Annotated in this window: 35 protein-coding genes (1 of these 35 only partly in view); 24 read left to right on the top strand and 11 right to left on the bottom strand. The window is 44.7% G+C overall.

The genetic code is table 11. The features are described from left to right. The first annotated feature begins 186 nt into the window (after positions 1–186). A complete protein-coding gene (locus tag CLV42_RS04595; protein WP_146154307.1) occupies positions 187–483 on the top strand; it encodes a DUF6934 family protein in 297 nt (98 codons plus the stop codon). Positions 484–744: 261 nt separating this feature from the next. Here CLV42_RS04595 and CLV42_RS04590 read toward each other — a convergent pair whose 3' ends face one another. From CLV42_RS04590 to CLV42_RS04575, 4 genes are all read right to left on the bottom strand, one after another. Further along, positions 745–1164: a nuclear transport factor 2 family protein gene (locus tag CLV42_RS04590; protein WP_106600682.1), complete on the bottom strand. Its 420-nt coding sequence runs from the start codon at positions 1162–1164 to the stop codon at positions 745–747. Between the two features lie 78 nt (positions 1165–1242). Continuing rightward, positions 1243–2100, bottom strand: a complete 858-nt coding sequence (locus CLV42_RS04585; protein WP_106600681.1) for an SDR family oxidoreductase — start codon at positions 2098–2100, stop codon at positions 1243–1245. Between the two features lie 186 nt (positions 2101–2286). Continuing rightward, positions 2287–2865 (bottom strand): Crp/Fnr family transcriptional regulator, encoded by a 579-nt coding sequence (locus tag CLV42_RS04580; RefSeq protein WP_106600680.1) that lies wholly within the window; start codon positions 2863–2865, stop codon positions 2287–2289. Positions 2866–3004: 139 nt separating this feature from the next. Continuing rightward, the gene (locus CLV42_RS04575; protein ID WP_106600679.1) at positions 3005–3766 is read right to left on the bottom strand and encodes a porin family protein; all 762 of its coding nucleotides are present in this window, start codon (positions 3764–3766) and stop codon (positions 3005–3007) included. Positions 3767–4058: 292 nt separating this feature from the next. Here CLV42_RS04575 and CLV42_RS04570 point away from each other — a divergent pair, with 292 nt between their 5' ends. Beyond that, positions 4059–4604, top strand: a complete 546-nt coding sequence (locus CLV42_RS04570; protein ID WP_106600678.1) for a hypothetical protein — start codon at positions 4059–4061, stop codon at positions 4602–4604. A gap of 33 nt (positions 4605–4637) precedes the next feature. Here CLV42_RS04570 and CLV42_RS04565 read toward each other — a convergent pair whose 3' ends face one another. Next, on the bottom strand, positions 4638–5228 hold the full coding sequence (locus CLV42_RS04565; RefSeq protein WP_245901469.1) for a Crp/Fnr family transcriptional regulator: 591 nt from the start codon (positions 5226–5228) through the stop codon (positions 4638–4640). Positions 5229–5418: 190 nt separating this feature from the next. On the opposite strand from CLV42_RS04565, the gene CLV42_RS04560 reads away from it, so the two are divergent. The 11 genes from CLV42_RS04560 (at position 5419) to CLV42_RS04510 (ending at position 19802) form a co-directional block, all read left to right on the top strand. After that, on the top strand, positions 5419–7311 hold the full coding sequence (locus CLV42_RS04560) for a chloride channel protein (RefSeq protein ID WP_106600676.1): 1893 nt from the start codon (positions 5419–5421) through the stop codon (positions 7309–7311). A 201-nt stretch (positions 7312–7512) separates the two neighbouring features. Beyond that, positions 7513–9183 carry a thiamine pyrophosphate-binding protein gene (locus CLV42_RS04555; RefSeq protein WP_106600675.1) on the top strand — a complete coding sequence of 557 codons (1671 nt, stop codon included), beginning with the start codon at positions 7513–7515 and terminating at the stop codon, positions 9181–9183. Beyond that, a complete protein-coding gene (locus CLV42_RS04550) occupies positions 9176–10681 on the top strand; it encodes an AMP-binding protein (protein WP_106600674.1) in 1506 nt (501 codons plus the stop codon). Before CLV42_RS04555 ends, CLV42_RS04550 begins: the two co-directional genes overlap by 8 nt. Then, positions 10671–11870, top strand: a complete 1200-nt coding sequence (locus CLV42_RS04545) for a citrate/2-methylcitrate synthase (protein ID WP_106600673.1) — start codon at positions 10671–10673, stop codon at positions 11868–11870. The genes CLV42_RS04550 and CLV42_RS04545 overlap by 11 nt, the downstream gene beginning before the upstream one ends. Before the next feature lies 1 nt (position 11871). Then, positions 11872–13260 carry a Gfo/Idh/MocA family oxidoreductase gene (locus CLV42_RS04540; protein ID WP_170117388.1) on the top strand — a complete coding sequence of 463 codons (1389 nt, stop codon included), beginning with the start codon at positions 11872–11874 and terminating at the stop codon, positions 13258–13260. Next, complete coding sequence (locus CLV42_RS04535) at positions 13253–14392, top strand: MalY/PatB family protein (RefSeq protein ID WP_170117387.1); 1140 nt, start codon at positions 13253–13255, stop codon at positions 14390–14392. Before CLV42_RS04540 ends, CLV42_RS04535 begins: the two co-directional genes overlap by 8 nt. After that, complete coding sequence (locus tag CLV42_RS04530) at positions 14389–14943, top strand: P-loop NTPase family protein (protein WP_106600670.1); 555 nt, start codon at positions 14389–14391, stop codon at positions 14941–14943. Before CLV42_RS04535 ends, CLV42_RS04530 begins: the two co-directional genes overlap by 4 nt. Continuing rightward, positions 14940–16154 carry an MFS transporter gene (locus CLV42_RS04525; RefSeq protein WP_106600669.1) on the top strand — a complete coding sequence of 405 codons (1215 nt, stop codon included), beginning with the start codon at positions 14940–14942 and terminating at the stop codon, positions 16152–16154. The genes CLV42_RS04530 and CLV42_RS04525 overlap by 4 nt, the downstream gene beginning before the upstream one ends. A gap of 4 nt (positions 16155–16158) precedes the next feature. Then, a complete protein-coding gene (locus tag CLV42_RS04520; protein ID WP_106600668.1) occupies positions 16159–17412 on the top strand; it encodes a hypothetical protein in 1254 nt (417 codons plus the stop codon). A gap of 4 nt (positions 17413–17416) precedes the next feature. After that, entirely contained in the window at positions 17417–18925 is a 1509-nt protein-coding gene (locus CLV42_RS04515; protein ID WP_106600667.1) for a hypothetical protein, read from the top strand. Positions 18926–19139: 214 nt separating this feature from the next. After that, positions 19140–19802: a response regulator transcription factor gene (locus CLV42_RS04510; RefSeq protein ID WP_106600666.1), complete on the top strand. Its 663-nt coding sequence runs from the start codon at positions 19140–19142 to the stop codon at positions 19800–19802. A 2-nt stretch (positions 19803–19804) separates the two neighbouring features. On the opposite strand, the gene CLV42_RS04505 is transcribed toward CLV42_RS04510, so the two are convergent. Further along, a complete protein-coding gene (locus tag CLV42_RS04505; protein ID WP_106600665.1) occupies positions 19805–20575 on the bottom strand; it encodes a CHAD domain-containing protein in 771 nt (256 codons plus the stop codon). A 205-nt stretch (positions 20576–20780) separates the two neighbouring features. Here CLV42_RS04505 and CLV42_RS04500 point away from each other — a divergent pair, with 205 nt between their 5' ends. The 4 genes from CLV42_RS04500 to CLV42_RS04485 all read left to right on the top strand — a co-directional run bounded on the left by CLV42_RS04500 (position 20781) and on the right by CLV42_RS04485 (position 25059). After that, complete coding sequence (locus CLV42_RS04500) at positions 20781–22118, top strand: Gfo/Idh/MocA family protein (RefSeq protein WP_106600664.1); 1338 nt, start codon at positions 20781–20783, stop codon at positions 22116–22118. Between the two features lie 105 nt (positions 22119–22223). After that, complete coding sequence (locus CLV42_RS04495) at positions 22224–22778, top strand: RNA polymerase sigma-70 factor (RefSeq protein ID WP_170117386.1); 555 nt, start codon at positions 22224–22226, stop codon at positions 22776–22778. Positions 22779–22805: 27 nt separating this feature from the next. Beyond that, positions 22806–23810: a FecR family protein gene (locus CLV42_RS04490; protein WP_106600662.1), complete on the top strand. Its 1005-nt coding sequence runs from the start codon at positions 22806–22808 to the stop codon at positions 23808–23810. A 22-nt stretch (positions 23811–23832) separates the two neighbouring features. Continuing rightward, positions 23833–25059, top strand: coding sequence for a porin family protein (locus tag CLV42_RS04485; protein ID WP_146154306.1), 1227 nt, complete (start codon positions 23833–23835; stop codon positions 25057–25059). Here the strand turns inward: CLV42_RS04485 and CLV42_RS04480 are convergent. Continuing rightward, on the bottom strand, positions 25056–26093 hold the full coding sequence (locus CLV42_RS04480) for a Gfo/Idh/MocA family protein (protein WP_106600660.1): 1038 nt from the start codon (positions 26091–26093) through the stop codon (positions 25056–25058). The genes CLV42_RS04485 and CLV42_RS04480 overlap by 4 nt on opposite strands. Positions 26094–26096: 3 nt before the next feature. Beyond that, positions 26097–27173: a radical SAM protein gene (locus CLV42_RS04475; RefSeq protein ID WP_245901467.1), complete on the bottom strand. Its 1077-nt coding sequence runs from the start codon at positions 27171–27173 to the stop codon at positions 26097–26099. 469 nt (positions 27174–27642) lie between these two features. Between CLV42_RS04475 and CLV42_RS04470 the strand changes: the two genes are divergently transcribed. The 4 genes from CLV42_RS04470 (at position 27643) to CLV42_RS04455 (ending at position 34240) form a co-directional block, all read left to right on the top strand. Further along, complete coding sequence (locus CLV42_RS04470) at positions 27643–28644, top strand: alpha/beta hydrolase (protein WP_106600658.1); 1002 nt, start codon at positions 27643–27645, stop codon at positions 28642–28644. 281 nt (positions 28645–28925) lie between these two features. Next, positions 28926–30335: an ATP-binding protein gene (locus tag CLV42_RS04465; protein WP_106600657.1), complete on the top strand. Its 1410-nt coding sequence runs from the start codon at positions 28926–28928 to the stop codon at positions 30333–30335. Positions 30336–30389: 54 nt separating this feature from the next. Beyond that, entirely contained in the window at positions 30390–32060 is a 1671-nt protein-coding gene (locus tag CLV42_RS34505) for an FAD-dependent oxidoreductase (protein WP_106600656.1), read from the top strand. A 44-nt stretch (positions 32061–32104) separates the two neighbouring features. Beyond that, positions 32105–34240 (top strand): DNA topoisomerase 3, encoded by a 2136-nt coding sequence (locus tag CLV42_RS04455; protein WP_106600655.1) that lies wholly within the window; start codon positions 32105–32107, stop codon positions 34238–34240. A gap of 4 nt (positions 34241–34244) precedes the next feature. On the opposite strand, the gene CLV42_RS04450 is transcribed toward CLV42_RS04455, so the two are convergent. Then, positions 34245–35525 (bottom strand): acetyl-CoA C-acetyltransferase, encoded by a 1281-nt coding sequence (locus tag CLV42_RS04450; RefSeq protein ID WP_106600654.1) that lies wholly within the window; start codon positions 35523–35525, stop codon positions 34245–34247. Between the two features lie 64 nt (positions 35526–35589). On the opposite strand from CLV42_RS04450, the gene CLV42_RS04445 reads away from it, so the two are divergent. Continuing rightward, positions 35590–36480, top strand: coding sequence for a DUF4349 domain-containing protein (locus tag CLV42_RS04445; RefSeq protein WP_211303382.1), 891 nt, complete (start codon positions 35590–35592; stop codon positions 36478–36480). A gap of 120 nt (positions 36481–36600) precedes the next feature. Further along, the gene (locus CLV42_RS04440; protein ID WP_106600653.1) at positions 36601–37026 is read left to right on the top strand and encodes a SufE family protein; all 426 of its coding nucleotides are present in this window, start codon (positions 36601–36603) and stop codon (positions 37024–37026) included. Positions 37027–37079: 53 nt separating this feature from the next. Here CLV42_RS04440 and CLV42_RS04435 read toward each other — a convergent pair whose 3' ends face one another. Together CLV42_RS04435 and CLV42_RS04430 are read right to left on the bottom strand one after the other, a co-directional pair. Beyond that, positions 37080–37796: a 3-ketoacyl-ACP reductase gene (locus CLV42_RS04435; RefSeq protein WP_106600652.1), complete on the bottom strand. Its 717-nt coding sequence runs from the start codon at positions 37794–37796 to the stop codon at positions 37080–37082. 41 nt (positions 37797–37837) lie between these two features. Then, positions 37838–40369 (bottom strand): phosphocholine-specific phospholipase C, encoded by a 2532-nt coding sequence (locus tag CLV42_RS04430; RefSeq protein WP_106600730.1) that lies wholly within the window; start codon positions 40367–40369, stop codon positions 37838–37840. A 132-nt stretch (positions 40370–40501) separates the two neighbouring features. Here CLV42_RS04430 and CLV42_RS04425 point away from each other — a divergent pair, with 132 nt between their 5' ends. Next, positions 40502–41323, top strand: partial view of a cation:proton antiporter gene (locus tag CLV42_RS04425; RefSeq protein ID WP_106600651.1) — the 5' portion only. Its footprint extends 615 nt past the window's final position; 822 of the gene's 1437 nt are visible here — the first part of the coding sequence; the start codon lies at positions 40502–40504; the stop codon falls past the right edge of the window.

The raw sequence follows: 41323 nt of genomic DNA, 5'->3' as shown, positions 1-41323 counted from the left end.
CTAATGAATATGAATATTACTAAAAATATATAGCCCACCGTGGCGAGCTATATATTTTTAATTTTTGTTGAAATCTGACCTTTTTAGTCAGCCCCTTTTAAGATACATGTGAATATGCTTTTCAGGATGATTACATCCTCCCATTGTTGATATTAGTTTGTTCTTATCAGTCCCAAAACAATCAATTTGAATACGAATCCATACAAAGTGAATTCCATAACTGCTATGCAGTATGAATTCGAGAGTGTTGGCAGCAAAGGAACTATCAAAAAAGGAGTTGAAATAAGCCCACTTGAAATACCTGGCTACTACAATTTCGGGTTTGGTGATGTGAACAAAGATAGCTCCATGGATGATGAAGCCGAAACAAATAATGGCGATCTCTTAAATTCTACAAAGAAGAAAGACCCATCACCTTTAAAAAGGCGAAGGTTAAAAGTTCCTCTTTCAAGAAAAAAATTGATAGCGCAAATAACCTATTAAGTGAGACCGTGTTTATTAAGCCGCATGTTATTAACTCCATAATTCGGCTTCTATTTAGTTCACTTCTTTGAAGAATCATCGCTATTTCTAATTAACGTTTTGTCATATTCCTGGATTCCAGTTCATTTATGCGATTAACAAAAAAAGAATATCGCAGGTTACTACAACTTAATTCGATCTCCCGAAATAAATAAGAAAATCCCAGGCTGAAAAGTCTGGGATCTTTGTTTTTGGGAGGGAATAATATTTTTTCACAGATATCTATTTTTTCGACAGGTCGGCAACGCCATTGGGAAATGAGCTTTTAGCAACCTGCGCCAAGTCGAGCGCTTCCCGAAGCAATACTATTTTCCCATCCTTCGCTACAAGTCTTCCCATGTAATGCTGGTGATAAGGTCTGCCGGTAGAAGCAACGGTACATTCCACTTCGTATTCGCCAAATGCCTGCTCCGGTGTGTCAATATGTATCTGGATATTTTGAAACTGAAATCCAGGGAATGTCTTCGGAAGGTTTTGCAGAAACTTGTACAGCGTTTCCTTTCCGCTCCACCGCCAGGGCAAACCCAGGCTGTTGAGGTAAGGCAGTTCTATAGCGGCATCGTCTGCAAACAGGGCTATTGCTTTATCGGCGTTATTGATGTTTTGGAGGTAGGCCATCAATAGTTCTTTTGCGGTTGTCATTGTATTATTTTTTAAGTGCTTTTTCACGGGCACAGTGTGAAAGATGTATATAAGTCGAAAATGTTAACACCGGTCTGCTTAGCCATTGTATGCAGCCAGCCATTTTGACTTAATATCAGCACGGGCTTTTATAAATTCTTTGTCAGTTCCCTGTGCGATGGCATCCAGCGGGAAACGCAACGGGCGGCTGCCTTTCTTCATGTTTACCAGTTCCAGGATACCGTCTGCAATGGTTTGCGGATTCATATTGAACTGCGCCATTTTGCCAAATAATGCAGTTCCCAGGGCATTGAATTTTTGCGTAGCCGCATCGCCATATTCAGCGGTGATACTTTCTTTGTCTGCGTTCAGTCCGGCCTTGGAGCCATTGGTCATTTCTGTTGGGTAGACTCCTGGCTGGATACTAACGTTTTCGATACCGTAATCAGCCAGTTCATCCTGCATGCCTTCGGTAATACTTTCCACTACAAATTTGGAAGCCATGTAAGGAATCATAAAAGGCAAGGTGTGACCACTGGCGCCGGTAGTGATGTTAATGATCAAGCCATTTTTAGCAGCTCGCATTGAAGGCAGTACGGCGTTATAAGTACGCAATACACCATAAAAATTCACTTCAAACATTTTTCGGATCTGTTCCAGTGTATACCCTTCCAGCAAACCAAAGCCGGAAACAGCGGCGTTGTTGATAAGTACATCGATGCTGCCATATTTCGCCAGCACTTTATCGAACGCAGTCTTTACGGATTCATCGCTGGTTACGTCTATTTCCACCACTTCTACATTGGGCAAAGCTGATAGTTCCTGCGCAGCGGCGGCATTCTTTCCATCTACATTACGCATTCCAGCAATTACGGTATGACCGGCATTTGCTAATGTAATGGTAGTAAGCTTTCCAAAACCGGTACTGGTGCCTGTGATAAAAATTGTCTTTGACATGATTGTAATTTTTTGTTGTTGTTGATAACACAAAGTTGCTACAACCATAAAGCCTGGTAAATGAGGCAAGACAAGAAATAAATTGATCTACATCAAGTGGAAAAACACAGAATAAACATACATATCCAGCAAAAAGGAGTTCTTGCAGCGCTTCAGTAAAGACAATCAATGATGAACAGGAAATAATTATTTTTTGGCTATGCCATTTCTGATGCGGCTAAGTGTTTCAGGCTTAATGCCCAGGTAAGATGCAATCATAGCCTGCGGAATACGCATAGCAAAGTCAGCATATTTCTGGATGAAGTCTAAGTATTTTTCTTCAGCGGATTTGCTGATGCTGGCTAAAATACGGGTTTGGTTAACATTGAAACTCTTCGAAATAATCGCCTGGATCATATCCCTGAAATCCGGAATTTTAGCGCAAAGCATATCAAAGTTTGGGGCGGTAAATAATACCACTTCCACGTCTTCTATTGCATCTATATTCAACCGCGACGGCGTCTGGTTTAGCAGGCTTTCCCGGTCACCGATCCACCAGTTTTCTACGCCGAAATATATAATATGTTCGATGCCTTTATCATCTACCGCGTACGTGCGCATGCAACCTTTGGTGATGAAGGCGTGATATTTCCACACATCGCCCTCTTGCAGTAAGTATTGCTTTTTCCTTAATTTCTTCAGAATCGAAACGGAGCGTATCAATTCCTTTTCATCACTGGTCAATGTGATTTTACTATCGAGGTATTGCTGGAAAGTATCGTACACGTTTTTGTTATAAAAGTAAGCAAAGATTATAGAACCATGTATGAGGTAGCAATTATTAATGGATGGCTATATCGGTACACTTTTCTGTCAGGTAGATAAGACCCAGCCAATTGGCCTAATTAGGAATTTATAAGTCTGACTAGAGCCTAAAGGCATATCCCACAACGACTACAGCCGCCCCTGTTTTATTTGCCCCGTTCACATTATCCTTCTGGATGTTTACAAAACCGTAGTTCCCGCCTCCCTCAATAAAGACACTTCCCTTACCTACGATATAGGCCAATCCTACATGGCCGCTGATACCTGCATTAAACCGGTGCAAATCATCCTTTATATTCTCTGTTTTATCAAAAGATTGTGCTCCTGTAGGCAATGCCTGCTGATGGCCACTATCGAGATAAATTTCACTTGTGCCACTGGTTTCATTCTTTGCGGACAATACCATGCTAACAAATGGTCCTGCTGCAATATAAAAGCCCCATTGCGGACCGAGATGAATACGATACTTGGCAAGTACCGGCAGCATCAGATAATTGATCTTGGCTTCACTTTTATAGTTGGCATACAAATACTGAGGCACCTGGCCCGGAGGGAACAATGGCTGCATCTCCGGAGGGACAGTAAACGCCTGGTTCCCGTTCTTTTTGCCTCCCTGGGAAGAATACTCAAGTTGCGGCTGAACAGAGAAATGGTCTGAAAGATGAAATTCAACATGTACGGCAGCATCTGGCCCTAAACGGGAACCATACCCATTGTTGATCGGATTCTGGCCGTCACCGGAAGTTAAATTGGGGATACTAAGTCCGGCCTTGATACCAATGTCAATCCGTGTCTGTGCAAAAGAATGCTGCATAAAGGGAAATGTGATGATGCACACAAACCAGTAGATTGTCTTTTTCATCCTTTAAGTTTTTAGCGTTAATAGTAAACCTTGTGTAGAAAAGAACATGTTGGGGGACATGTTGGGGTCGATTATGGTTATCCGAAGATAAGTAAAAGCCAGACAACTATACTATATTCTTTGTATAAGATAGCCGGTCCGGCCAAATACCAGCCCCTTGCCCACCTATGGCATGTTCAGAAACCTTATCTCCAGGTACTATATTTAGTAAAAGTTTAGTTGATTGTCTTACTAATTTCTTAATTTAGAAATTGTCAACCTCAATGTTATTTTATTGTCCAAACCCTAATATATGTCTGATCAGCAAATGTTTGATAATTACCTCAACATTTTATGGAAAGTTGCAAAATGGTTATTTAAAGCATTGGTCTATTTTCCTCTTATCATCACATCATTTATCATTGTATCATCGATTATGAATAAAGAATCAAGCAGCTTGTTAGGTTTAGCTGTGACTATTCTTATGACCTTTATTCTTTACTTAGCTGTCTATTTTGTGAAAGGAATACTTATCTGTTTAAAAAGCAACAGAAAACTGTTATGGATCTTACCATTTATCATTTGTGTAGCATTTACCTGCATTCTACCTGTATATCTGGTGCTTGATCCGATTGGATATCTGGTACAACACTCAAGCCATTCAAATACACCCAACAACATATTTAAATGGCTGTTTTCGCTCGCATTTGGAGTCTATGTATATTATAGATATGATTTTCTCAAGAATATAGCTCCTCCTATTGCCTTTCCCGCATACCAAGCGGGTATTGATATTACAATGTTGATTATAAACAGGTCTTATCGTGTTAAAGGCGAACAATCTGATGAAACAATCTAACATCATCAACTTTGAACCCAGACATTAAGCTTCCTACCCCTGCTTTATTATTGAGGCCAGCCTCTCTCTATCCTTAATAATGATCGTCTTCCCCGACAGCTCAATAATACGATCCCCTGTAAACTCATTCATTACCTTAAAGATAGTTTCATACGTTGTGCCGGCATAAGAAGCAAGATCCTGCCTGGTTAACGTGCCTTTAATAGTTCCATCTTCATCACAACCAAATACGTCTGCGATTTTAAGTATGGTATCCGCAATACGGCTTTTTACATCCATATGCACCATATTCCGCATACCTTTCTCCGCCTCCTGCAAATCATGGGCGTAATAAAGCATTAACTGATAAGTCAGTTCCGGATTTATTCTAAGTGTAGTTTTCAGAAATTCTGTGGAAATAAAACAAACGGACGCATCTTCTATGACAGTAGCAGAGACAGGATAATGCTGATCTGCACCGATCCCCCTATGCCCCAGCACATCGCCTTCTTTTGCCAATTTGATAATAAGCTCCTTATCCGCTCCCCACTTTTTATGTATTTTAACCTTCCCCTCATGCAGAAAATAAAATCCTATCACAGGATCATCTTCCCGGAATATTGCCTGCCCTTTCTTGAAATTCAAGCACTTCGAATTATTGTCTATCGCCGCTTCCCATTCAGGTAAGGAATATTTTTTGAGAAAACAATTAGTATGATGAGTCATATGCAAAGGTACAAAACATTGCCTAAACAATATTTATTAATTATTTTATGATAAATAAATTTACAAAAATGTTGTTTATACAATATTTTTGCAGAGAAAATTACAATTTATGCACGACAAAGATACTGACGAGTCTATTTCAATAGCACCGTCCCTCGACCTTACTATTGATAAGGAACAGGAAGAGTACCGGCCCCTGGTGTCAAAAAGGGTGTTATACCTGAGCGTACAAGTAATATTCAATGCCATTATTATAGGTTTCATTGCCAAGGCGTTGGTTGCATTGATCAGCCTCATCACTAATCTTTCATTTTACGGTAAATTTTCAATTGAAGAAAGCAGTCCAGCGCACAATCAGCTCGGCTGGCTGGTAATCATCATACCGGTAATAGGCGGCCTGGTCGTGGGTATTATGGCACGTATCGGGTCTTCCGCTATACGAGGGCATGGTATACCGGAAGCGATGGAACAGGTGCTTACAAATAAAAGCCGTATAAAGCCCATCATCACCTTATTAAAGCCGCTCTCTGCCGCTATTTCGATCGGTACGGGTGGTCCCTTTGGTGCTGAAGGTCCTATCATTTCTACCGGCGGCGCATTTGGGTCCCTGACCGGACAGATCATGCATATCTCTCCCAATGAGCGGAAAATTATGCTGACTGCAGGTGCTACGGCTGGTATGGCTGCCATTTTCGGCACTCCGGTAGCAGCAGTATTGCTTGCCATCGAATTGCTGCTGTTTGAATTTTCTCCCCGTTCTATTATACCTGTAGCATTAGGTTGTGCAACAGGCGCTGCCATGCACTATGCGCTTTTCAGTGATGCTCCGGTATTTGCAATGCCTGCTATTCCTCCCGCAGGGGCAGAGGAGATGATCTGTTATGTGGCCATGGGTGCGGTTGTAGGTGTGATTGCCGCTTTTGTAACCAAAAGCATCTATTATATTGAAGATCTTTTTGAAAAGCTTCCTATACACTGGATGTGGTGGCCGGCAATAGGCTCTCTCGCCGTAGGTATAACAGGTTATTTCGCCCCTTATACCATGGGTGTTGGTTATAGCAATATTTCGCAATTGCTGAGTGGCAACATCAGCGTTCAGCTTATACTGGGCTTATGCTTCCTTAAATTCATTTCCTGGTCGATTTCCCTGGGAAGTGGTACTTCAGGCGGAACACTTGCACCGCTGTTAACTATCGGTGGTGCTACCGGTCTGGGACTTGGCATGATCGTAACATCGCTGTTCCCACAGATTAATATCAGTCTGCCCACCTGCGCACTTATAGGTATGGCAGCTATGTTCGCAGGATCAGCAAGGGCGCTGCTCACCTCCATAGTCTTTGCCTTTGAAACCACCTTACAGCCGCATGGCTTATTGCCGTTACTGGGAGCATGCACCGCTTCTTACTTTGTTTCCTTCTTTATGATGAAAAGCTCCATCATGACAGAAAAAATTAATCGTCGCGGTGTGCCAACACCTGATGCATATGAGCCGGATATTTTACGGGAACTGAATGTGGAAGAGGTGATGGATAAAAACGTTCCGACAACCAGGGAGGATGAAAGCATCAGCACAATATTGGAAGCATCAGCAGAAAAAACACAAAATGAATACGGTGCGATTGTGCTTGATAAAGACAATAAGGTACGCGGAGCGATCAATTTAAAAGACCTGTATCAGGGGGTATTAAAGGGATATACCACAATGTCCGAGTTGAAATACGCAGACGTCTTTGTTTTTCCTAACAGCACTTTACTTGCTGCCATTATATTAATGGAAGAGCGTGAACTGGAACTACTACCTGTAGTTTCCAGACAAAACAAGGAAAAAGTACTGGGCGTTATTACAAAGGGCCTGATACTTTCCACTTATCGCAGAAGACGCGAAGATAGTGATGAACATCAAAGAGAAATCTCCATAAAACGAAGCGGCTACAGATTCCTGGCTAGAACGAAAAGGTTAAGGCAGGAACAGTCCAAAAGATTTTTCAGAGGAACGAAGTAAACCTACCCTACCGAAGAGTGACGGCAGCAATACAAGTGTATTGTTGCCGTTTTTCTTTTTAGCGATCTTACATATACCCCATTGCGTATTTCCGCAAAATAATTTGGTACCTGCCGCAGCATAATTTGCTGTTCTTGCTAATTACCGGCCGGGGCTTTCCTTATACATTTACGGCACATTGATCCACCAAACATTCAAAAGATGAAAGCCTCAAAGTTATTCTTAAAATCAGTTGCCAAATTAGGAATCAGGAAAGTATTCGGTATAGTAGGCGGAGAAGCCCAGGCCATGCAGTTCGACGAAGAACCATCACTGGACTTTTACCTGACCCGCCACGAATTTGCTGCTGGCATTATGGCCGATGTATTTGGCCGCATGACAGGAGAGCCACAGATGTGTTATTCCACCTTTGGTCCGGGACTCTCCAATCTCTCTACTGGTATCGTTTCTGCTATTCTTGACAGATCTCCCATGCTGGCCGTGTCAGCACAGATCCCAAGGGCGGAAATACAGTTCAACCAGACCCACCAATGCATAGACAACGTAGCGCTGATGCGTCCTATTACCAAATTTGCTGCGCAGATTGAAAACGTCCTCGAAATACCAGCACTGCTTAAAACAGCCCTCGAAATAGCAGTGAACGACATTCCCGGTCCGGTATACCTGAGCTTCCCTACTGATGTAATGGAACAGGAAATACCTGATGCCGAAGCAGAAGCCCTGCTGCAAACCCTTTCCCCGATAAAAAGGAATCCTGCTCCCCTCCCCGACTTCCGTCAGCTAGATGTAGTGCTCAGCAAAATAAAAGCAGCTGAAAAACCGCTGGTTATTGTAGGCAATCAGCTGATCAGAGACAATTGTTGTGAAGAACTGGTGGAATTCATCAACGCGCATAACATACCTGTTATCTCCACCCTGGCATCAAAAGGTATTATTCCTGAAGATCATCCGTTGTTCATTACCACCTGTAATAAATACGTGGACAAGATATACCACGACGATCTTGTGTCCCAGATCTTTGATAACAGCGATCTGTTGCTGCTAATCGGTTATGACTTCGGAGAAGATCTCAAGTCAAGCCTGTGGAAAAATAAAAAGGAGACCATCGTTATCAACACCCATTATAATGATATGGGCACCGTATTTCAGCCGGATACCCTCTTTACCGGCGATCTGAAACAGGTACTCCCCTATATCATGCAACAGGGAATCGCTCCTAAAGAAGACAATGAAGCACTGCTGGAATTAAAACAGCTGTTCGATAAAAGAGCGCCTTTCGTCAGCGAAGAGTTTTCAAATATTCCGCTGATCATTCAGTCTGTCAGGAATGCATTAGGTGAATCCGGAGTGCTGTGCAGCGATATCGGCTTACACAAACAATATGCGGGATTGCTGAGCAAAACCTATAAGCCAGACACCTTTATGTGTTCCAATGTATGTGGTACGTTCGGCTTCGGTCTGCCTGCAGGTCTGGGCGCTAAACTGGCAAGGCCTGCCGAAAGAGTAGCCGTTATCTGTGGTGATGGAGGTTTCCACTCTACCAGCCAGGATCTTGAAACTGCTGTGCGTTACAATATTCCGGTTGTGATCGTTGTGCTGAAAGACAATGCCTTTGGCCTGATCAAATACTACCAGTTCCTGGAAAGAGAAGAGATCTTTAAGCGTAGTGTTGAATTTGGCAACGTTGACTTTGTAAAACTGGCAGAGGCCAATGGTATGAAAAGCATACAGCTGGAAGCTCCGGAGCAGCTGGAAGCACTGATGGAACTGGCATTTTCCACCAACAAACCTATGCTGATAGAGATTCCTATCGTGTACGATTACAGATTCAGAGAAGTTGCAGTACCTGAAGAAATGGAAATCAATGACTAAGTATATTGCCAATCATACCCCTCTTACTCCTTTATTGTTCCTGGAAAGAGCCGCTGCTTTTTATAAAGATAAAACAGCCATCGTACAGGACAATATCAGAAAAACATATGGCGCATTGTACAGTGATTGTACCCTGACTGCCATGCGTTTCAGGGAACTGGGGGTACAACCCGGGGACCGCATAGCCTACATCAGCAGGAATAACTACCAGCTGCTGGAAGCGCACTATGCGGTTCCCATGTGCGGGGCCATTCTTGTTCCTATTAACTACAGGCTCAATGAAAAAGAGGTCGGCTATATTCTGAAACATGCAGCCGTAAAGATCCTCGTTACAGAAGAACAATACTACCGCGCATCTTACAGTGATATCGTTGACGTACATCTGGTCCTCAACAGTGACGATCTTTATAAAAAAGAGCCGCTCTATAAATACAAAGCCCCGCGGATCAACGAAGACGATACCATCTCCCTGAATTATACCAGCGGTACAACCGGGCATCCCAAAGGAGTGATGTACTCTCACCGCAGTACCTATTTGAACACACTCGGAGAATGTATCACCGCTTCGCTGACGGTCAACTGTAATTACCTGTGGATACTTCCCATGTTCCATTGCAACGGCTGGTGTTATACCTGGGCAGTAACGGCTATAGGCGGAACACATTTCTTTATAGACAGTTTTGACCCGGAATATGTTGTTGCCTATATCACCACTCAAAAGATCACTCATCTCTGTGCTGCACCTACCGTGCTTATACAGCTGCAACAGGCCATTAACTTTTCTTTGCTTGGAAGCTATGGTAAACTGACTATCATCACGGCAGGTTCTGCACCAGCACCCGATACCATCAGGAGATTTGAGGAAAATGAGGTAAAGGTCATTCATGTATATGGACTGACGGAAACACATGGTCCTCATTCCGTATGCGAAACCAGCGACAGATCAAGACAGGGCATTGCCAGTGTACATGCCGTGTTTATGAACGTGGTGGATGATCAGCTGAACCCTGTGGCATGGGATGGTAAAACGATCGGAGAAGTGGTGGTACGCGGTAACAATATCATGCAAGGATATTACAAGGATGTAAAATTAACCCGTCAGGCATTCAAAGGTGGCTGGTTCCATACTGGTGATCTTGCGGTGATCCACCAGGACGGACATGCTGAAATAGTGGATAGAAAAAAAGATCTTATCATCAGCGGTGGAGAAAACATCTCATCCATAGAAGTGGAAAATGTATTGTATCAACACCCTGATATTCTGCTGGCGGCAGTCATTCCAGTATATGATCATAAGTGGGGAGAGATACCCAAAGCTGTCATTGAGCTGAAACATGGCAAGAGCGTTTCAGATAAAGAGATCATTGACTTCTGCAGGGATAAACTGGCTCACTATAAATGCCCCAAAGCAATCATCTTCGATACAATCCCCAAGACCAATACAGGTAAAGTGCAGAAAAATAAGTTAAAAGAAAAATACTACTACCATGGAAAATAATACCCTGGAAACACAACTTACGGATATCTTTAACATCACTGCCAACGGTACCCACCAGGTACTGGAATTTAAAAAAGGCATCAACAACGTTATTGTATTTGACCCCGGCGCAAACCACAGCAGCTTTTGTAAAAGCAGTATCAGCCGCATTGATGGTAAAACAGGTCAGCTGTTTTATGGCAATACGCCTATTGAAGAAAAGATCACTGAAACCAATTTTGAAGCGCTCGCCTTTCAGTTGATCACACAAAGTGATAACAATCCCTCCGGAGAACTACAGTTCGCCCAGGGCATGCACCGTTACTTTGTATTAGATGCAGAGATACAGGCTGTGCTGCAACGTCTGCCTGCCTCCATTCACCCCATGGATTTCCTGCTGATCGGTGTAACCGCCCTTTCAGGCATTGAAGAAAAATACCTTCCTGGCAATGAAGATCCGCTGGTACAGGCACAGTTCATCATCTCCCAGTTGTTTGTGATTGCTGCATATTATTATCAGCTGCAAAACAATATGGCCTGGAACAGCAACACATCAGATCAACCTGTTTATCACCGCTTTTTACAACAGGTAGCTCCTGAAAAAGCTGATCTGCATGCACCGTTCCTGAACATCGTTCTTATGTTACATGCAGAACATGGACAAAACTGCTCTACTGCAACCGTTCGTAATATCGCCAGTGCAGGAGGAGATATCTATACAGCGATCGCCAGTGGTATTGCCGCATTTAAAGGAAGATTACATGGGGGCGCCAGTCAGTATGTATCACAGATGTATAATGAGATTATACAAAGAGGTATCAGTGCCAGCGATTTTATTGTTGAGAAAATGAGCCGCAGGGAAGTGATCTATGGCTTTGGACACCGCATTTATAAGAACTGGGACCCAAGGGCCAGGATCATGTATAACATGTTGAAGTCGGATGATCCTGTGTACGCGCCTGTAGATATATTGAGAAAACTTGCTTTTGAGTTAACGGACCATGTAAGTAATGACACTTATTTCAGCAGCCGGTTCATCTTCCCTAATCCGGACCTGTTCAATAATGTATTCTATACATTGTTCGGCATGCCTTCTTCTATGAACACCGTGATGTTATCACTCTGCAGAGTAGCCGGCTGGATCGCTCATTATTATGAGAATCTCTCCGACCGTCTCCCTATTATCAGACCACAGGAATTATACAAATAACGTGAGCAGAAAAATACAGCATATTATAGTAGTCGGATGCGGTCTGCATTTCAGAGAGCGATACTATTCTGTACTGCAGCAGCAAGCGGATATGAGGATCAGTATGGTGATAGATCTGGAAGCAGAAGAAGAGCGTATCCGACATTTCTTTTCAGACAAATCACTGACTCCTGAACAGTATCTTTTTCTTCCTGATCAATATCGTAATGACCTTACTCCTGAAGAACTGGATAAACTGTTATGCGGCAGGATATATAAAAAAGCGATAGATGCGGTGATCATCTGTACAGAACCGAAGGCCCACAAAGCGTATGCTATATGGGCTGTCAGGAATAACCTACATGTGTTCACAGACAAACCACTGACGGCCTTTTCATCAAGACAATCGTCGGAGTCACTGTTGCAGGACTTCTATGACATCAGCGGCGAAATTCGGAATGAGCAGCTGAACTTTGTGGTCTCCTGCGAGCGGCGTGCACATACCGGTTATAATTATGTAAGGCAGTTCCTGTCAGATCTGATCAGGACCTATCGCGTGCCCATCACATTTATAGATATCCATTTCGGCGGCGGTATGTGGAATATGCCGGATGAGCTTTTTTACCGGGAAAATCATCCGTATAAATATGGATATGGTGTCATGCTGCACTCTGGCTATCATTATATTGACCTCTTGTTCAGCCTGATGTCACTCAATAAAATACTGTATCCTGATATGCATGCATCCACCCTGCATGCTTTGGCTATCTCCCCTGCGGATCATCTGGGAATGATCGATCAGGCGGTATATGAAAGATGCCTGCATACAGACAGGTTCAGCGAATACTTCCAGCCTGACAATATCAGCCGACTACATGATTTCGGAGAAACAGATGTTACGCTGAGCGGAGATTTCAAAAGCAATGGCAAACGGATCTCTCATTATTGTCTGCAACTGATGGAAACATCGGCATCCAACAGAGGCTGGCATCAGCTGCCTGAGAACACTTATATCAGCAATGGCCGGCTCAGACAGGAATCTGTCATTATACATGTAGGTCCTCTCTGTTCCATTCATATCAGTAGTCATTCGCTGTCTAAACAGCAATCGGCAGATAAAACAGAACATTTCACCATAGAGATCATCAATAATACCAATGTTACAGGTCATGCCGGTTATATACAGCTAAACAGAAAGGATATTACTGACATGTACCCCGAAATGCCGCTGAACAAGGGTATGAATGTAGCCGCCCGGCAATGGCAGCTGCAAAACTTCCTGCAGGGCGGTGATGCACATTCTTCCTTGTCATCGCACAGGGAAGGCATTGCATTCATAGACAAAGTTTACAGGCAGCTTCAAACAAATATGGAATATGCTAATGCCCCAAACGAACGAATACATGTTTGATACAATATATGACCGGCGGTTTACAGACTCTCATAAATGGAACAGGATACCGGAAGACAGTTTATCGATGTGGCTGGCGGATATGGATTTCAGAACACCAGCGCCTATACTGGATGCCCTCCGGCAGAAAGTATCCACCGGCTTTCTCGGTTATCCAGCAGTCAATGAGCAGTACCTGGAAACAGTGTTAAACTGGTTCACGGTCTATCATCACTACAATACTGAAGGGATCAGCATTATTCCTGTAACCGGCATTATCCCTGCCCTGTCAGCTATCATACAACGATATACTTCCGAAGGTGCTGAAATTATTATACAGGCGCCGGCTTATTACAGGTTCATGGAAATTACCGAGAACCGTACCATTTTATTCAACCCTTTAAAAATTGATGAACATGGCGAGTACCAGATGGATTTTGAACACCTGGACTCCCTGTTACCTTTGCGGCCGCAGATCTTCGTGCTATGTTCTCCGCACAACCCAGTTGGTAGAGTATGGAGTTATGAAGATCTGCTGCACATTGCGGAATATTGTCTTGAAAATGAGATCCTGCTGATTGCTGATGAGATACATTGTGATCTTGTACTACCGGGTTATCATTTCACGTCAGTAGCCACACTGCCAACACGTTATTTACAGAATACCATTATCCTCCATTCTTCCACAAAAACTTTTAATATTGCAGGACTGAGAGGCGGGCATGTTGTTGTATTTAACCAACGGATGCAAAAGGAGCTATCAAAGGTGTTCGATCTTTATGGTATCAATAAAGTGAATACGGCTTTTCTTACTGCTACGATGGCAGGTTACACCCATTGCCATGACTGGACAGTCTCATTAAATAAATACCTTGCCCATAATTATCATTATATCCAGACATTTATACAGGAGCATATCCCGCAGTTAAAAACGTTTCCACTGGAAGCTACTTACCTGATGTGGATTGACTACCGTGCGTTGCAGATCAGCGAAGATGATTTCTTTTCCGTACTGGACCAGGAACTGATTGTATCAAAAGGAACAATATTCAGTGAATATGGGAAAGGCTTTTTCAGAATAAACATTGCCTGTCCGCTGGACATGATAAAAAGGGCGATGCAGATTTTACATACCCAAATAAACCATTTATGAAGATCCATATTGTAGGCGCATCCTGCTCTGGTGTTACCAGCCTCGGAGAATACCTTTCGGAAACGCTCAATGTACCCTACTTTGACACAGACGAATTTTACTGGGAGAAAAGTGATCCTCCCTTTACAATAAGAAGAGATCCGGCGGAACGGAACAATATGATACAACAGGAATTCAGTCAACATAAAAGCTGGATACTGGGAGGCTCTGTCATCAAATGGGAACTGGATGTGACATTTGACCTGATCGTTTTCCTATGGCTGCCACAGGATATCAGGATTGCACGGCTGAAGGCACGGGAACTGGAAAAATACGGAGACATTATCTATACAGATACTGAGCGGAATAAACAATTTAATGAGTTTATTGACTGGGCATCAGGATACGACGATAACACCGCCCGCGGCAGGACTTTACAGGCGCATCAGCAATGGCTGGCAGCGTCTCCGTTTCCGGTGTTGGAACTGAAAGGAGACCTATCCATCACAGAACGCGCGGCTAAGGTGACGGAGAAATTACATGCCATACAGCAAGAGATGTCTTTGAAATGAGTACAACTTATCTTTCAAAGACATTTTCCAGCCTGATCCGGCACAGGAACTACCGGCTGCTTTTTTTCAGTCTCAGTATATCTCAGGTAGGCACCAGTATACAGGACATTGCACAGTCATGGGTGATCCTTGAAAAGACCCATTCCGCACAGGCCATTGCCCTGCTTACTGCCTGCCTGTTCACACCGTATGCCCTGCTGGGACTGATCAGTGCACCGCTGCTGGAAAAACTAAACCCACGGAAAACGATGATCATCTGTCAGTCGTTATCCATGCTATCCGCCATTGCATTGTCTCTGCTTTGCTTTACGGGGAAGATCGGGTTGTTCCATCTTTACCTGTTTGCCCTGTTAAGAGGATTTGTTGTTGTGATCAACAACCCTATACGTCAGCTGCTGATCCGCCAGTGTGTGGAACGGTCGCAGGTACCTAATGCCATTGCCCTGAATACTTCAGTGTTTAATCTTGCCAAAGTGCTTGGGCCGGCTATAGGGGGATTACTGCTGGCAGGTATGGGTGCAGCTTATTGTTTCCTGTTCAACGCAATTTCGTTTGCATTCGTTATATATAGTCTCTTTATTATGCAGGAGCAGGAGCTGTATCCTTATGCCAGCAATAAATCAAAGCAGTCACTGTTAAGCCGTATCGGTACTGCACTGGGTTATGTGTTTAAGAGCAGGCAATTGTTAACACCATTTGCTGTACTATTCCTGGTGTCGCTGCTCTGTATTAATTTTTCCGTTATCCTTCCCATCATATCGGGTATGTTATTACAGACAAATGCGAAAGAGTTTGGTTATATCAATGCCTTGTTCGGACTGGGTGCATTTGTGGGCGCTATTGTCTCCGCTTATCTTTCTAAGGTGAGCTTTAATTTCATGATGGTCTCCGCAGCCGGTATGGGAATAATGTTCATCCTGCTTGCCATGGCGGGGAACATCTGGCTAACCGGGAGCCTGCTGATCGTCACCGGGTATTTTTATACGACTTATACAACGGTGACCAGTGCCTATATTCAACTTCGCTCCGAGGAAGAGTACCAGGTTAATACCATTGCATTGTATACTTATATACTTACGGGTATCAATCCTGTGGGCGCTTTCCTGATTGGCTTTCTTGAAAAGACAGGAGGGGCAGCTACGGCATTGATCATTCCGGGTATTGTTGCCCTGTTGTCATCCCTTTGTGGATACTTTGCTAATAAATCCTAATAACATGACAGCGAATAAATGGACACTTGCTCAACAGGTATTATTCAGGTGCTGTTTTATCTTCTTTATATTAAGCCTGCTCCCTGTAATACCTCAACAGTATTCCTTCAGTATGGATTTTACAGATATACTGATGATGGCAACCTATCGTCCGCCTTCCCTGCCCATCCTGTTATATATGCTGCCGGTATCTGCTATCGGCGCTATTATCTGGATAGTCACGGATAAAGATCGACCGGACATGAATATGCTATATTACTGGTTGAGAGTAATACTGCGATACCGGCTGGCCCTGGCTTTTGTGGGGTATGGATTTGTTTACTTTTTTCACATTCACAGCCCTTATCCTTCTATCAGTCATATGAACACCAATTATGGTGAGTTCACGCGCTGGAAGATCTTTTCTATGACCCTGGGTGTTGCGCCAGGATATTCCTGTTTTCTTGGCATCGTACAGCTGACTATTGCCTTGTTACTACTTTTCAGGAAACTGACCCTGCCTGCAGTGATCATTGCGGTCATATTCCTCGGTAACGTATTCCTGAGCAACTGGGCTTATGAAGGTGCGGATGTCTTATATAGTGCTTACCTGTTGTGCATTGCCTCCTTTCTGCTGGTATATGACCTCAGGGAGTTCCATACACTGTTTTCGCTTCAGCGCCCTGCCGCTCTACGACCTGTAATCCCTTCATTTAAATGGAAATGGGCGCCAAGGAGTATTTTCCTCCTGTTCTTCCTGATCTGTGCTTACACCAGTTATTCGACTTACAGGGAGGGTACCTACCAGTTTCCGCATACATCGACACCTACAGGATTGACAGGATTTTATGATGTAAGTACCTTTCGTATCAATGGGCGGGAACTGCCTTACTCCTTAACAGATACTATCAGATGGGAAAACGTGGTGTTTGAAAAATGGGCTACTGTCAGTATCCGTTCCCCTCAACAAAACACGTCTCCAACACCCGAGTATGCAGTGCCTGATGTACTGGAAAGCCCCTCTTCTTATGAGCAGACCGGCAATAATGGCAGGCGTTACTACTCGTTGCAGGCAGATACAACAGCACACACCATCGTAATGCAGCAACAGCAGAATAAGGTATACGTATTCCGCTATCATCAGCCGGACAGTAACAGGATCGTACTGTCAGGATTCAACCAGCGACAGGATTCCCTGCTGATCATATTAAGAAAAATAAATAAAAGATACCTGCTGGAGGAAGCAGGTACCGGCAAAAACAACCCTGCTAAATTATAATAACATGCAGCCCTGGAACAACGCCGCCAAGATAGCCTTCAGGATATGTTTCATATTTTACCTGATCATGTGTATTCCGTTCAGTAAGGAATGGTATGACAGGCTATTTGCTGTTCATTGGAATGCACTCCACTACAGGGATATATATGATATTACTCGTTTTATGCCGGTCATTATCAAGTTCGAAAACAGTAGCTGGAACCTGATGGGATATACAGACTGGCTACTGATACTTGCCATATCAGTTATTGGGGGCCTGATATTTTCTTATGTTGACAGGAAACGGTCATCGTATTACGCACTCAATTACTGGTTAATGGTGTTGATCCGCTACAGGGCAGCCATTGGTATTATAGGATTTGGCTTCTTAAAGATCTTTCCCGTGCAGATGCCATTCCCCTCTCTTGCCATGTTAAACACAGATTTCGGGCAATATTCTGCGCAGAAACTATACTGGGTATCTGTGGGGATTGTACCCTGGTATCAGTCTTTTGCCGGTGTTTTTGAAATAGGAGCCGGCATTTTACTCCTGTTCAGGAAAACAACCGTTTACGGAGCGATCCTACTGTTTGCAGCCATGGCAGACATTGTATATGTCAACTTCTCCTACGATGGCAATGTGCATATCTATTCCTCTTACTTTGTTATTCTTGCGGCCTACCTGCTGGCGTATGATCTTCCTTACTTCCATGCTTTCTTTATAAAGGAGCGGTATGTGATCCCTTACCATTATTATCCATCCTTCCAGGAGAAATGGCAGCAATACCTGAGAGCAGGATTAAAATCAGCACTGCTGTTCCTCTTCGTTGGGGTTACCGCTTATCTGCAACTGATGAACTTCTGGTATGATCCCTATAAACAGCCTTCCCTTAAGGGAGTGCCTGTACTAAGGGGTAACTACAACGTCACATTCTTCAGTATTAACAATAAAGAAATAGCATACAATCCCTTCGATACAATAAGGTGGCAGCATGTCACATTTGAGAAATGGTCTACTCTTACCTTTAGCACCAATCAGCCGCAGAACCTGGATCTGTCTAACGGCGTTGCTCTTCCTATGAGGGATATCAACCGTACGTTTGAGTTAACGGGTATGGCTGGCAGAAAAACATATTTCTATTATGAAGCAGATACGGCTCAGCAAGTACTTCATCTCCACAATAAAAATCCATTAAATAAAAAAGCAAGCATTACCAGCAACTCCTTCTACCTTGCAGGCGGCAGGAAACATATTGTACATGACACCATCACTGTCATTCCCGATGTCATCAGGAAAGAAATAAATGGCATAGACGAACGAGCGCGGTCATGGCGCAGGCAGAAACACATCCTGCTGGAATATGCCAATGCACAGCCGGGAGAAGACATGACATTACACTATGCTACCAAGGATGGATCAAGAATTATTATGACAGGTGTTACCCGTAGCAGGGACTCTCTTTATATTGTATTAGACAAAGTAGAAAAACATTACCTTCTTACAGAAAGTTCGTTAAACGCTGGCAATTATTAGACAATTAAATTACCATTAAATTGGGCGCCTGATCTTGACTGAAAAAGAATTTCAGGCTATATTACATTGTATAAATAAATTACTTTAACCCGTAAACGTAAAGTCCCGTTAAAATTGTGTTGCCGTTAATCCAGTAACAACACATCCCTCAGCTAAAATACCACAAATTTCAGTGCCTGTAATTCAAACAATGCTCATTCTTAGTTCTTATTTTATGCCAGTGACACACATTAAGTTAGCCATTTTAGATAATTACACTTTATTCATCAAGACATTAAAAAGTTATCTCTCAGAAAGAAAAAATATCACCGTTGCTATTCAGTCGTCCAATGAATATGACCTGCTGCAGCAACTGAAACATACGCAGATAGATGCGTTGCTGGTAGATATACTAATGCCTGCACTCACAGATACCATTATATTGATCCGACAGGAATATCCCCGTGTAAAAATACTGCTACTCGGCACTGATCAGGACATACACATCATGTGCGATCTGCTGGAACTGGGGATATATGGATTCATTTCCAAATCAGGAGATCCTGAAGATCTGCTGCAGGCGATAGATGCTGTAAAAGAGAACAGGGTTTACAGAAACAGGTTATTTACGGATGTGTTGTATGAGAATACGCAGCATGAGAATAGCCGTAATAAGGCAAAAAAAGAAGCTGCACTGAATGACAGAGAGAAAAAGATCCTTCAATTGCTATGGGATGAGAAAAGTAATAAGGATATAGCGGCGCAGTTGTTTGTGAGTATCCGGACCGTGGAAAAAACGAGGCAAGACCTGAAGGATAAATTAGGGGTGAGATCTACTGTGGGGATTTTGAAGTATGCGATAAAGAATAAGATAATTTTGCCGTCGTATGGGGGATAAACTCAATCCCGCTTAACAACTTTATCCCAAAAACCGTCACCAATTGTATGAATAGCCTTATCGGCTTTATCATGCTCTTTCTGGAGCGCGGTGATCTTTGCTTTACTACCTGAATTATGCGCTGTAAGCAGTTCAACAGCTACAGCGGTGTCATGCCATTTACCTATGACATCCTGTAGCTGGTCAAGGTAGTCAATATTTAATGTTAATGCAGCTGCTAACCGTTTCTGTAATATATCATGTACGTATACAAGATTCTTTATTCTCTTGCGGGCTTCATGTAGCTGATCTGTAGATGTTGTCGTTACCACTTCAGCTATTTTTTTTAACTGCCTGTTAACCCAATGTTTGATATCATGGTTATGTACAGGTCGTAATGAGTTCAGAAAGGAGACAGCGGTATTCCTGATGTCGTCATTATAGTGGGTTCTGTATAAACGGAACTTAGCTGTTTCCTGCCGGATAGTGTCTTTTGCTTCGGTATTGAATGCCGGCTGATGAATATCGAATTGTTTTATCATTTGCAGGTTGATGTTGGCTTCACGGATAAGGCCTGCACGATGAAATATTTTCCTGATATTCTTTTTAATAGTAATCTCTTTCTCGCCCTTGTACAATTTGGTCAACTTTGAGAACGCTTTCAGTTTTTTAATCTCTACACGTAGTTTGTGTAATGCCTCCTGGTCTCCGGAGCCGGCAAAAGCATGTACCTGGGACCGCAGCTCCAGGCATCTTTTAACGAGATATTTCCGTTGCCTTTTCTTTTTCAGCATGTCACCACTTTATAGTTAAAGTTACCATTAATTCCTTAGCGGTCCTGTAATTTGCCATTGGCGCCATTTCAGGCATTCCGTTGATACCGCTCCCTTTTCGCTCATCAAAAATTCTGTAAACCCCATTTTTATTTTTTTACATTAGGCAGCCTATTCTAAACTTCTATCGTGCAAAAACATTAAACTATAAACAGGTCACATCGTTATGAAAAGAAGAGACTTTATCAAAACCGGCGGTCTTGCTGGCGTAGGAGCAGGCTTAACCATTCTCAATTTCCCCGTGTTTGGGAAAAATGCTCCCAGTAACAAGCTGGTATTGGGCGTAATGGGTGTCAATTCCCGCGGGAACTGGCTGGCCCAATGTGCCGCAAAGCTGCCAGGTGCAGAGATCGGTTATATCTGCGACGTGGAAGACGGCGCCATTGCCAAAGGACTAAAGGCCGTTGCCGGCGCGCAGGACCGTAAACCGACTGTTATAAAAGACATCCGCCAGCTGCTGGAGCGTAAAGACTTTGATGCGCTGTTTGTAGCCACTCCGGACCATTGGCATGCCCCCGCAGCCATAATGGCTACTGCGGCAGGCAAGCACGTATATGTAGAGAAACCCTGTGCCCACAATCCGGCGGAAGGGGAATTACTGATAGCTGCAGCAAAAAAATATAACCGCCTGGTACAGATGGGTAGCCAACGCCGTTCCTGGCCGAATATGCAGCAGGCTATAAAAGAGGTAAAGGAACAACAGGTACTGGGTAAGATCTATTATGGAAAAAGCTGGTATACCAATAACCGTCAGCCTATCGGCATTGGTAAGAAAATACCTGTACCAGATACCCTGAACTGGGATTTATGGCAGGGCCCTGCCCCACGCCGCGACTACCTGGACAACATCGTTCATTATAACTGGCATTGGCGCTGGCACTGGGGTACCTCAGAAACATGTAACAATGGTACCCACGAACTAGATTGCCTGCGCTGGTTCATGGACCTCGAATTCCCTACCAAGGTAACCTCTGCCGGCGGACGTTACGCCTATCCGAAAGATGACTGGGAAACACCGGACACCCAAACCCTCAACTTTGAATTCGAAGGCAGCAAAGCCATCTCCTGGGAAGGACGGAGCTGCAGTGCATTCAACCTGGAAGGCAGCGACCGCGGTTTTGCCATTTTCGGCGACAACGGTACCCTGTATAACTCCGGAGGTGACAGCTACAAAATAGTAGACCTGAAGGGGAAGGTCGTTAAAGAAGTGAAACAGGCGACCAATGCCAATCAGAGTGCTGTTAACACGGTTAGCCCTGCGGGGGAGTATTACGATGCGATACATATTAATAACTTCCTGGAAAGCATCCGCGGCAACGCTAAACTCAATGCTGAGATAAATGTCGCCTTCCGTAGCACCCTGCTGCCCCTGCTCGGGAATATTGCGCAGCGTACAGGCAGGGTATTACATACCGATCCTTCCAATGGACACATCCTCAATGATGCCGAAGCCATGAAATTGTGGAAAAGAGAGTATGAAAAAGGATGGGCTCCAAAAGTCTGATAACAAGGCAGAAAACTTTTTTAAAAAAACACGTAGGGGTATATCTGCCCCTTCGTGTTATACTATTGTATTATTGGCCAACTAGCACCCGGGGAATTGACGGAATTGAAGAAAAAAGATAAATCTGAACTGTTCCTGCATCTTTTTCATACCTGCTATGAAAAGCTGCACCGGTATGCCTATACATTACTGAGGGACAGTGAGGAAGCCAATGATATTGTGCAAACCGTATTCGCCCGGCTATGGGAGAAACGGGAAACCGTTGTCTTTGAAGAAGATATAAAAGGATATCTATACCGTTCTGTTCACAACCTTTGCATGAACAATATCCGGAAGGACGGCGCCCGGGACAGGTATGTGTCCTATAAGACGGGAAACGCGGATAACTCCATGCAGGGGCCCACAGAACAACACACACTGGCCAGAGAGTTGGAAAAACACATCGTACAGGCAACCAGTGCGCTGCCTGAGCAGTGCAGGGTCATATTCCTGAAAAGCAGGGAAGAGGGTAAAAAGTATGCCGAAATAGCCGCAGAACTGGACATCTCGGTCAAGACGGTGGAAGCACAGATGAGCAAGGCATTAAAACTGATGCGGGAAAGACTGGCAGATTACCTCCTTACAATTTTCCTGCTATTATATATAAATCATCTTTTGTGAAAAGCCAGCATGAAATAACTTTTACCATTGAGCAAACAACAAAACATAGCGATAACTGAAGCACTGCTGATAAAATACCTGGCCGGAGAAGCGAGCCCGGAAGAGGCGATCACCATTGATGAATGGGTTGAGCAGACGCCGGACAATAACCGGCTACTACAGCAATATCTGCAGGTATGGTCGCATGCTGGTAAGGAAGGCGCTTATAATGCTCCTGATCTTCAGCGGGAGCTGAAGCGGCTCAATATCAGTGCTTCTCTTCCAGCGGAAGATCATAAAACACCAGTACTGCGTGCACTATTCATCCGCCGGGCGGTGGCAGCTGCATTCATCCTGGTCCTGGGGGCTGCACTACTGGTCTTCCTTCATCCATGGAAAACCACGAAGACACCGCCTATGCTGGCACTTACATCACCTCATGATATTCTGCGGGATACCTTGCCCGATCATTCCCGTGTTACATTGGCACCGGGCGGCCGACTGGAACACCCAGCCGTTTTCGATGGCCCTGACAGAACGGTACAATTGCAGGGAGAAGCCTTTTTTTCTATCAATCCTGATGCCAGCAAACCGTTTATTGTACGTACAGGCACTGCTGACATCAAGGTAATTGGCACTGCATTCAATGTGAAGACCAGCAACGATAGTGTTACCATCGCTGTAGATAATGGTGCAGTACTTTTCTTTGACAACCATGACAGTGTTATTGTAAAAGGTGGCATGCAGAGCGTATACCGGGTAGATACACATCGCTTTTCCGTAACAAAAATGGAAAGCAGTAATGACTATGCCTATGCCACCAAAACATTCCACTTTGAGGCTACCCGCCTCGAATCAGTGGTTAGCGCCCTGGAAAAAGCTTACAACGTAAAGATCGTACTGGAGAATAAAAGACTGGCCGACTGCACCATCACTACCTCGTTTACTGATATGCCAATTCAATATGTAATGGAGGTCATCTCAGCATCGTTATCGCTTCAGTACCGCATTACAGGGTCTACTATTTATGTGCAAGGGAATGAATGCAATTGAGTTATTTCGGAAAGCATGCCTGATGATGGTATGCATACTGGCATTTACAGGTGTGGAAGCACAGACAGTTCCGCCATCATTAGACAAACGGGTGCGCGTACCTATGAAGCAAATGAATATCATTAGCCTGGGGGATATGATCACAGCACAAACAGGCTTTATACTTTCCTTCAATGCACAAAAGATAATAGCCCAGAAACAGCTACTACTCCGGCAGCCTTCTTATTCTATGCACCAGTTGCTCACAATGATCAGGGAAGCCACCGGTTCTGAGTATACCATTTACCAGGAGCATGTTATCTTTCACCGGACGAATAACAAGGATGTTATTACGCAGGTGACTGCAAGCAATCAGCCTCGGAAACAGGTGACTGAAAAGCGATTGGTAGCTACCATCTTACGACCTAAGACCACACCGGCCATGCATAAAACGGGTATCCCAGCGAGTCTTACACCAGCTACTACAATGGCATCAAACACCGATATTGCGAAGAAGGCCGTATCTGACAGCAGCACACTGACACCACTGAATATCATTACAGGCAGCAGTAAAACGTTCAGCAATTCCCCTTCTTATTCATTAACGGCTGCCGCACCTGTTAAGCTGGGTATTCCTACAATAAAACCCACAACGCCAGCATTTCAGCGGGTTACTTCACCAGCGAAACGGCAAAGGGAACCATATATATATGAAAGGCCAGGTCTTTTCAGACCATTTGTACAGGCAGGCTTTGCTGCAGACGAAGCGCTTTACGCTAACTTTCAGGCAAAGGCAGGCGTGACATTGGCATATGGTATTGTATCCTGGAGCACCAATTTCTCAGTATCTGGTTTTCGTTATGGAGCAGGCATCAGCTATCCCGTGAATAATCGCTGGCTGATTGAGCTGGAAGCGACTACCGGGAAACTGTTTAAGGAAACACCTATACACACCGTTAGTGATACTGGTGCAACAAGGCCCATTGTTTATGTAAACAGCCAGTTGCAAAGGATCAACCTTTTTGTTCAGAGAAGAATAGCCTCCCACCTGTCAGTACATGCGGGACCTGTATTCAATCGTCTGAAAAGTACTTACCAGTTAACGACCTGGCCGCTCCCCCTCGCTACCCTCAGATTGATAGCAACAACTCCGGAAAAGAATTATGTGACCATTAAACCACCTTATACACTTCACAGATCTTCTCCCGACGACAGGGAAGACATCAGTACATGGATCGGTTTCCAGATCGGCATCAGTTACCGGCTCTAACCTATAACCTGTTTTAATTCATCCAGCAATCGGAATGTATCTGTGAATGTGGCAGGGGATGCACGATGCAGCATTTTACCCTGCTGTACCTGTGTGACGAAATAACGGATCTCGTCACGATAACCGTATTGCACTACAGGATTATTCCCCGCTACCGGTGTTGCTGTTGTATAGTTCGTTTCACTTGCCTGCCGCTGGTTGTTGAAGATCTTGTCAAACGGTATGCCGGCAAACTGTCTGCCCAGTGGAGTAATCCGGAAACTACCCGGATAAGTTATCTCAATCACATTACGGGGTGTAAGGCATTGCAATGTATCAGCAAACAATGACCAGGAATAACAACTGGACAGCTCCAGCATACCGGTTACCTGCTTGTGCTTCACCAGCAATTGCAGATGTATGCGGCCCTTTGCCCCCGGATGATGTAATAAAGTATACTGCTCCACCGGACCAAAAAACTGCAATACATTATTTATAGGGTGACAGAATAACTCCATCACTGCATCTCCTTCCGGATAGGCACCTGTAATATAGCGGACCTGGTAACTATACGTATCGGCGATACTCTTCTTTAATTGCCGGTTCAAAGGGCTGAAACGCTTGTTGAATGCAATCATACATTTATCCGCATGAGGATGGGCCATCAGCTGTTGCAGGGCTGCATAACTGTTAACAGCGGGCTTTTCCACGAACACATATTTATCAGCATCCAGACAGGCTTTCACCAGTGGGAACTGGTATTCATTCTTCATACAGATAAAAACACCCTGTACTGAAGGGTCGCTCAATATTACTGACAGTTCCGATACGCCTGTACATCCGGGGAAAAGGTGCGCAGCCTGCGCCGCTACCTGCAATTCTCGGGAATAAAGGTATTTAATGCGGACACCCATATTTAATATGGCAGGATATAAATTGTCAATACTATGTTGTCCTACACCTACAAAAGCGAAGGACGGGCCATTGCTAAACAGCCCGTCTAAATTCCTCCTTCTTCGCCATTGTTTATATTTATCAATAGCCAGATCCAACATGTTCTACACTTTTGCCATTACTGTTTTAAAACTTTCCTTTTGTTTATTCCACTGGTAATCCCCAAACAATCTCTCTGTGATCAGATTACCTAACAGGCGCTCTGACTGGCGGAGCAAGGTAATGTCATATTTACGGTGGAAGTTGATCCAGCATCCATTACAATTGTGACAATGATGTTTTTGTATGGCGTTGGTAGCGGCATCATTGAAGATATGATCGAGTGAATTGTTGTACACGTTCCCCAGCTTCAGGTCCAGGTTCTGACAGATGGGTACATCACCGTTTGGCAGCACGACAAGGCTATCGAAAATGGAATAGCAGGGCATTTTTAATTCGCCCTGCTGCCAGTATTTATACAGTTGTAGGAAATCAAGGTTCTCGTCAAATCCCTGCAGGCTCTGAACAATATCCGCAGGTATTTCAAGGCGGGCAGCAGTGGCAGCAGGCACTTCACTACTGATCACATTCTCCGTATGCGCTGTTTCTATTGTATCGAAGTAGGAAATATTATTGTAGATACCGATCCGTAGATCTGTTCCATACTCCGCGCATACCTGCATTACATGGCGCAGGTCATTAAAACTGTTATAGGGCGACAATGTGAACATGACAGAGATCTCCTGCTCCTGGTGCAGTTCTTTGATCACACGTAACACTTTATCATAACCGTCTTTACCCCGCATGAACTGGTATGTTTCCTTATTACCATCCAGGGAAATAAACAGGCGTTTCGGCGCATATTCTTTTGCCGCCTTAATTACTTTCGCAGGATCCAGGCAATTCGACAAAAGATCATATGCAGGATGAAATCTGCTGAACCACTGCAAAATCTCAAAAGCCTGTGGATGCAGCAGGAACTCTCCTCCTTCCAGACCTATATTAGTTGTCTTGCTGATGCAGTCACTCTGCATGATCTCCACGATCTTCTCCATTGGCAGATGCACAACCGGTCTTTTGGCCCATATCAGGCAATGCTTACAACGGGATTGACAGAGATCTGTAGCATAGAGCATCAGTGTAGACAGTTTCTTCGACGTTGGCTGTAGCTGGTTACGCACAAACCTTGAGGCTCGTGACATATAGTCGGCAGTAGTATACATGAATGTTACTTATGAAAGCGAATAAATAAGAATAGCTATGATTGCGATAAACAAAAAACTCAAAAAAGGCAGCACCAGGTAACATAACATTCTGGCAAGTATCTCGTGCTTCTGATGTTCTTCATATTCCATAGGTCAGTTATTAAATAGTATTTAACAGGCAGTCTACCATAACAACACAATGAACAATGTATACCCTTACGCATGAGGAAAAAATAAAATAGCCGCCCGGTGACCGGACGGCTGCAACTTGTTTATCAGGTTTGTGTGCCGGTTAGTGCTGTGGTGCTAACCGGCCTTGTTTCCATAGTGCATGACTGAATCCTGCCCATCTATTTCTTTTACCCCGAATTGTACAACAGACGCCATTATTCTGCCATTGATGCCCGCATATCTATATAATAGATTTGTGGATGTCCATTATTAACATCCATAAAAATATAACTATATGACCGAACATTTAATTGCTGTTGGCGACACTATTGCAGTGTTGGATCCGGCTATCGACCCGGCTATTGATACACGTGTCAAAGCCTTTTTAAATGTGTTGAACAGTGCCGGCGGTGATCCTATGGAAAACATGACGCCTGCCGATGCCCGTAAAGTATTGGAAGGTGCACAGCAATCTGTGCAAGTAGATCTTTCCAGAGTAGAAGTGACTGAAAAAACAATCAGTGAAGACGGACTGAGTGTAAAACTGTTTATTGTGCGTCCGGAAGGACAGACCGGTGTACTGCCTGCTTTTATGTTCATTCATGGTGGTGGTTGGGTATTGGGAGATTTTCCGACACACCAGCGCTTTGTCAGGGACCTCGTGGTTCATTCCGGGCTTGTTGCCGTATTTGTGGAATACACCCGTTCTCCGGAAGCGAAATACCCTACAGCGCTCAATGAGGCATATGCTGCTACTAAATGGATCGCTGCTCATGGTGCGGAACTTAACATAGATGGCAAACGCCTGGCAGTGGTAGGTAATAGCGTTGGTGGTAACCTGACAGCTGCTACCGTGTTAATGGCTAAGCACAAAAAAGGCCCTGAGATCAAATTCCAGGTGCTTTTCTGGCCAGTAACCAACGCAAACTTTGATACTGTTTCTTATCATCAGTATGCGACTTCCCGCTTCCTGACAAGGAATATGATGATATGGTTCTGGGATAATTATATGCCGGAGGCAGGACGTAACGAAATCTATGCATCTCCCTTGCAAGCGACGCCGGAAGATCTGAAAGGATTGCCGCCGACCCTGGTACAGACGGCGGAAAATGACGTATTGAGAGACGAAGGAGAAGCATACGCACGGAAAATGGATGAGGCAGGGGTACCGGTTACGTTGGTGCGCATTCAGGGAATGATCCATGATTATGGTTTGCTGAACCCAATTGCTGATGTACCAGCGGTACAGTCTGCATTACGGTATGCAGCAAATGAGTTGAGGAATGCGCTGAAATAATTGCTTTTGCTTCGGCAGAGGTTTAGTAGAGATTCGCTCAAGGTAGCCTCATCCTCCCTTAATCTTCCGTTCGGGAACGGAAGATTAAGGGAGGATGAGGCTACCTTGAGCGAACCTCTGATATAACTTATACGGCTCGCCTGACAACCACCTGGCTGCAAGAAACATTTGTAAAACCTTCCCCGGAGTATTCAAGCTTTATTTAAACATGAATCCGGCAACCATCACTGTGGGAACCTAGCCGAATAATAAGTATCTTTCTGGTCAATAATCATCCTTACATGACTAATACCACTACCGTTGAATGGATGCGCTCCATTGAAGCACTTCAGGGCGTTCCCGACAACCAGTTGCAATGGTTTATTGACAATAGCGAACGACAAGAATATCCTGCGGGTAGCTATATATTTAAAGTAGATGACAAGATGCTCGGCACACAGCTCATTGTGTCAGGTCTCGTGAGAATATGCCAGATGCAGAATAATGAGCTGCGTGAGCTCATTATAGCAGAACCAGGCAGGATATTGGGTTATCTCCCTTTTTCAAGGGGTACAATATACCAGGTAACAGGAGAAGCGATTGAAGACGTGGTCATCCTTAATCTTCCTATTGAAAAAATACAGGAACTGATCCGCAATCATTTTGAGCTGACACAGGCCCTCGTGCATATTATGACGAACCGGGTGCGGGATTATACTTCCTTCCTGCGGCAGAGCGAAAAAATGATGGCTTTGGGTAAACTGTCTGCCGGATTGGCACACGAACTGAATAATCCTGCTGCGGCGGTGGTACGAGGGGCCCATTCTATGAAAAAACACCTGCAGTTACAGCCGGAGTTCTTCAAACGTATAATGGAGATCCGCATGGATGCAGCCGCTATTGATCTTGTCAAGGAGAAGATGTTTGAAGTGCTTTCACAACATAAGTCACAGCAATCTACACTGACACTTGTGCAGCGTTCCCAGAAAGAAGACGAGTTAACAGAGTGGCTGGACGAACTCAATGTCGAAAACAGTATGGAACTGGCAGAAAACTTCGTGGAGTTTGGGTTTACCAAAGAACGTCTTGATGAGTTCAGGCATCGGCTGGGCGCCAATGATATTTCTCCTGTATTTAACTGGATCAATAATAACCTGGTAACGGAAAAAATTGTATCCGATATTGAAGAGGCTTCTAAACGTATTGCAGACCTGGTAGGTTCCGTAAAATCATTCACCCATATGGATAAGGGTTATGATAAACAACTGACCAATATCCATGATGGCATCCGGAATACGATTTCCATTCTGCAGTATAAATTACGCAAAGGGAATATCGAACTGGTGGAGCAATATGATACTACCCTGCCCCCTCTGCGTGCACTGATCGGAGAACTGAACCAGGTATGGACCAACCTGATCGATAATGCACTGGATGCAATGGAGGTAAATAAAAGGGGTAGACTTATCATCAAAACAGAACGGGACAAAGACTGTCTGAAAGTTATCATTACCGATGATGGTCCGGGTATACCAGAAGATATCATCGCCAAAATATATGATCCGTTCTTTACAACAAAAGATCCGGGTAAAGGCACAGGCCTGGGCCTGGATATTGTATCGCAGATCATCCGCCAGCACAAAGGTTATTTGAATGTAGAATCTAAACCGGGAGAGACCAGTTTTATCGTGTCACTTCCCATTCATGGATAATCGTATTTATAAGTTAATTTTGAATTGACTTATGCCATTCTAAGAACAGAACATATGACTCATAATCCGCCTTATATTCTCTGTATTGATGACGATCCACAAGTGTTACGTGCTATTGTGAGAGATCTCAAACACCAATACCGGGAGAGCTATAAAATAATAAGTACTACTGTAGTTAGTGAAGCACTGGAATCTTTACTGGAACTGAAAAATAAAGGTGAAACAGTGGCCATGTTCATTTCGGATCAGCGTATGCCTGAAATGGAAGGTGTGGAATTCCTTGAGAAAGCAATGGAATTTTACCCGGATGCAAGACGTGTGCTGCTGACCGCCTATTCTGATACAGATGCTGCCATCAAAGCCATTAACTCTGTACAACTGGACTACTACCTGGTGAAGCCATGGAGTCCTCCGGAAGAAAAATTATATCCTATCATCGACGATCTGCTGGATAACTGGCAGGCAATATACCGTCCCGATTTTAAGGGCATCAAGGTATTAGGATACCAGTTCTCGCCAAAGTCGCATGCCATCAAGGACTTCCTGGCAGGAAACCTGATCCCCTATCAATGGCTGGATGTGCAGGCATCGGAGGAAGCTACGCGTTTACTGAATGTGAACAACCTATCCATCAAAGACCTCCCGGTGGTTATATTTGACGATGGGGGTTGTCTTTCCTGTCCTTCTATCATTGACATCGCCCGTAAAGCAGGGCTCAATCCACAGGTGAAACAGGATGTTTACGATGTTGTGATCATCGGTGCTGGTCCGGCAGGACTGGCCGCAGGTGTATATGGAGCTTCTGAAGGGCTGAAAACATTGCTGATAGAAAAGCGGGCTCCCGGCGGACAGGCAGGAACCAGTTCACGCATTGAGAACTATCTGGGCTTCCCCAGCGGACTAAGTGGAGCAGAACTGACCCGTCGTGCTATTGCACAGGTTACCAGGCTGGGGACGGAGTTCATAACCCCTCAGTCAGTGAAAGATATCAGACAGAAAGACGGTTATAAAAAGATCGTACTGGAAGATGGTACGGAAATAAATACACGTAGTGTGATTATCACTACCGGTGTGGATTACCGTCAGCTGGAAACCAAAGGAGTGTCAGACTTCACAGGTGCGGGTATTTACTATGGCGCAGCCACCACTGAAGCCGCCGCCTGCAGAGATAAAGAAGTCTACATTGTGGGCGGAGGCAACTCTGCCGGACAGGCCGCTATGTACCTGTCCAAATTTGCGAAGAATATTTATATCATCATCCGTAAAGAAGATCTGACCAGCACCATGTCTGCCTACCTCATAGAGCAGATTGCCGGTACACCTAATATCACCGTATTGCCAAAGACAGAAATTGCTGAGGCTATGGGAGAAGAAAAGTTGCAATCTCTTTGCCTCTGTAATATAGATACGAAAGAGCGGAGGCAGGTGACTGCGGATGCCCTTTATATCTTCATCGGTGCCAAACCATTCACCGACTGGATTGAGCTGGACATCATCAAAGATGATAAAGGCTTTATTGAAACCGGCAGGGACCTCAAAAATTACGATGCATTCAATAAGATCTGGAAACAGGACCGAGATCCTTACCTGCTGGAAACCAGCTGTCCGGGCATCTTCGCCGCAGGAGATGTACGCGCCCATGCCATGAACAGGGTAGCCGCGGCAGTAGGCGAAGGTTCAATGGCTATCAGTTTTGTGCATAAATACCTGGCAGAAGTGAAGTAGCTTCTGTCTATTTATACGACATTTGCATCCCTGTTTAATTGACTATGAAGGTTTGCATTGCTGAAAAGCCAAGCGTAGCCAGAGATATCGCAGAGATCATCGGCGCTAAACAACGTAAGGACGGATATTACGAAGGCAATGGGTACCAGGTTACCTGGACCTTCGGGCATTTCTGTACCCTGAAAGAACCACATGACTATACTGAGCAATGGAAGTTCTGGCGGTTGGAGGACCTTCCTATCATCCCTTCCAACTTTGGCATCAAACTCATAGCCAACAACGGTGTAGAAAGGCAATTCAAGGTCATAGAACAGCTGGTACAGCAATGTGAGGAAGTGATCAACTGCGGGGATGCCGGGCAGGAAGGAGAACTGATCCAGCGCTGGGTATTGCTCAAAGCGCAATGCACCGCGCCTGTCAAAAGACTGTGGATCTCCTCCCTGACGGAAGAAGCTATCCGCGAGGGCTTCCAGAAACTGAAAGATGCTGACCAATACAATAATCTGTATGCAGCCGGCAGCGCCAGGGCTATTGGCGATTGGTTGCTGGGCATGAATGCTACCCGGCTGTTTACCAAGAAGTTCGCGATGGGCAAAACGGTACTCTCCATCGGACGGGTGCAAACCCCTACCCTGGCTATGATCGTGGCCAGGCAGAAAGAGATCAATGCGTTTGTGTCTGAAGAATACTGGGAGTTAAAAACCATTTACCGGGAAACGGAATTCACCGCTACCATTGACCGTATCAAAATATTGGACAGGGCGGAGAAAGGATTGGCTTATCTGAAAGAACATCCTTTTGAGATCACTTCCTTTGAGAAGAAAGAGGGTAAAGAAGGGAATCCCCGCCTGTTTGACCTCACCGCGTTACAGGTGGAAGCCAATAAGAAATATGCTTATTCTGCGGATGATACGCTGAAATATATCCAAGGTCTCTATGAGAAGAAGCTGGTCACCTATCCAAGAGTGGATACCACCTACCTCTCTGAAGACCTGCATCCCAAAATTGCAGGCATCCTGCAGGATATGACACCTTATGCGGCATTAACAGCGCCTGTTCTTGCCAAGCCTATTCCAAAACTGAAGACCGTCTTCGATGACAAGAAAGTAACAGATCACCATGCCATCATTCCTACAGGCGTTTATCCGGCCAACCTGGGACTGGATGAGAAGCGTGTCTATGACCTGGTGGCAAGGCGTTTCATTGCCGCTTTTTATCCGGAGTGTAAGATCTCCAATACTACTGTTTTGGGTAAAGTAGGGCAGGTAGAGTTTAAGGTGACTGGTAAACAGATCCTGGAGCCCGGTTGGAAGGAAGTATATGCCAACGATGTTGCGCCTAAAAAAGAGGGTGAGGAAGAAGAGAAGATCCTGCCTGTATTTGTGGTAGGCGAAAGCGGTCCTCATACCCCGAGGATACATCAGGGAAAAACTTCACCACCCAAGGCCTTTACGGAAGCGACCTTGTTACGTGCGATGGAAACTGCCGGTAAACAGGTAGACGATGAGGAGATGCGCGAACTGCTGAAAGATAACGGTATTGGCCGTCCTTCCACGCGTGCGAATATTATTGAAACACTCTTTCGCAGGAAGTATATAGAGAAACGTAAGAAGAATATTTATGCCACGCAAACCGGCATAGACCTCATAGATACTATTCAGACAGAACTGTTGAAAAGCCCGGAGCTGACAGGTATATGGGAGCGCAAGTTACGCCTCATTGAAAAAGGAGAATATGCCATGGATACGTTCAAGCAGGAACTGATCCAGATGGTCATAGACCTGACCAAGGAGGTGAAAACAGCAAATTATAAGGTGATTACCATCGCTCCTGATCAACCGGTGGAAAAGGAGAAAGAGAAGGAAGAAAAGCCTAAAAAAGAGGCAAAACCCAAGGAGCCGAAAAAGGCTGTTGTAATAGAAGAACAGCAATGCCCAAAATGTAAAGCACATCTGCTGAAGAAGGGTAATACCGCCTATGGCTGCGCCAACTTCAAAGTATGCGGGTTTAAGGTACCGTTTGAAGTATTTGGCAAGAAACTGACGGATAAGCAAATCTCCGATTTATTGACCAAGGGGAAAACCGGCAAGATAAAAGGTTGGAAGCTGACGGGGGCAGATAGTGAAACTGAAGGTAAACTGATCCTGAATGCTGCTTTTGAACTGGCAATTGAGCAATAATGGCCTACTTTTCCATGATGAGCGTAACACCTTGTCCGCCGGCAGCGCAAACAGATACCAATCCCCTGCCTGCTCCCTTTTCGTTCAACAGCTTGGCCATTGTGGCTATTACCCGGGCACCGGTAGCGGCGAAGGGGTGACCAGCTGCCAGGCTGCTGCCATTTACATTTAATTTAGACAGGTCAATACTGCCCAATGCTTGGTCGTACCCAAATTCTTTCATGAGTGCCGGGCTTTCCCATATTTTCAGTAGTGCCAGTACCTGGGCGGCGAAGGCTTCATGGATCTCATAAAAGTCGAAGTCCTGTAATTGCAATCCTGCTTTCTGCAGCATTCTTACGGAGGCATAAACAGGCGCAAGCAAGAGGTTATGCTGATGCTGCACATATTCTATGGCTGCCGTTTCTGCGAACGTGATGTAGGCCAGTACTGGTAGTCCTTGTTGCTTTGCCCAGTCTTCGCTGGCCAGTAATATACAGGAAGCCCCGTCTGTGAGCGGGGAAGAATTGCCAGCAGTCAGTGAGCCGTTTATCTTGTCAAAGGCAGGTTTCAGTTTGGCCAGTTTTTCCAGGCTTGTATCTCTTCTCAAATTATTATCGCGTTCCAGTCCGGCAAAAGGCGTCAGCATATCGTCAAAGAAGCCATTATCATAAGCCCGGGCCATTTTCTGGTGGCTTTCCAGGGCATATCTGTCCTGTTCTTCTCTTGATATCTTATAGTATTTAGCGGTGATCTCTGTATGGCCGCCCATGGAAAGGCCGGTGCGGGGTTCCATGTTCATAGGGGCTACTGGTGTCAGGTCTTTGAACCTGATCTTTGCCAGCTCTTTGAACCGCTGTCCAAAGGTTTTAGCCCTGCGGGCAGCCAACAGGCGCTTACGCAGCCCCTCTCCCAATACCAGCGGCACATCACTGGCGGAGTCCACTCCCCCGGCAATACCGGCCTCTATTTGTCCCAGTGCTATTTTATGTGCGATATACAGGGAAGCTGCAATGCCAGTGTTACAGGCCTGCTGGATATCACAGGCAGCGGTGGCGTGGTCCAGGGACGATCCTAATACACATTCCCTCATCAGGTTGATTTCCCTGCTATGTTTGATCACAGCGCCACCTGCCACTTCACCTAATAGTAGGCCACTCAAGTGATAACGGTCAATGAGGCCATTGAGAGCGGCGGTCATCATTTCCTGGTTACCCTTGTCAGTATAGTAAGTATTCTGCCTGGCGAAAGGGATCCGGTTGTAGCCTACAACAGCTACTTTGCGTGATTGTTGGTCGGATAGCATATACTAAATATACGATTATCATCGCCAAAATTGCCTTACCTTACATACATAATATATACCCTATATGATGAAAAGTTTTAAAGCCCGCATCTGGGGACTGGTGCGTTGGGCAACCCTTGTTTTCCTCGTGCTGTTTGTTTTCAGGTTTATTTATGGCTATGTTGCTCCCGATGGTCGCCAGACGAGCGACTACAGTAATGACTTCTTTGAGAGCATCGGTAATCTCCGGAAAAACTATGCTTCTGAAAAGATGCAACAATTCCAGGGTACAGCCAGCCACCAACCCGACATGGCCATTTCTCCCAGCCAGAAATATGAGAAAACAGCCTCCGTTAAAACTAAATCCTCTCACTTCGAGCAGGATAGCAAACAGATCGCTGCACAGACAGCAGCCTTTAAAGCCATCGTGCAATATGAACAGGCACTGGGCCTGAAAGGCAGCAGGGAATTACATCTGATGATCGGTGTGAATCCCGAAGCATTTGATTCTTTTTATCTGGCTGTTCAGAAAATAGGCGTGATCAAAGCTACTCAGATCACCAAAGTAGATAAGACCAATGAATACCGTCAGCTGAATGCACAAAAAGCATCCCTGCTGAAAACACTGGAGTCGCTCAATGAATTAAAATCAAAACCAGGGCCGATTACAGACCTGGTTGCCCTGCACGATAAAATACTTGAAACAGAAGGCAAACTACAGGATCTCGGTGTAGAACTGGGTAACTTCGATACGGAGAACGAGTTCTGCACAGTGAAGCTATCCTTGTATGAAGGCGCGACAGAAAAGAAGATCAGTGTTATACACAGAGTGAGAATAGCATTGGAATGGACAATACATTATTTTACTTATCTGGTGTTTGCAGCACTGGGAGTGTTGTGTGGAGCGTTTGTGTTGCTGGTGATTATTGATAGGCTGAAAGTGATTAGTAAGATTGCGAAAAAATTGGAGGAGTGAGAACGCGGGTAACTGACTTATAAGTTTACGCAGTGTCACCATAACAACATTTTCCGTTTTTGAGTCTTCATCCTCGGCATATATGCTTAATTTCATATTGTCACTTTAAAACGAGCGTCTATGTCAATAAATGAAGCACAGGATAAACTGATCGAGGATGTACTCCTTTTGGAAGATGAAGAAAGCCGCCAGCATTATATAGAGAATGTTGCCAAGTCACTACCGTTGATAGAAGATAAATATAAACACGATCATTATCGTGTTCAGGGTTGGATTTCCGATATGTGGGTACGAGCTGTCTATATCAAAGAAAAAGTATGGTTCACTGCCTGGTCCAGTGATAAGGATAGCAATGGCCTGCTGGCGATGTTCAGCAGGATATTATCTGGCAACCATCCCAAGGATATTGCTGACGCCGATATTTATTTCATGAATGAAATAGCTGGCCTCTTCCAACCATTTTTTTCTGTACAATGGCCATTGATATTGCGTAAGATGAAATCGCAGGCCGTTGCCTACCAGATACAGCTATTACAAGCTTTGTAAAAATAAAAGGTCCCGCATAGTGCGGGACCTTTACAACAATATGATAAGATTACTCACGGATTGGTAGACCATAAACCGGCCTCCTTAACAAATGTCCGCCTGTTCAGCTTCAACTGCATTACGATCAGCTCTGCGAAATCTTCAGGTTGCATCACCTTTTCAGGATTACCATCTGTCAGTTTCAGCTCTATCGCCATATCGGTTGCAATTGTACTGGGCGTTAATGTCGTTACCCTGATATTGGATTTACGTACTTCCTGCATCAACGATTCGGACATACCTATCAGTCCAAATTTAGATGCACTGTAGGCGCTTGTTACAGGTGCGCCTCTTTGTCCCGCAGTGGAAGATATATTCACGATGTCGCCGCTCTGGCGGGACAACATACCCGGCAATACCGCACGTATAACATAATAAGCACCAAACAGGTTCACCTTTATCACCTGCTCCCACTCTTCCGGTTCAAGTTCCAGGAACTTTGCAAACTTACCGATACCAGCATTGTTGATGAGGATATCGATGCTGCCAAGTGCGGTGCTCATTTGCGCTATTGCAGCTTCCACCGCTTTTCTGTCTGCTACGTCAGCAGCAGCATAAACCACCTTTACACCTGTTTCTTTTAACTCATCGGCAACCGCCTGCAGATCTTTTTCAGTGCGCGCCAGCAAAGCCAGGTTCACGCCTTCTGCTGCCAGTTGTTTTGCCACCGCTTTACCTATTCCCTTTCCTGCACCTGTTACCAGTGCGTTTTTACCTTTTATTGATTCCATGTTTACGTATTTGTGGTTTCGCCTGCAAAGGTAATATTCTGCTATAACTTCACTCTGCCCATCGCAGGATCGCTGAATGTGATTTTTCCGTTTTCCACGTGTCCGGCGTATCTTCTTTCAAAAGTCCTATTGCCAATGATACGCACACTGAAATCATACCAGCCAAAGCTCTTGCTGAGATCAAGCACTACGGAAGATTTAGCACCTGCCGCCAATGTCTTTTTATGATCCCCGCTTTTGTATGCGTGATCAATAATCTCTACAGTAAGCGGTGTCTTATGCTGATTGTTCAGCTGTAAAGAAACGTTACCTGTAAATGCTTTTCCCTTTCGTTCATATCCACATACCACATCCACCAGCGGATCATTATCGTCTCCCACGAATTCCCTGTAGAACCCATTAGGACCATATACCCGCAGGTGATACAAACCGTTTTCAAATGATGCCGAAGGCCAGCTGTCAGTCAGACTGTCTCCAGCCTTTACTGCATAAGCCCACGTTCTTACTGATTCAAAAGAGCTGTTATCTTTAGACAGATACTTACCCGGTGCATAAACATTAAATGGTACACCAGCAGACTGTTTACCAGCCAATTCAGTACTAGCGGTGAATTTTATTTCGAATGATTTTCTGTCCCTGCCAGGTTTTCCGTCTACGTACAACTCATATGGCAATGCGCATGCCGGACGGATACCTTCTTCCTGTCTTGCCATATAAGGCGCAGTAGTATCATGGTTGATAGCTGCGACTTCTGCTGCTGTCAGCTGTTTAAAGCCGGAGGGCACGTCTTTGAATTGCGCCTTGTGGATACTTTCTATGAAAGCATCTTTGTCGCCGAACGCTGGCAGAGGTATTTTTTCCCCATTGTAGGGACGGAATACGGAGGTAAGATCACCACATACAGTACGACGCCATTCGGTGATGTTAGATTCTACGATAGACTTACCTGTTTTATGGCTCAGGAAATGTTCCAGGAATTGTAATGTTGATGTATGGTCGAATACCTCTGAACAAGCCATGCCTCCACGGCTCCAGGGGGAAGCGATGATCAGTGGTACACGGTATCCCAGCCCAATAGGACTCTCTCTCACGTCCTCTTCTTGCATGCCTTTTTTCCTGAGTTCCTGTTCACGGGTTACATACTCTACACTTGTGTCTATACCTGTGGAGGCAAGTCCGGTACCAGGTCCATGTGGTGGTACAAAAGGAGGTACGTGATCAAAGTCTCCGTCATTCTCATCGTATGCCAATACAAAGATCGTTTTCTTCCATACCTCCGGATTTTGTGTCAGGATATCCATTACTTCCGCAACATACCATGCACCGTACCAGGGCGCTCCAGGATGATCAGAAAAATTCTCAGGCGCTACGATCCAGGATACAGCAGGCAGTTCTCCATTTTTCACATCCTCCCTGAACTGATAAAGCACGTCACCTTTGGGCACCTTCATAGTGCGTTCCGTGTCACCATCATGATACAGCAGGGTAGTCACCTGATGATAATCCGGATCTTTTTCGTTGGTGACAAATGCCTTTCTGTGTATGTTCTTTTCCCTTTGAGAAAGCAGATTAAACTTCTCAGGACGCCATTTAACTTCCTCCTCTTTCAGCCTGTCCAGCAGCGCCCGCTTTTCGTCCAGTTCCTTACTCAGCGCCGTAGTATTAACACCAGCTGAGATCTTGCCTTCTAGTGCTTTTATAGCATCCGTCAGTTGCGGGATGCTTCTTTGTAAATACTTGTAGTGTGCTATTGAGAACTGAGGTCTGTATTGTGAGAAGAATTCCAGTGGATTATCAGTGAAATTAGCCAGCCAGGCATCTTCGTCCCCATTGAAACCGACACCTACGCTCAATTCATTCTGATATACTTTCCAGCTGATACCATGCTCTTCCAGCCTTTCGGGAAAAGTGGTCCAGCTGGCAGGAGCAGGATAATCCACTTCTGAGTTACGCACGTTGGGCGCTGCATCCGGACTTTGCCTTTCACGGATTGTACCTGTCCAAAAGTATAGCCTGTTGGGAGTTGTACCGGTCAGAGAGGAACAAAAGTTCTGATCACATACAGTGAATGCATCTGCCAAGGCATAATAGAAAGGAATATCTTCCCTTGTGAAGTACCCCATTGTCAGGGGTAGGTCCTTATATTCTTTATTGCCGGATTGTTTTACATCCAGCCATTTATCATACTTTCCATCATTACGGGCATCTACCTGGTTTTCCCAGGAGTGCGGAAGAGAACTCATCCAGGTTACCTTGGAATCCTTAATATCCAGGCGGAAAGGAGCATACGTTTCTCCGGCAGCATTTGACTGCAACCATACAAGATTTTTGTTAGGCAGTGTAATAGCACGCGGATCATTAAAACCACGTATTCCTCTCAAAGTACCGAGCGCATGATCGAAGGATCTGTTTTCCTGCATCAGTAATACTACATGTTCCGCATCCAGATAGGTGCTTCCTGCTTCGGGATTAATAGCCAGTGCCCGTTGAATAGATGCAGGCAGTACACTTGCCAGTCCTGTACCACCTGATAATAAAGCGGCCTTTTTAATAAAGTCTCTCCTTGTATCCATAGTGTCAACAAGATACATAACCTCTGTGAAGCTGATACTATTCCGGGATAACTTTCAAAGTAATTTAATACTACATTAGTGTGATGTACACAGATATTATTATTATCTTTCGTTCAACCAACCGATATAATTATGAATAAGAGACTATTGCTTTACCCGCTGATTATCGGCTTTTTCGGATGTCTGATCTGGTTAATAATCAGACAAGGTAACCACCTGACAATAGATCCTACTTCACAAACAAATAAGGTGGCAGTTACCGCAACGCCAGCGTCAACGCAGGCAGCCTCAGAGGGTATATGGACATCACTTATACATAATGTACAACATCCTTTAGCATTACTGTTGTTGCAGATCATATTGATATTGGTGACAGCCAGATTGTTTGGTTGGCTGGCCAATAAGATCGGGCAGCCGTCTGTTGTTGGTGAAATAGTAGCAGGAATCTTTCTTGGGCCTTCTTTATTTGGCATGATCTGGCCCAGTGGAAGTGCATTCATTTTCCCTATAGAAGGCTTTAAAAATTTACAGTTCCTCAGTCAGATAGGTTTGGCTTTCTTCATGTTTGTAGTAGGCATGGAGCTGGATACACACAAAATGAAGAACAACGCCCATGATGCAGTGATGATCAGTCATGCCAGCATTATTTTCCCTTTCTTCCTGGGCGTATCACTGGCATACTATATTTATCCGCAGTTTTCACCGGCCAATGTAAACTTTCTGTCTTTCGCTTTATTTATGGGCATTGCCATGAGTATAACGGCTTTCCCTGTATTGGCGCGTATCGTACAGGAGAGAAAACTGAGTGGCACTCCACTTGGTTTACTGGCTATTACCTGCGCTGCTGCTGACGATGTGACTGCATGGTGTATTCTCGCGGTTGTAATCGCTATTGTAAAGGCAGCCAGTTTATGGAGCGCTGTCATCACGATGGTGATGGCACTTATGTTCCTC

Source organism: Chitinophaga ginsengisoli (genome assembly GCF_003014595.1).
GTDB lineage: Bacteria > Bacteroidota > Bacteroidia > Chitinophagales > Chitinophagaceae > Chitinophaga > Chitinophaga ginsengisoli.
The sequence above is the reverse complement of the archived record's forward strand: the minus strand, read 5'-3'. Positions and strand labels throughout refer to the sequence as shown.

Bases quoted from the DNA above. Each gene is read 5' to 3' on its own strand.
- CLV42_RS04525 (WP_106600669.1), top strand. From the start codon at position 14,940: ATGAGTACAACTTATCTTTCAAAGACATTTTCCAGCCTGATCCGGCAC.
- CLV42_RS04475 (WP_245901467.1), bottom strand. From the start codon at position 27,173: ATGTCACGAGCCTCAAGGTTTGTGCGTAACCAGCTACAGCCAACGTCG.
- CLV42_RS04545 (WP_106600673.1), top strand. From the start codon at position 10,671: ATGGAAAATAATACCCTGGAAACACAACTTACGGATATCTTTAACATC.
- CLV42_RS04430 (WP_106600730.1), bottom strand. From the start codon at position 40,369: ATGGATACAAGGAGAGACTTTATTAAAAAGGCCGCTTTATTATCAGGT.
- CLV42_RS04575 (WP_106600679.1), bottom strand. From the start codon at position 3,766: ATGAAAAAGACAATCTACTGGTTTGTGTGCATCATCACATTTCCCTTT.
- CLV42_RS04590 (WP_106600682.1), bottom strand. From the start codon at position 1,164: ATGACAACCGCAAAAGAACTATTGATGGCCTACCTCCAAAACATCAAT.
- CLV42_RS04435 (WP_106600652.1), bottom strand. From the start codon at position 37,796: ATGGAATCAATAAAAGGTAAAAACGCACTGGTAACAGGTGCAGGAAAG.
- CLV42_RS04585 (WP_106600681.1), bottom strand. From the start codon at position 2,100: ATGTCAAAGACAATTTTTATCACAGGCACCAGTACCGGTTTTGGAAAG.
- CLV42_RS34505 (WP_106600656.1), top strand. From the start codon at position 30,390: ATGACTCATAATCCGCCTTATATTCTCTGTATTGATGACGATCCACAA.
- CLV42_RS04480 (WP_106600660.1), bottom strand. From the start codon at position 26,093: ATGTTGGATCTGGCTATTGATAAATATAAACAATGGCGAAGAAGGAGG.
- CLV42_RS04505 (WP_106600665.1), bottom strand. From the start codon at position 20,575: ATGCTGAAAAAGAAAAGGCAACGGAAATATCTCGTTAAAAGATGCCTG.
- CLV42_RS04560 (WP_106600676.1), top strand. From the start codon at position 5,419: ATGCACGACAAAGATACTGACGAGTCTATTTCAATAGCACCGTCCCTC.
- CLV42_RS04455 (WP_106600655.1), top strand. From the start codon at position 32,105: ATGAAGGTTTGCATTGCTGAAAAGCCAAGCGTAGCCAGAGATATCGCA.
- CLV42_RS04515 (WP_106600667.1), top strand. From the start codon at position 17,417: ATGCAGCCCTGGAACAACGCCGCCAAGATAGCCTTCAGGATATGTTTC.
- CLV42_RS04510 (WP_106600666.1), top strand. From the start codon at position 19,140: ATGCCAGTGACACACATTAAGTTAGCCATTTTAGATAATTACACTTTA.
- CLV42_RS04470 (WP_106600658.1), top strand. From the start codon at position 27,643: ATGACCGAACATTTAATTGCTGTTGGCGACACTATTGCAGTGTTGGAT.
- CLV42_RS04550 (WP_106600674.1), top strand. From the start codon at position 9,176: ATGACTAAGTATATTGCCAATCATACCCCTCTTACTCCTTTATTGTTC.
- CLV42_RS04440 (WP_106600653.1), top strand. From the start codon at position 36,601: ATGTCAATAAATGAAGCACAGGATAAACTGATCGAGGATGTACTCCTT.
- CLV42_RS04535 (WP_170117387.1), top strand. From the start codon at position 13,253: ATGTTTGATACAATATATGACCGGCGGTTTACAGACTCTCATAAATGG.
- CLV42_RS04465 (WP_106600657.1), top strand. From the start codon at position 28,926: ATGACTAATACCACTACCGTTGAATGGATGCGCTCCATTGAAGCACTT.
- CLV42_RS04555 (WP_106600675.1), top strand. From the start codon at position 7,513: ATGAAAGCCTCAAAGTTATTCTTAAAATCAGTTGCCAAATTAGGAATC.
- CLV42_RS04450 (WP_106600654.1), bottom strand. From the start codon at position 35,525: ATGCTATCCGACCAACAATCACGCAAAGTAGCTGTTGTAGGCTACAAC.
- CLV42_RS04530 (WP_106600670.1), top strand. From the start codon at position 14,389: ATGAAGATCCATATTGTAGGCGCATCCTGCTCTGGTGTTACCAGCCTC.
- CLV42_RS04500 (WP_106600664.1), top strand. From the start codon at position 20,781: ATGAAAAGAAGAGACTTTATCAAAACCGGCGGTCTTGCTGGCGTAGGA.
- CLV42_RS04520 (WP_106600668.1), top strand. From the start codon at position 16,159: ATGACAGCGAATAAATGGACACTTGCTCAACAGGTATTATTCAGGTGC.
- CLV42_RS04445 (WP_211303382.1), top strand. From the start codon at position 35,590: ATGATGAAAAGTTTTAAAGCCCGCATCTGGGGACTGGTGCGTTGGGCA.
- CLV42_RS04570 (WP_106600678.1), top strand. From the start codon at position 4,059: ATGTCTGATCAGCAAATGTTTGATAATTACCTCAACATTTTATGGAAA.
- CLV42_RS04485 (WP_146154306.1), top strand. From the start codon at position 23,833: ATGATGGTATGCATACTGGCATTTACAGGTGTGGAAGCACAGACAGTT.